The organism is Ruminococcus sp. AF17-12 (genome assembly GCF_003479245.1).
GTDB classification, from domain to species: domain Bacteria; phylum Bacillota; class Clostridia; order Lachnospirales; family Lachnospiraceae; genus Blautia_A; species Blautia_A fusiformis.
The window spans coordinates 115,343-158,343 of the sequence record NZ_QUGY01000008.1 but is presented as its reverse complement, the minus strand read 5'-3'; the positions used below and the strand labels follow the sequence as shown (position 1 = coordinate 158,343).

Here is a 43,001-nt window from a genome sequence, read left to right as displayed (position 1 = left end):
ATCTTCCGGCGCTTCTATCGTGAGGAAGAAGTACACGAACAGCAGGGCGTGGGCATTGGCCTGTATCTGGCCCGCGAGATCGTAACGCGGCAAGGCGGCTATATCAAAGTGGTTTCGGAGCCGGGCAAGGGTTCAGAATTTTCCATTATGCTGCCGACAAAATAGAATGCGGCGGACGGTCATTCTCGGCTGCCCGCCGTAAGTCTTTTCGCAACAGTGTGCCGATAAAGCTGCCAGTGGCAGTTTTTCGGCGGAAATGTCCGAGCGTTGTAACATTTCACCCCCGATTTTCAATGAAATTTTTTGGTCGCTGTAACATTTCGCGGACATTTGGGTTTTACAATAGCCTTATCAACAGGCAGAAAGCCTTGAAAGGAGTTTTGAGTATGAGAATTTTACAGACTATCGACCTGAAAAAGTATTACGGTACAGAGCCGAATATCACCCGCGCCCTTGACGGCGTGAACTTCTCTGTAAATGACGGCGAATTTGTGGCCGTTGTGGGAACCTCCGGCAGCGGCAAGTCCACCCTGCTTCACATGATGGGCGGGCTGGACACCCCTACTTCCGGCAATGTGATTGTCCGGGACAAAGAGCTGTCGAAAATGAACGACGAACAGCTTACCATCTTCCGCCGCCGCAACATCGGCTTTATCTTCCAGAACTATAACCTTGTTCCTATCCTGAATGTGTATGAGAACATCGTCCTGCCGGTGGAACTGGACGGGGACACGGTGGATCAGAAGTTTTTGGATGAAATCGTTCACCTGCTGGGGCTGGAAGATAAACTGAAAAATATGCCGAACAATCTTTCCGGCGGACAGCAGCAGCGTGTGGCGATTGCCCGCGCCCTGATTACCAAACCGGCTATTGTGCTGGCCGACGAGCCGACCGGCAACCTTGACAGCAAGACCAGCGCCGAGGTGCTGGGGCTTATCAAGCGCACCAGTGCGGAGTTCCGGCAAACTGTTGTGATGATTACCCACAACAACGATATTGCCCGCCTTGCAGATCGGATTGTCCGCATTGAGGACGGCAAGATTGTGGAATAAGGAGGTAGCGGACTTATGGTATGGCCTTTTGAAAATGATACCAGCGCCATTACAAAGAAGCTGGCAAAGAAAAGTTTGCAAAGCGAGAAGCGCCGGAATCTGATGGTGGTGATTGCCGTTGCGCTGGCGGCATTTCTGATCTGCTTTACGGGAATTGTGTCTACCTCCCTGACACAAATGCAGCGCAATCAGGTTGTCGATACTTATGAGGCGGTCTGGCTGGGCGTAGAGGAAAACGACATTGAAACCCTGAAAGGACTGCCGGAGTTTGAGCGCGTAGGCGGCTACTATATGCTGGGTGATGAGCTTTCAGAACAGGGCTATCATGCGTCCTATGTGTATTGCGACGCGCAAATGATGGAGATTGCCAAGGCGCAGATGGAGTTGTTAGAGGGCCGGGTTCCTGAAAAAGCAAATGAAGTTGTTGTAAGCGAATACTTTCTTTCCACCTATGGAAACAATGCCAAGATCGGGGACACTGTGACCTTAGATACCGAGAGTTTTCATGGTGATTATGTCGTTACCGGCATTATGGACAGCGTAAATGAAAAAGAAGCGAATACCTGCGCTATCATTCTTTCCAACGCTGCCCTGACAGAATGGAAAGGGTTTGACCCGACTGGCTATCGCGCCTATGTCCATTTCAAAAACAGCGACCAGTTGGGCGAAGAACTGATGACCTCTTATTGCAGGGAGATTGCGGAGGAATATCAGCTTCCTATGCCCAAAATGAACAGCAAGTATTTTGCCTATGCTTCTAAATCCTTTGATTTTGCACTGATGGCTGGCGTGATTGCCCTTGTTCTGATCGGCGGCTATATCGTAATTCAAAGTATTTTCCGTATTTCCATCAATGACAAAATCCAAAGCTACGGGCAGCTTCGGACGATTGGTGCGACACCAAAGCAAATCAAGCGGATTGTAAAGAACGAGGGACGCAAACTCGGCAGTATCGGGATTCTGATTGGCACAGTGCTGGGCGTATGCGGCGGTTCCCTCCTGTTTTCCAAGGGTTTTAACGCTGTTTCCTATGTGGCAACGGTTATTTTAACGCTTATAAGCAGTTGGATCATGGTATCTGTTTCCATCCGTAAGCCGGTGAAAATTGCAGCAGGGATTTCCCCCATTGAAGCCGTCCGTTTTACCCCGGCGCAAAAGGACATCCGCAGCCGGAAAAAGAATATCAAGCTCAATCCTGTTTCAATGGGAATTGCAAATTTTAGGCGTGACCGAAAAAAGACCGTTGCTATTGTAGCCTCATTGAGTTTGGGCGGAATTATCCTGCTTGTGGTATCCTCCATTGTTTTGCTGCGCTCACCAGAGGCGCTTGCAAGACAGTTTTTCCCAGACGGCGACTATAAAATTTATTTGGATTCTGAAATGACAGAAGAAAAGGTTATGGCAGCGGGAAATCCATTGAATGAGGAATTAAAGCAGGAAATCTTATCTATTGATGGCGTTACAGATATAATTCCAAGCAGGCAATCTCTCCATGCAACTTATAAAACAGAGATTCATCAAGTTGGTGGTATGTGCGATATGCTGACCGACCAGAATTATGCGGCAGTTGAAGCGGCTCTGACAGAGGGAACCATGCCAACAGATTCCCGTAGTATTGTAATTGACTATAATGTGCTAAAGCAGAATGAGGATATGGGTGTTGGTTCAACGGTTGAGATTTCTTTGGGTGAAGAACAGCCATCCATTTCTGTTACCATATCGGGGTTATACGCTCCTGCAAAGGTATATTCAGGACATGGCAGGATGCACTTAGATGGGGCAACTCTTTTTGCACCAGAAGCGTTGTTCCACGAACTGCACCCGGAAATCACCTATTTTGACTATTCATGGAGCATTGTAAATGACCCTAAAAAAACGGACTATGTGGGAGCTGAATTGAAAAATATTGTTGCCAGCCATAGTAATATTGCCTTAGATGAAATCAATACAGTGATTGAATATGAAGAAATGACAAATTCTTTTGCGTTTGGCAGTATGGAGATACTTTCATGGTTGGTATTTCTCTTTGGCGTTATCAACCTTATCAATACGACACTCTCTAACCAGATAGCCCGAAAGCAGGAAAACAGTATTCTGCGTTCTATCGGCCTAACACAAAAACAGCTATGTAAAATGAACATCTGTGAGGGGCTGTGCTATGCGCTCTTTGCAACATTGGCAACGCTGATCGTTGGGCTTCCGGCTTCCATCTTTGCTTGCAGAAAAATGAGTGTAGGTGCTTTTGCCGGAAATGTAGTGCCTTATCAATTCCCGGTTTTGGAAATGGCGCTGTTCATTCTGGTATTGTTCGGAATGGAGCTGATCTTGTCTGTTTGGACAATCCGCAGACAGAAAAAACAATCTCTGATTGAACAAATGCGGGCAATGGAATAACCTTTTGAGATCGGCGGGGCGGCGTGTGCTGCCCCGCCTTTTTCGCCATTTCTCAAAGAAATTTTTGAAATGTCCGAGCTTTGTAACAATTCAGCCTGTTTTTCTGTCGAAATCAAAGGCACCTCGGACATTTATAGTTCTTCCAAAAGTTTGATGATAATATTACCATTCATGGAAGAAGCAATCTGTTATTGCAATAATGCGAAATTGACGATAGAAAGTTTTTCATATCTCGGTCAGCTCAACAATTACATTACTCTGCTGATACAGCCAGTCCGCAAATTCTTTCGGGCTGGCCGTTCCTGTTTTTACAGCTTTTTTTCTCTGTAAGGCTTCTTTCTTAAAGTCAGCAAAGGCAGCCTGTATTTTTTCCAGACGGTCAGCCGGAAAGCCTGCGGTATTTTTTACCCGGTTTATTTTGTTGCGCCAGTTCTGGCATTCATTTTTATAAAGCAGGTCATAGTTATTTTCTCTTGCCCTCTCGTCAAATTCCCGCTTGTTTTGAAGCGCCTGTGCTTTTCGGCATTTGTCACTGCACAGCTCATATCGCTGGCTCTTTGCCAGAAAATATTTCCCGCAGACCTTGCACTGCCGGAAACAAAGCCCCCAGTCATTCAGCCTGTTCAGATAATAGGTAATCAACGGGTAGAGGGACGCATAGGCAGACACACATTCTTCTGTGCGCCGGTTGTCCGGGAACCAGAGGTCAAGCCGGGTATCTTCTGACGGTGCGCCTTTGAAATAAAGGCTGCCAGCTTGAAATTGTTTCGGTTTTCCTGTCTCCCTGTCAAAGCTCATGGTTTCGTTTTGGAATACCCCGGTCAGTCTGCTCATTTTATCCATGAAGCGGTCACAGGCAGCGTTACGGTCACGGGGTTCTCTGGCAAGCAGATAGCTGTTCCAGATACGGAACGCCACATACATTTTCAGAGGGTCGTTGCTAAGATATTTCTCCCAAAGAAATTCGCTTGCCGCCTGCTCCAGCTCCGGCTGTTTCCATCGGTTGGAGTGGAGAGCTTGCCGCAGCGGAGAAAGCCCGTATAAGTTCCAGTCTCTGTCCGTGTCACGCTCAAAGTTTATCAAAAAAGTTCCCAGTGGGCGTGTCATATCACAAAGCACCTCTGCGTTTTGGCTCCCGTTCAGACGGAAGCGGATCTGCTGTTCTTCCCCAATCAAAATCCGCTCTTTCATTTTCTTCCTGTCCAGCGTCAGGACAAACAAAATCCTCTCAAAACATGGCTCATGCCGTATAAACTGATTCTCCATCCCTATCCCCTGCCTTTGTTTATGGTAATTATATAATTCAGTTATATCCGTTACACTCATGGTATCGCAGAATCATTGTTTTGTCAAGGATAGTACGCTATGATGATTGCGGTTGGTAATTTCGTACCGCACAGTACCTTGACAAGTGAATGACCGTCCAAAAGGGATATGACCGGCAGGAGAAGTGACGCATTCGGCGCACCAATGCAGGGAAACACCGCAGGAATGGGGCAGGAAAACGGATTTTGGGGAGAACGGCAACAGGAAGCATTTTAACCTATTTGATTTATGGGAGGAACAGAATGAACGATAAAAAGAGATTGAACAGCTATGAGGATTTACCGCTGGTTCTGGATGTAGCGGACATTCAGCGGATTATGGGAATTTCAAGAGCGAGCGCCTATGAGCTAGTACACACACCCGGCTTTCCGGCGTTCCGCAGGGGTAGGCTTATCAAGGTCAGCAAAATTGCTTTCTTTGAATGGATGGCAAAAGGCTCCGAAACCGTACCGAGAAGCGACAAATAAGCGTGAGGTATCATTCCCTGACTGCAATACTGCCGCACTTTCCAAAGGAGCATACAGAGGGAAAAAAACTTAAAAATGATACCGAAACGCTACACCAAAACAGCCTATCTGTGTACATCAGGTAGAAATGGAGAAAGGAGCCGGTTATGGCAAGAATGAGCAACAAGCGGCGGCTGGAATGGTCTTTCTTCTTAAATGACCGCAGCCGTATCACTTACAACGAACTGTGCCGGAAATGCCAGCACGAATGTAAACAGAGCTTCCGGGCGGTTGTGGTTGACTGCCCGAAGTATCTTTCCAAGCGTTCCAAGAAAAAGGACAAAACTGCCGGAAACGGCAAAATCCCTTAGGAACTAAGGGCGCACTTCTATACATAGTCTAAAGACCATGTATCGTGCGTCCTGCGGAGCTTACCTCTGCCGCTGATAAAATCAGCAATCCGAGGTCTGCGTTCGCTTTGCTCCGACAAGGTGGCTACACCCCCTTGCGCCGCTAAAGCGGCTATCCCCTGTGTACCCGCCGCAAAGAGAAATCCGCTTTGCGGTTTTCCCTTTTCATCGGGTTTTATAGAAGCACTGACACACGGACTGTCTGCGGATGGTCTTTCTTTATCTTATCAGCAAAGGATGTGAGAACATGGAAAAATCTTTGGAACAGTTGAAGCAGGAATATGAAAAAACCACTGTCCTGCTGGAACGGGAAAAACGGAAAATGCAGCGTTTGAAAAACCGGCAGGCGTATCTGGAAAGCGGTTCCCGGAAACAGAGGACGTACCGGCTAATTACCCGTGGGGCAGCCGTTGAGAGCATTGCGCCACAGACAAAGGAGCTATCCGAAGCGGAATTTTATTCCCTCATGGAAAACATTTTGAATCTGCCGCAGGCGGAGCATTTCATCCGGTCTGCCACTGAGAACCACGCCCGTATTTCCGGGCAGGAGAAAGGCGGTGACTAAGGATAGCACTTTATCATTTTTCAATCGCACAGATAAAGCGTAGCGCCGGTCAGAGCGCCATTGCAAGCGCAGCCTACCGATCCGGGGAGCGTCTTTACAGCAGCTACTATGGAGAAGTCAGCGATTACACCAAAAAGGGCGGCGTGATTGCTTCGGAAATCATGCTGCCGCCCCATGCGCCGGAAATATATCTTGACCGGGCGACCCTCTGGAATGCTGTGGAGAGCTGCGAGAAACATCCAAAAGCACAGCTTGCCTATTCCTTTGATATTGCCATGCAGAATGAATTGACGCTGGAAGAAAACATGGAGCTGGCAAGGAAGTTCGTGCAGGAGCAGTTTGTGGCAAAAGGCATGATTGCCGATCTTGCTTTTCACAACCCGGAGAAAGAGGACGGCGGCATCCCTAACCCGCATTTCCATGTGATGACAACCATGCGCCCTTTGAACCCGGATGGCACATGGGGACAAAAACAGCGGCGGGAATATCTTCTTGATGAAGATGGAAACCGAATCCGGGATAAAAACGGCGATTATATGTTTAACGCTGTCCATACAACAGACTGGCATGAGCCGGAAACGCTGGAACACTGGCGGGAGCAGTGGGCGGCTGCCGTTAATACAAAATTTGAGGAAAAAGGGCTGGATGTGCGTATCGACCACCGTTCCTATGTGCGGCAGGGGCTTGACCTGATACCTACTGTCCACGAGGGAGCTAATGTCCGGCAGATGGAAGCAAAGGGCATCCGCACCGAGAAAGGGGAACTGAACCGCTGGATTAAAGCCACCAACCGGCTTATACAGGATGTGAGGAAGAAGATCAAAGCCCTGTTTGTCTGGATGGCAGAGGTAAAAGAAGAACTTTCCAAACCCCAGACACCGAGCCTTGCCGACCTGCTGATCGCTTATTACAACCAGCGCAACGCAGGGGCATGGAGCAATAAAGCCAGAACCGGAAACTTAAAGCAGTTTGCCGAAGCCGTCAATTATCTGACGGAAAACAAGCTGCTCACATTAGAGGATTTGCAGGAGCGTCTTTCCTCTGTCAGTGAAGAATTTGAAGCATTAAGCGGCTCCATGAAAAAGAAATCTGCCCGGATAAAGGAATTGCAGGAATTGATACGGGAGGGCGAGAATTACCAGCGGCTAAAACCTATTCATACGGAATTGAACAATATCAAGTTTAAGAAACAGAGGGAGAAATTTGAAACATCCCACGATGCGGAGTTACGGCTGTTTTATGCCGCCCGCCGTATTCTGAAAGAAAAACTGGACGGAAAACCCATTGCCCTGAAAGCATGGAAACAGGAATACGCACAGTTAAAAACAGAGTATGCCGAACTGTCTCCGCAGCACAAGCCGCTCCGGGAGGAAGTCATACGGCTGCGGCAGGTGCAGAACGCCGTAGATACCGCACTGCGCCGGAGGGAGCAGCCACAGGAAGTACAGAGAAAGAAACACGAGATGGAATTATGATATAATCGGCAGCTTTACCGCTGCCGGCATTTTTATGGAGGGAGCATTTGAATGTATTTGAAGCGGTGAAACAGTCTGTTACCACCCGGCAGGCTGCTTCATTCTATGGAATCCGGGTGGGGAGAAACGGCATGGTCTGCTGTCCATTCCACAATGACCGCACGCCCAGCATGAAAGTGGACAGCCGCTTTTACTGCTTCGGCTGCGGGGCTTCCGGGGATGTGATCGACTTTTCCGCTTTGCTGCATGGATTGGGGAAACGGGAAGCTGCGGTCAGGCTTGCGGAGGACTTCGGCGTTTCCTATGAGAAATCCGGCAATGCGCCGCCAGATAGGAAGCGTCACAACAGGTCACAGCCCCGACAAAAATCAGCGGAGCAGAGATTTCAGGAAACGGAACGGTATTGTTTCCGGGTGCTATGCGATTATCTGCGCCTGTTGGAGCATTGGAAAACAGCATACGCCCCACAGCCGCAGGATGCCATCTGGCATCCTCTTTTTGTGGAAGCGTTGCAGAGGATAAGCTACACAGAATACCTTTTGGATATTTTGTTATACGGAGAAATAGAAGAAAAAGCGGCGTTGATCGCCGCACAGGGAAAGGAGGTGCTGCGGCTTGAACAGCGAATTTCAGAGATTGCCGCTGGAAACGCAGGAAGCGGTCAAAAAGACGATGGACACAATGGAACCGGCGCAGACACCAGCAGAAATCCGGGAGACATTAGAGGGGACGCAGAAAGGCGGCGTGAAGAACAGCATCCGAAACTGCCTGACGGTGTTCCAGCGTGACCCGCTGTTTCGTGGGGCGCTGCGCCTGAACCTTTTGACGGAGCAGATTGACATTGTGAAGCCGCTGGGCTGGGAGCGCACCAGTACCACGCTGACCGACATGGACATGAACTACCTGCTTTTGTATCTGGAAGAAAATTACGGGCTTACCAGCGAGAAAAAGGTGCAGAGCGCCATCAAGATTGTTGCCAATGAAAACCGCTACCATCCAGTCAGGGATTACCTGAACAGCCTGCAATGGGACGGCACAGAGCGCATCCGTTACGCCCTGCATCACTTTCTGGGAGCCGATACGGACGAATACACCTATGAAGCCTTGAAACTGTTCCTGATGGGAGCCATCCGGCGGGTATTCAGACCGGGGAGCAAGTTTGAGGTCATGCTCTGTCTGGTTGGTGGTCAGGGAGCCGGGAAATCTACCTTTTTCCGGCTGCTGGCAGGCAGGGACGAATGGTTTTCAGACGATTTGAAAAAGCTGGACGATGAAAATGTGTACCGCAAGCTGCAAGGGCATTGGATTATCGAGATGTCGGAGATGATTGCCACAGCCAACGCCAAGAGTATTGAGGAAATCAAGTCATTCTTAAGCCGCCAGAAAGAAACCTACAAAGTGCCGTATGAGACACATCCGGCAGACCGGCTGCGGCAATGTGTATTTGGAGGGACGACCAACCGGCAGGACTTTTTGCCCCGTGACCGCACCGGCAACCGGCGCTTTCTCCCCGTGACGGTGTACCCGGAACGGGCGGAGGTTCACATACTGGACGATGAAGCGGCGGCGAGGGCGTATATCGAACAGATGTGGGCGGAAGCCATGACGGTTTATCGCAGTGGGAAGTATAAGCTGTCATTCAGCATGGAAATGAACCGATACCTGAACGCCCACCAGCAGGACTTTATGCAGGAAGACACACAGGCCGGCATGATCTACGCCTATTTGGAGGACTACACCGGCGACAGGGTATGTTCCAAGCAGCTTTATGAGGAAGCGCTGGGGAACTTAAATTCCCCGGCAGACTGGGAGACACGGGCAATCTGCGAGATTATGAATACCGGCATTGCGGGCGGCATCATACAGGGCTGGGTAGCCTACAAAAGCCCGAAGCGGTATAAGAAATACGGTTCTCAAAAAGGCTGGGAGCGTGTCAACCAAGCTCCGCCGGAGGGGGACGGTTTTCAGGAAATCACGGAAGAAGAAGCCCGGCAAATGGAACTTCCATTCTGAAAAGCCACCGGTTGACAGTTTGGTTGACGCTTTGGTTGACAGCCGGTTGACGGGGAAAAGCCTGATATTTGGGGCATTTCTCTCCTTTGTCAACCATGTCAACCAAGAAATCAAAGAAAAAGTAAAAAGTAATAATAGAGCGCCTATGGATTGTTTTCAAAGTCTTTTCTGCCGGTTGACACGGTTTGGTTGACACGGAGACAGTCTGCGGCTGTACACCTGTCTGACATTCCCTTGTCGGGCATATTTCATTTATGGAGGTAACTGCCTATGGCAAAAAGCAAAAACGAGAGCAATAACAAAAACAGCGGCACCCTGCTTACCGAAAAAGACGGCACCCAGTATTTTGTCATGGGGAAAGTCCGTATCAAGGTATCGGAGCATTTCGCACAGGATGGGAAGCCGCTTGACAGCCTGCTGGAAGATGTGATCCAGCACGCTGCCGCCGCTTCCTGAAAAAATACGGAATAACGACTGTCAATCAGCCCACGCTTATGATATACTTGTACCAGCGAGTATTGTATAAGCGTGGGTTGTTTCTTTTAGAAGGAGGATTTTTAACCGTGAAACAACCATACAATACAACGATTTATAACACTGCACTATATTTGAGATTGAGCCGTGACGATGAATTACAGGGGGAAAGCGGCAGTATCCAGACCCAGCGCATGATGCTTAGACAGTATGCCGCAGAGCATGGGCTGACCGTTGTAGACGAGTACATTGACGACGGATGGAGTGGGACAAATTTCGAGCGTCCAAGTTTCCAAAGGATGATTGATGACATCGAAGACGGGAAAATCAACTGCGTTGTCACAAAGGACTTATCCCGTCTGGGAAGAAACTATATCCTGACCGGTCAGTACACGGAAATCTATTTCCCCAGCAAGGGAGTACGCTACATTGCCATCAATGACAATGTGGACACCATCAACGGAGAAAGCGAGCTTGCACCGTTCTTAAACATCCTGAATGAAATGCACGCCCGACAGACCAGCAAAAAGGTCAAGGCTGCCATGCACACAAGATTTGCCAATGGCGCACACTATGGAGCCTATGCACCGCTGGGCTATGTAAAAGACCCGGACAAAAAAGGTCATCTTCTGATCGACCCGGAAACACGCTGGATTGTAGAGAAGATTTTTGACCTTGCTGTACACGGGCGTGGAGCCGCCAGCATTACACGGATTCTGGTGGAGGAAAAAGTACCTACCCCCGGCTGGCTGAACTATGAAAGATACGGGACTTTCGCCAATATCTACGCCGGTGCGCCCGCAGAAAAAGCCTATGCGTGGACGATAGCACAGGTCAAGAGCATTTTGAAAGAGGAAACCTACATCGGTCACAGCATTCACAACAAGCAGAGCAACATTTCATTCAAGAACAAGAAAAAGGTGCGGAAGCCGCAGGAAGAATGGTATCGTGTGGAAAATACCCACGAAGCCATCATTTCTGAAGAAGTGTTCCAAAAAGTTCAGGAGCTGATTGCAAGCAGACGCAGGAAACGCAGAAACGGTACGACACAGATTTTCGCAGGATTGATAAAATGTGCAGACTGCGGATGGTCTTTAGCCTATGGGGAAAACAAGCAGAATAAGAACCCATACGGGTACTACCATTGCAGCAAGCACGGGCAGGGATTACGCCAGTGTTCCATGCACTATATCCGCTATGATGTACTGTATGCCTATGTGCTTGCAAGACTGCAATACTGGTCTATGCTGGCACAGAAAGACGAGGACAATCTGCTGAAACGCCTGCTCAATGCCAGCGACAGGGAAAGAAACTCTGCGAAGAAAAAGCAGGCTGCGGAGCTGAAAAAGGCGGAAAAGCGTAAAGCCGAGGTTGACGGGCTGTTTGCTAAAATGTATGAGGACTGGTCTGCCGGACGCATAACCGAGTATAACTTCAATATGCTGTCCGAGAAGTACCAGAACGAGCAAAGGGAGCTTGAAACAAAAATAAGGCAGCTTCACGAAACGATGGAAGCCGCCGTACAGACCGCAGCGGACGCTGAAAAGTGGATTGCCCTGATGAAACAGTATGTCAACCCTGTGGAGCTGACCGCCGAACTTCTGAACACTCTAATTGAAAAAATAACCGTCCACGAAGCTGTCAAGGGCGAGGACGGAAGCCGTGAGCAGGAAGTAGAAATCTACTACCGCTTCATCGGCAAAATCGACTGACCTTTCTTTTTTACCCAACAATATCTTTAATTAAGGGAGACGGGGAACTCCAATCCAGATATTGAACTGTTAGCACCAATTGCAAGACTGCTACATATTTCCCTTGATACCCTGTTGTCTTTTCATGAAAATCTGACAGACGTTGAAATTACAGAACTTATTCAGGAAATGGACAAAATGTTTTCAGCAGAAGGTTACGAAAAGACCTATCAATGGGCAGTAAATATCATAAAAGATTACCCTAACTGCAACATGCTTATCTGGCAGGTGGCGGTGATGCTTGACTCGCGAAGAATCATAGGTCAGTGTGAGCATCCCGATAAGTACAACGAACAGATTAATTCCTGGTACGAAATGGCACTAAATGACAAGGACGAAAAAATCCAGCACCATGCGGCAGATTCTCTGTTCGGATTCTACTTGCGAAAAGGGAATTATGAAATGGCAGAAAAATATCTGAACTATTTTTCCGACTATGATCCCATGAAAAAACTAAGACTTGGGCAATTATACATGGAACAGGAAAAAACAGAAGAAGCATATGAAAAACTGGAAAATATAATTCTTTCAGAGTATACTACTTTGAATCTTGCCTTTGGCATGATGATCACAAAAGCTCTTGACAATAAAGATCATAAATCCGCAAGATTCCTGGCCGAGAAAATGTATGCATTAGCAGGTATTTTTGAGATGGGAAAATACAATGAATGTGCAACCATGTTTAATGTTGTGGTGGCAGAACAAAATGTAGAAGATACTTTTAAGGTAATAAAACAACTGCTGGAGAATGTCGATACAATCTGTGATTTTCAGAAATCAAGATTATATAAACATATAAAATTCCAAGATGTAGAAAATCCATATGCTGAAGAAATGAAAAAAGAACTGATTGCAGGCTTCCAAAATGAAGAAGACTTTGCTTATATGAAAGGCTATAAACCCTGGAAAAAATTATTAGCAAAGTATTGATCCTGCTTATGTTTATTGCAAAATAAAAAACCTATTCATTCGCAATAGATCACATTTATAGATGAAAGAGATGCAGGCGTCGCGGCTCCTGCATCTCTTTTAACCCATAGGGTGCGTGATTGCAACGAAATTTACCACCTCAATGGATGATAAATTGCAATATATTTCAAAAATAAAAGAAGAACGTAATAAGGCACAGGACGAACTTGCTGAACTAAGGAAAATTCTTGAATTGTCAGATGATATTTCTTTGACAGAACACATTACAAAGATAAAAATAAATATTGACAAGGAGTAATTGAACCAGTATTATATAAGTACAAAGAAGTCTTTTTCCGGAGTGAGAAAGATATTATTACTTATTCAAAGGAAAGGGGCTCTGGACGAGTTCCTTTTTACATTTCATAAAATTTGATTTTATAACATATACTATGATCACAAAGTAGCTCTGGATAGGATATTCGGAGTTGTAAAACGGCGGAAATATCATTGCTGGTATTTCCGCCACTTCTTTTATAGATTATTCGCACTATTCAACCCATCCACTCAATTACGCAAAATCAAATCGTCTCATAATTTACATTAATATATGTACGCCACCCCCAAAATATGATAAGGTGAAGCAAATAGAATTTTTCAGGAGGTTATTAACAGTTAAATATAAATTATAAAATTATAAAATCATATAAGTACATGTTGAGTTTTATAAGATATTAGAGCAGAATATTATTGAAAGGAGTTGATGCTTTGAGTAAATATTATTCTATACATGAATTTTCAAAAATTATAAGCGTATCCGCCCAGACATTACGAAATTGGGATGCCAATGGAAAACTTCATCCGCATCATACTACAGTAAGCGGCTATAGATATTATTCTGACGAGCAACTCAACCAGGTAATAAATGTAAAGCCTAAAACTCGCATTACAATTGGATATTGTCGCGTTTCCAGCCATAAACAGAAAGATGATCTGGAACGACAGATTGATAATGTTAAGACATATCTTCTGGCAAAAGGACAGCCATTTGAGATGATAAGTGATATCGGTTCCGGAATTAATTATAAGAAAAAAGGACTCCAGGAATTGATCAGGCGAATATCTCAAAATCAGGTTGAAAAGGTTGTTGTTTTATATAAAGATCGGCTATTGCGATTTGGTTTTGAATTGATAGAATATATCGCTTCGCTTTATAATTGTGAGATTGAGATTATTGATAATACTGAAAAATCCGAACAGCAGGAACTTGTTGAAGATCTGGTTCAGATGATCACAGTATTCAGTTGCAAATTACAAGGAAAACGAGCGAATAAAGCCAAGAAACTTATCCGGGAATTGATACAGGAGAAAGTAGATGGTAAAAGCCATAAAAGTAATGTTAATACCAAATAATATACAGAAAACTAAGATGTTTCAGTACGCAGGTGCTTCAAGATTTGCTTATAACTGGGCTTTGGCAAGGGAAATAGAAAACTATGAAAAAGGCGGAAAATTCATTTCAGATGCAGAACTCAGAAAAGAATTTACAAAGCTTAGACATTCTGATGAATACGCATGGTTATTGAGTATTTCAAATAATGTAACCAAACAGGCGATCAAAGATGCCTGCACCGCTTATAAGAACTTTTTCAAAGGTTTGCAGAAATTCCCAAGATTCAAGCCAAAAAAGAGATCAATACCGAAGTTCTATCAGGATAATATTAAGATACAATTCAGCAATACTCATGTTAAGTTTGAAGGATTTTCTTCGAGCAGGAAAAGAAATAAACAAAAACTAAATTGGGTAAGACTTGCAGAGCATGGTCGTATTCCTACAGATGCTAAATACATGAATCCGAGAATATCTTTTGATGGGTTGAACTGGTGGATCAGCGTATGTGTGGAATTTCCTGATTGCATAGAAAAACTTAATGATGATGGGATTGGTATAGATCTAGGAATCAAAGATCTGGCTATTTGCTCTGATGGAGCTAAGTATAAGAACATCAATAAAAGTCAGAAAGTAAAGAAACTAGAAAAACAGAAACGCAGATTACAGCGTAGTATCTCTCGCTCTTACGAGAAAAATAAGAAAGGAGAAAGTTACTGCAAAACAAATAATGTAATCAAAAAGGAAAAACTTTTATTAAAACGAAATCACAGATTAACAAATATCCGTAAGAACTATTTGAATCAGACTACATCTGAAATTGTAAGTCGAAAACCAAGATTTATTTGTATTGAAGATTTGAATGTTAGTGGAATGATGAAAAATAGACATTTATCAAAAGCAGTTCAGAATCAGGGGTTTTTTGAGTTTAGAAAGCAGCTTGAATACAAGTGCAGCGATAAAGGGATTCAGCTTATTGTGGCTGATTGGTTTTATCCATCATCAAAGCTTTGCAGTTGCTGTGGAAACATTAAAAAAGACTTGAAATTATCTGACAGAATTTATAAATGTGATTGTGGAAATGTCATTGATAGAGATTTTCAGGCATCTATAAATCTCAAGGCTTATGGAGAAAGAGTTGCAAGCTAACACTAAAACGTTAGTGCAAATATGTACGGGTACGTTAATTCGGAATTTACGCCTATGGAGAGTACAAGAACTTGTGAGTAGATAGATATTTATATCATCAAAAGCATACTCGTTGAAGTAGGAATGAAACATAGAAGTTTATAACTTTTTATAAGTTTTCAGTAACGGAGCATTCATATGAAATACGACTTCACTTCCATCATTGACCGACATGGCAGAGATTCCATCGCAGTAGACGGCCTGAAGGGCGATGGTTTCTCTCCTGCCCCGCCGAAGGAGGGCTTCGATGCCATCCCGATGTGGGTAGCAGACATGAACTTTCCTACTGTACCTACCATACAGCAGGCGATCATCGAACGGGCCAGTCACCCGGCCTTCGGTTACTTCGAAGCCCCGCCGGAATATTATAAAGCCATCATCCGCTGGCAGGAAACACGCCACGGTGTCACCGGTCTGAAGCCCAGACACATTGGCTACGAAAATGGCGTTCTGGGCGGAGTTATCAGTGCACTGAACTGCGTCTGCTCCCGCGGTGATAACGTCCTGGTTCACAGTCCGACATACATAGGCTTCACCAAAAGTCTGAAAAACAACGGCTACGAGGCCGTACACTCTCCTCTGATAAAGGATGAAAACAGCATATGGAGAATGGATTATGCAGACATGGAAAAACAACTCCGTGAAAAGAAGATCCACGCTGCCATTCTCTGCAATCCACACAATCCCTGCGGACGCGTGTGGGAACGTTGGGAGCTGGAAAAAGCCATGGAGCTGTACCGAAAATATGATGTCTACGTCATCTCAGACGAGATCTGGTCTGACCTCATCCTGAATGGCCATAAGCATATCCCCAGCCAGTCCGTCAGCGAAGATGCCCGCCAGCGTACAGCGGCCTTCTACGCTCCATCCAAAACCTTTAATCTGGCAGGACTTGTTGGCAGCTATCACATTGTATACAACAGCTGGTGGCGGGATCGTATTTTGAAGGAGTCCAGTCTGAGCCATTATAATATGATGAATGTTCTGTCCATGCACGCTCTGCTTGGCGCTTATCAGCCTGAAGGCTATGAATGGACCGATGAACTATGCGAAGTACTAAGCGGAAATGTAAGCTTTGCCTGTGATTACATTGACCGGCACTTTAAGGGTGTCAACGTTTCCAGACCGGAAGGCACCTACATGCTCTTTGCCGACTGCACCGGCTGGTGTACTGCCCATGGCAAAACAATCGAAGATGTGGAAAAAGCCTGCTGGGATGTCGGCGTTGCTGTCCAGGACGGCAGGATGTTTTTCGGTCCCTGTCACCTAAGAATGAATCTGGCCTCACCCCGTTCCCGCATAGAAGAAGCCTTCCGCCGAATGGATCGGTACGTCTTCAACAGGTAAAAATCCACTCTGCCATTCATTACAATCTATGCTATAATAGAGCTCATAACATCAGCGTTCCATCCTGTCACTTTCCGGAACGCTGTAAACAGGAGGAAATCAATATGGATATTAAAGAGGAAATCCACGCATTATCAGAAGAAATGCTCACAAATCTTGGCAGACTGGTTGCCATTGACTCCCAGCTCGGTACCCCTTCCGAGGGAAAACCATTTGGTGAGGGTCCTGCAAAAGCCCTGGAAGAGGGACTGAAGATTGCCGAAGAACTTGGCTTTAAAACCGTAAACCTGGATAACTACTGCGGTTATGCCGAAATGGGTGAGGGCGATGAGATCGTCGGCATCGCCGGTCATCTGGATATCGTTCCTGTAGGCGGAGACTGGACCTACGATCCGTTCCGCCTTACCCGTGAAGACGATCATGTATACGGCCGCGGGACCACTGATGACAAAGGCCCTATCCTAGAAGCGCTCTATGCCATGAAGCTTCTCCGCGACCACGGCGTGAAGCTGAACAAAAGAGTCCGCCTGATCATGGGCTGCAACGAGGAAACAGGTTCCAAATGTATGGATCACTACAATCAGGTAGCAGAAGAGCTTTCCTGCGGTTTCACACCGGATGCCAGCTTCCCGTGTATCCACGGTGAAAAAGGTCAGCTTGCCATGATCGCCTGCTCCAAAAACACCCGGATTATCTCCATGAACGGCGGTTTTGTATCCAATGCAATGTGTGACACCTGTACAACCATTGTTCCCGATGAGGACGGTCTGAAGGAAAAGCTGGAATCCGCACTTTCCCGGACGAAGCTCCAGGAATATAAGGTAACCGAAGAAAATGGTGAGCTCACCATCTACGCCAAAGGTATTCCGGCTCATGCCAGCACTCCCCATCTCGGTGTCAATGCTGCAGGAGTAACCTTTGAATGTCTGGCAAAAGCAGGCTTTGAAGATGACTTTGTGGAATTCTATAACTCCCATATCGGCACTGCATGTGACGGCTCCGGCATTGGTCTGAAATTTGCAGATGAATACGGCGATCTGACGTTATGCAACGGAATCGTAAAAACAGAAAACGGTGTCATTTCCTGTACCATCGATATCCGTGTTCCGGTAACTCTTAATGAGACCGATATCCGCAAAATGTGCCAGGACAGACTGGAAGATAAAAACGGTCGTATTGAGATCATAAAGGTTGTTGCTCCGTTATTCTTCCCAAGAGAATCTCCGCTGGTAAATGCTCTTTACAAAGCTTACACAGATGTGACCGGCGATACCGAACACAAACCAATGGTCATCGGAGGCGGCACTTACGCAAAATCCCTCAAAAACATCATAGCCTTCGGACCTGAAAAAGAGGGAATTGACTACCGTATCCACGGAGCCGATGAATTTATCCTGGTCTCCGGCATGGAAGAAGCAGTACTGATCTATATGGAAGCGATCAAAAATATGCTTGCGATCTGAAATCAGGAGGATAAGAAATCATGAGTACAAAAGCTGAACACGCTACAAAATTACACGAGAATGGCTGTAACTGTGCACAGGCAGTTGCCTGTTCTTTCTGCCAGGAATTTGGCATCGATGAAAACGAGATGTTCCGTATTGCCGAGGGCTTCGGCCTTGGAATGGGTGTTATGGAAATGTGCGGTGCTCTTTCCGGTATGGCTATGATCATCGGACTTTCCAACAGCCGCGGAAATACCGAAGAAGGTTCCGGCTCCAAAGGTGACACTTACAAAAAGCTCCGCACCTATATCCAGAAATTCAAAGAAAAAAACGGTTCCTGTATCTGCCGTGAATTAAAAGGTGTGGAGACAGGCAAGGTTCTCTGCAGCTGCCCGCAGTGTATCACCGATGCGGTTGCTCTTACAGAAGAATATCTTGCGGAAAACAGATAATCTCATAAAATAAAACAGCAGAATTGTATATTCCCTGTAATCACGGGACATACAGCTCTGCTGTTTTCTGTTTCTATTCGCTTTTCACTGTCAGATCCTTCACCCATCTGTATTTCTTATAATTCAGGTACACAGCCGGGATCTTTACAACTTCATCCAGACTGATGAGCTTTCTGGTAAAAATGCCGGCGCTCTTTTATTTTCCATTTATTTTTGCCCACGCCTCTTCGTCAAACTTACGGTCTTTCACGCTTTTCTATTTCATCTCGATCTTAAACAGTCTGGCCACTTTTTCCTGTGGCATCTTCACTACAAGATTTCCATTTTCGATCTTATATCCGCACATCTCTTCCTTCGGATAGATCACGGATACTCTGCGGACCTGCTCTGCATTTTCCAGCGGGATCACTGCTTCTGTTGTTCCCGGTGTCCATACCGAAAGATAGGTATTCTTCTCTGCTTTCACTCCGTAAGCAAGAACTTCAGATTTCAGAGTTCCAAAACCAAGCGGGAAGAACGGCACGCCGTCACGGACTTCCTCACGGATCTCCTTATACAGGGAGATTCCCTCCTTCATACGGTTCATGGAATTTTCGCCCAGCTTCCATACCATACCGCTGATATATGGGCGGAGAAGCATACCATTTACTACATTGTAGATCACATGCTCTTCTTCATCCTCATACGGATATACCCACATACCACCCTGCTCCGGAGTTACCGCACTGGCTACATTGGCAGCGATATTGGCATTGTAGAGATAATCTGTCTGATCACTGGTAGACTGCAGGCTTAAGATCTTCAGCATACCATAATCCATACGCTGTCCGCCGGAACCGCAGTTCTCCACAACAAGCTCCGGATGATCCCGGAAGATTTCCTCATACCACTGGTGAAGACATTCATAATGCTCACGGATGGCATCTGCACAGCTGTCACTGTTCAGATCACTTCCATATCCCATGGTTACGTTATAGTCCACTTTAAAGTACTCTACACCGTAATCATTGATCAGCCTGTCTACTACATCACGGCAATATTTCCGTACCTCCGGATTGCGGAAATCCAGCATATAGCGTTTATTGTCAATGTGGCGTTTTCCATGACGGCAGACAAACCAGTCATCCGGAAGCTTGTTTGCCAGTTCGCAGGCAACTCCCATAACCTCGATTTCCAGCCAGAGTCCCATTTTCAGGCCTTTACTGTGTGCATGATCGCAGACTTCTTTCAGACCATTGGGGAATCTTCCGGATGCTTCTTTCCATTCCCCGACACGGTCCCACCAGAATCCGTCGTCATACCAGCCTGCATCCAGGCAGTAATATTCGCATCCGAGCTCTGCTGCCTTGTCAATGATGGAAAGCTCCCGCTCCGTTGTAGGGTCTCCCATCAGGCAATTCATGTAATCATTAAATACCACGTTCAGCTTCTCATCGTCCGTATTCGGTCTGCGTACTTTTCTCCGATATCTGGTCAGTGCCGCTGCTGCCGGATTCAGGCCACCTTTTACAACAGCTGCCCCTGCCGGAACGGTTGTAAAGCTTTCTCCCGGTTTCAGATTCTTATACCAGCCATGCTCCTGCTCTGTGGCGCCGCTTAAGGCAAGATACAGATTTCCGCCCTGTGCAGAGCCATATTCTGCCAGCCACTGTCCGGAGCTTTCAATCTGGAAAATATACGTCTCCCCTGTTTCTCTGTCCTCGGCAATTCCCATGGGAAGATACTCACAGGTAGACCAGGTGCCCTTTCCACTGTAACAATAACGGTTCAGGCCATATCCCTGATGATTGAAGCCATCTACGACCATTCCGTTTAAATTCAGCGTTTCTGCATCGTATTTCTGCCACTGTGCCTCACAGCACCAGCTGTTAAACGGCACATAGATATCTGTTTTTTTATAATAAGGCTTTTCGCCGCCTCTGGAGATTCCCTGATACATAAAAGAAGAAACATAGGTCAGCCCCTGATCCTCACTTCCCTCGTTGATGATCTCTGTCCAGGTCTGTACTGCCGGCACTCCGTCAAACAGGCGCATATGATATACTGCCTTCAGCTTTTCCGGGGAAATCATTACGATCTCCAGCTCTTTTCCGCCGGCCTGTGCCTTCAGCTCATGGTTCTCATAAACAAAATCCACAGAGGACTGATTGATGTTGTTTTTGTAGGCATGCATGTTTAAGCTTCCTGTGCCGCTTCTGTGAATCTCAACAGCCGGATAACAGATATCCTCCTTCGGCTCCATGACTGCTTTTTTTACTTCCTGTGAAGAAAAATCTGCCAGCTCTACCACGCCGTTTTCCCGGATACGAAACTGGATATCCAGGCCATTCTCATGTAATTCGATCATTTTTATTTTTTCATTTTTATAGCTCATAGAAAATACCCTCCGTTTTTCTGATTCTGATCACAGTATAATATCTGTTTTTTTATAAGGTGACAGGTATCATCCCCAGAATGTAAAAATGCAATATATTGTCGTATTTATTTTTGCGTGATATACTGTTTGCTGACAGTAAAGAGTACAGTCAGTCAGACATGTAGGGCGATTTAATCGAATATCTGCATCTGTCCGACTCGCAATTTACAGCTGAAATATTTACATTCCGCTTCGCAGTATACTCAGGAGGTTTTTTCATGCCAGATATTTTCCAGGACTCTTCCCGATATTTCCATATTTCTGCTTTTTATGCTCTCTCCCTGCCTTATTATCATATGGAGCATCACACACATTCCAGCTATGAGATCATGTATATCACCTCCGGTTCCTGCCGGGTTTTCTGCCTGGATGGCACACAGGACACGGAATTCCCACTGAAATCCGGGCAATTTATCTTTATCCGGCCGGATGTACCTCACAGGCTGGAGATTCCGGATGGTTTTCCCTGCTCGATCCTGAATCTGGAATTTTCCCTTACTCCCGAAAAAAGTCCGGTTGCTCTGGAGCTTCTCCTGAAAAAGGATCCCGGATTTTCCCGGTTCTGGAATTTTACGGAATCCTCCCAGGGCTTTTGCTCCGGCCCGGATTCCCGCAGCTTCGGATACAGCCTGAAGGATCTGCTCACCTTTTTACAACAAAATTCCGGTCAGATACAAAAGGAAGAATTTCTCTTCTTTCTTCTTTTCAGCCGCATGCTTACAGAGCTTGCATTCTGCGCCCACTCCAGCCGGAGCACCCAGGGAATCGTCTATCTGAAAAAAGCGCTCCGCTATATTGACGAGCATTATCTGGAAGACATTGATATTCCTGCCATCTCCGCATATGCAGGGATCAACAAATCCTACCTGCAGGCGCTCTTTACAGAAAAAAACGGCTGCACCATCAATACCTATATCAACCGCAAGCGTATGGAACAGGCCTCCTTTCTTCTGTGCAACAGTACTCTGCACATTACGGATATTGCCTTTTCTTCCGGATACAACAGCCGGCAGCATTTTGCACATACCTTCGAAAAATTTTATCATATGAACCCCTCCAGGTACCGAAGCCTTCATACCCGGCCTCTCCGTTCGGATACCCAAAAGAAACGCTATCATATGACTGACGGACTGATGTTGGAAAGCGAACCCTTTCCTCAGGAATAAAACTTACTTCATACACCTACACCTTCAGGCTGATACCTGCGATCCACGTCTGAGTATCCTAAAAAAACGGCCAGGTACGAAGCTCTTATCTCTTCGATAACCTGGCCGGCTTTTTATATTTATTGTCAAGCGGATATTCGCAATCCTGCAGGGGACTTACTTGATTCGGTTAAAAATTTTCTATGGAAGCAGATTCTGCATACTCTTCAGGCTGATCGCCAGTGTGGAGGTATTATGCAGAAGTGCGGATGAAGTCGGCTGCAGGATACCTGCAACGCCACAGGCGATAAGACCTGCGTTAAAGGTAATAATAAAACGGTAATTGCGTCTGATACGCTTCATCAGTGCATTGCTGATCTCTTTCAGAACAACAAGCTCCTGAAGATCATCTGCACCTACAGTAATATCTGCGATCTCCCGGGCAATTTCAGCACCATCACTGATGGCGATACCGACATTGGCTGCGGAAAGTGCCGGAGAATCATTGATTCCGTCACCTACCATGATAACCTTTCTTCCGGCTGCCTTTTCTTTTTCGATGAAGTTGGCCTTATCCTCCGGAAGTACCTCGGAATAATATTCGTCCACTCCCACACGTCTGGCAATGGCTGCTGCTGTACGCTCACTGTCCCCTGTCATCATAACGATCTTGGAAATCCCTGCCCCACGCAGTGCTTCTACAGAAGCTTTCGCCTCCTCACGAAGAGGATCTTCAATACAAATCACGGCTGCAAGACGTCCGTCAATGGCAAGATACAGATGGGAATACTCTTCCGGAATATTGTCGAATTTCTCCTTGCCATCCTCCGGGATCAGACATTTCTCATCTTCAAATACAAAGTGATAGCTTCCGATCACGGCCTTATGGTCTTCGATCGTAGTGGAAATTCCATGCGCTACTACATATTCAACCTTTGAATGCATCTCCTCATGGGCCAGATGCTTCTTCCTGGCAGCACTGACAACAGCCTTGGCCATGGAGTGTGGGAAATGCTCTTCCATACATGCGGCGATACGCAGCATCTCCTCCGGATCATTGTTGTCAAAAGGAACCACATCCACAACGGTTGGCTTCGCCTTTGTCAGAGTTCCTGTCTTATCAAATACGATGGTATCTGCCTCAGCCATTGCTTCCAGATATTTACCGCCCTTAACTGTAGCCTTATGGGTACCGGCCTCACGGATTGCAGACAATACAGAGATCGGCATTGCAAGCTTAAGCGCGCAGGAGAAATCCACCATCAGGATCGCAAGGGCCTTGGTGGCATTTCTGGTAAGGAGATATGTAAGTGCTGTTCCTCCAAGAGTATAGGGAACCAGCTTATCTGCCAGATGCTCTGCCTTTCCCTCCAAAGAAGATTTCAGCTTCTCAGACTCCTCGATCATGGTAACGATCTTGTCATAGCGGCTGGAACCACCTACCGTCTTTACGCGGATGGTGATCTCACCTTCCTCCACAACAGTGCCTGCATAGGCAACGCTACCCTCTTTCTTGCATACAGGTACAGACTCACCGGTAAGAGAAGCCTGGTTGACCATAGCCTCTCCATCTGTAACACTTCCGTCAAAAGGAATTACGGTACCCATACGTACAACAACATCATCTCCCGGCTGGACCTCTCCGGACTCTACCAGGATCTCCTGATCCTCTCTCTTCAGCCATACCCTGCCAACATTCAGGGACATGGTTCTTGCAAGATCACCTACGGATTTCTTGTGCGTCCACTCTTCCAGGATCTCTCCGATCCCAAGCAGGAACATGATGGAGCCTGCAGTACCAAAGTCCTGACGTAATACAGACACTCCAATTGCAGTGGCATCCAGGACCGGCACCTCGATCTTACGGTGAAGAAGTGTATCGATTCCCTTCCAGATATATTTCAGGGAAGTAGCTGTTGTATAAATGGCATTCAGCGGATATGGCAGAAAAAGCCTTCTTCCGTAATGGCAGATCACCTTGGAGATTAGCTTCTCCTGATATTCTGCATTCAGTGCTCTCCCTGAGCTCTGCAGCACCTGTGAAGGAACCTCTACATCCTGATAATGAAATTCGCTGATACCACGGATAACCGCAGCTCTACTGCCCCGATAATTTACAACTGCGTCACAGGTTCTCTCGTATACCTTGGCAGAAACCACTCCAGCAAGATTCTCGAGATAATACAACAGCGTATCTGCCTGCCCGTAGCTCATCCTCTTCTGAGCAAGATGGATACGAAGCCGGCCTCTTGTCTCATGTTTGATATAAAATTTCACGGAAAATCGCCTCTTTACTCAGCTGTCTCTTCTGCTGCTTCTTCTGTCTCTTCTGCTGTTTCTTTGAATGCATCCTCATCTGCAGTTTCCTCTGCTTCTGTCTCAACATCCTCTACAGCCTCTTCAGCTGCTGCTCTTTCCTCATTGATCTCCTTAGCTTCAGCATAAATATCTTCAGCATTCTCCTGAAGATTCGTAGCTGTTTTCATGATGCAGTCCTTAGCTCTTAAAACAGCTGCTGTGCATCCTGTGTAAAGCTTCTTCGCATCCTTGCTTGTGAGGATCTTGATTCCTGCTGTACCGAAAAGAACGCCTGCTGCAAAAAGTCCTGATTTCTTGAATTTAAAGTCTACCATAATAATTTCCTCCTGATATATGATTTTTATTTTTTTCTGATTCCCGGTGAGGATTTTTCATGTCCGCCCCGATATTTTCATTATTATAAAATGTCTGTAAAAAAAAGTCCAGTGTTTTTTGTGTGAGTTCAACACAATTCGTTAAATTTTCAGTTATTTTTGCCTAACAGTTAATTTTTACTAATAGTTCAATCTATCTAATTCTTAGTCTGTACAAACCTCTTCTTTCCTATTATATTGTGCCATAACTTTTCCATACTCACCCGACCTCATGAACAGGCAGCAGCGCCAGGGTACGGATATTCTGTTCACTGATCTCCCCGCAGGCCCGAAGTCCTGCAAGGATCACTTCATTAAGCTTCTGTCCGGACAGATGGCATATCGTATCATCATCCAGTTCTACTGTGCAGACGCCTTTTGTGCTGCATGCCACGCGATACATATTCTTTCGACTGATAGCACCGATGGATTCCAGCGTATTGACCATACGGTATACTGTAGCTACACCGATCTTCGGATCCAGTGCGGAAGCCCTGTAATAGATTTCCTTACAACAGGAGCACTCTCCCTCCAGGATAATGTCCAGAAGAATCTTTCTCTGTCTGGTGATGCGGAGCCCCTTCTCCTTCAGTTTCTCTATAATAAGATCCCTCTGCATCTCTGTATGTCGGTAGCATCCTGTTTTTTTCTCTTCTGTTTCGGCTTCTGCAATATGCATTCTGATCCCTCCTTTATTGAGAAAACTTTTCTTTTATCTAATAAGTTAGTATACTCCAACTTAGGTTAGTTGTAAATAACTCCTTTGAACTTTTTTTACATATTGAGGATTCTGCCTGAATACCGTATAATGTTTCGTGAACCTGTACATAGGAAACCGTCGTTTTGACAAAATGACGAAAAATCCCCTTTCGTTTTTTCGTCAGAATGACAAGAAACTGCCGGAAACTTTGTAAGATTCAGCTCTAGCCCTTTTCTCTCATTTTCGATATACTGTTAACCAGCAAAGGAAATTACGTAAAACAATATATTAATTTTGGAGGGAAACAACAATGGCAAGTTTATCATTATCTCACATTAATAAAACTTATCCGAACGGCTTCCAGGCAGTTAAAGATTTCAACCTGGAGATCGAAGACAAAGAATTCATCATCTTCGTAGGACCATCCGGATGTGGAAAATCTACAACACTTCGTATGATCGCAGGTCTTGAGGAGATCAGCGGTGGTACACTTAAGATCGGTGACAAAGTCATGAACGATGTTGAGCCTAAGGACCGTGATATCGCAATGGTATTCCAGAACTACGCTCTGTATCCTCATATGACAGTTTATGATAACATGGCATTCGGACTTAAACTTCGTAAAGTTCCGAAGGACCAGATCGACAAGGCTGTTCGTGAAGCAGCAAGAATCCTTGACCTTGACAAGCTTCTTGATCGTAAACCGAAGGCTCTTTCCGGTGGTCAGAGACAGCGAGTTGCTATGGGACGTGCTATCGTTCGTAATCCTAAGGTATTCCTTATGGATGAGCCTCTTTCCAACCTGGATGCTAAGCTTCGTGTACAGATGCGTATCGAGATCTCCAAGATCCATCAGAGACTTGGCGCTACTATCATCTATGTAACACATGACCAGACAGAGGCTATGACACTTGGTACCAGAATCGTTGTTATGAAAGACGGTGTTGTTCAGCAGGTTGATACACCACAGAACCTGTATCAGAAACCAGGCAACCTCTTCGTTGCAGGATTCATGGGATCTCCGCAGATGAACTTCCTTGATGCTGTTATCTCCGAGAAAGGCGGCAATGTAATTGCTACAATCGGTGGTGAGCATGAGATTATCGTTCCGGCAGCTAAGGCTAAAGTCCTGAAAGACAAAGGCTATGTTGGAAAGAAAGTTGTTCTTGGTATCCGTCCTGAGGATATTCATGATTCTCAGATGTTCCTTGAGACATCTCCAAGCAAACCAATGAACTCCGTAGTTAAAGTTTACGAGCTTCTTGGTGCTGAAGTATTCCTGTACTTCGATGTTGACGGAACTCAGGTTACAGCACGAGTTGATCCTCGTACAACAGCTAAGACCGGTGATCCGATCAGATTTGCATTCGATATGGAGAAAGCTCACTTCTTCGACAAAGAGACAGAGCTTACTATCACAAACTAATTCTCGTCGAATCATAAAAACAGAATGTAACCCCGGGGGATATGATTTCCCGGGGTTTCTTTTTATTTCACTAGTTTTATTTCACATCAGAAAGGACGCTTTTTATGAAAATACAGCAAACAATTCAAAAATGTCTGGATGACTGGACCCGGATCAGCGGTCTTGATTTCTGTATTCTGGATGAAAATGACCAGATATACATTTCCACAGGGGACCGTCGACTTCCTTCTTCTGAAAAGCTTGCTCAGTTCCGGGAGGATCCTGCCTTATGCATCTCCAACCGCAGCTGCAGTCTGTACAAGCTGAACAACATACCTCAGAGCAATATGCTTCTGATCGTATGGGGCTCCGGAGAGCAGGCTTCTACCATCGGAGAGCTTGCTGTCTGCCAGGTAGAAAGTCTCCTCACTGCCTATACGGAAAAAACAGACAAGAACTCCTTTATGCAAAATCTTCTCCTGGACCGTTATTCCCAGGTAGAAGCTTTTAACAAGGCTGCCCGTCTTCATATCACACCTTCCGCCCGCCGTGCGGTATTTCTTGTGGAAACCAAGCAGCACAAGGACGAAAATGCCCTGGCTACCATCCGCAACATCTTTTCTGCCCGTACACGGGATTTTATCACTGCACTGGATGATTCCGGCATCATCGTAGTACGTGAGCTTCAGAGCACCGAAAGCTACGAAGAGCTGGATGGTATCGCCTGCATGCTGGTGGATATGCTCAATACAGAGGCCATGACCTCTGCCTGGGTTTCCTACAGCAATGTTGCAGATGATATCATGGAGCTTTCCGATGCCTACAAGGAAGCCCGCACTGCTCTCGAGGTCGGCAAGATCTTTTATGCTGACAAAAACGTTTTCGGTTACAACCGTCTGGGCATCGGACGTCTGATCTATCAGCTTCCCACTCAGGTCTGCAACATGTTTGTAGGCGAGATCTTCGGAGAAGAATCCCTGGAATCTATTGACGACGAAACCCTCAATATCATCCGGACCTTCTTTGAAAATAACCTGAACCTTTCTGAAACCTCCAGACAGCTCTATGTGCACCGGAATACTCTGGTGTACCGTTTTGAAAAGCTGCAGAAGCGATTTGGCCTGGATATCCGTACCTTTGAGGATGCACTGGCCTTCAAGCTTGCCATGATGGTGTCCGATTACATCACCTATTCCGGAAATCATGGAAAATAGATTCTGCTCGTAAAAATCCATCAAAAATGCAGGAACACAAAAAATCCCCGGAAACAGCAGATAATGTCTGTTTCCGGGGGTTCTTTATTTCAGCAGCATCAGATGCTCCGGTGGAAGATACAGATATTCCGGAAGATCTTTATCCGGATCCTCCGTAAAGCTGTTTTTGGGACGCATCCACCATAATCCGGCAGCATTCTCTTCCGCTTTGTTTCGGATCATATACTGATGTTCAAATGTAGTTTCTATGTATTGGTCTACCCGTACTGCCATACAGTTCTCACCCGGCTTTGATTCCGGGCGGATCCAGTGGCCGCGGATCCCTACATGGGTAATATCCATATCTACGTTTTCTTCGGTATGGAGCTTCATTTTCCAGTCCGCCGCATAGATTTCGTGAGGTCCCAGCCTCTCCGCTCTGGAAAAATTCTTACAGCCGGTAAGCTTTGCTGCCTCCAGAAGTCCCGGTCTCTCAAACAGCTGCTTTGTCTCCCCGGTCACAAGGATCCTGCCTTCATGTACAATGGAAAGCTCCCTGCAGAATTTATAGGCCTCATCTCTGCTGTGTGTCACAAGGATCATATCTCCCGGATAGTCCTTGAGGAAATCCTGCATCTCCCGCTGGAGCACATCCTTCAAGTAACCGTCCAGTGCGGAAAACGGCTCATCCAGAAGAATAGCTTCCGGCTCTCCGATCATCATTCTGGCCAGTGCCACTCTCTGCTGCTGTCCGCCGGAAAGCTGTGAGGGCAGGCGCTTCTCCAGCCCCTCCAGATGATATCGCCGGATCAGATCTGCCACTTTTTCTCTGGCGGAGGATTTTTCCCCACGATAACCGCAGCGGATGTTCTGTTCCACTGTCATGGTTGGGAACAGCGCATAATTCTGAAACAGATATCCGATCCGACGCTTCTGCGGTTTCAAATTGATCCCTTTTTCAGAATCAAACACTGTTTTTCCATTGATGACGATCCTTCCCTTATCCGGTGTTTCGATTCCTGCAATACAGCGTAAGGTCATGCTTTTTCCGCTGCCGGAAGCACCAAGAAGCCCAATGGCTGCCGAACTGCCTTCAAAATCTACCTTCAGGGAAAAATCACGGAAGTTTTTTTCGATATTTACTTTGACTGCCATCAGATCCACCTTCTTGTTTTCATTCCTCTTCCGGATACGATATTGATCAGCGCTACGATCACAAAGGAGATCAGCACGATCACAACGACCCAGAATCCTGCAGTTCCGTAATTTCCGGCTGCTGTCTCTGATGCAATGGCAACAGAAACTGTTCTGGTTTTTCCAAGGATATTTCCGGCAAGCATGGAGGTTGCGCCATATTCTCCGATTGCACGTGCAAATGCCAGCACTGTTCCGGATGCGATCCCCGGTCCTGCCGCAGGCATGACTACCCGCCAGAAGATCCGGCTGTCGCTCATCCCCAGAGTCTGGCCTGCATGGATAAGATTTATATCCACCTGTTCAAAAGCAGCCCGTGCATTGCGGTACATCAGCGGAAATGCGATCACTGCCGCTGCGATCACACAGCCCTTCCAGGTCTGCACGATCTTAATATCAAAATTATCCAGAAGAAAGCTTCCGAAGGGCCTTTTCAGACTGAAGATCAGTAGCAGAAAAAATCCAGCCACTGTAGGAGGAAGTACCAGCGGAAGAGTAAGGATCCCATCCAGTACTGCTCTGGCTCCCGGCTTCAGCTTCATGATCTTTCGGGCGCAAAATATTCCCAGAAAAAAAGCGATCACTGTGGCTGCCAGACCTGTTTTTAAGGAAATCCACAGAGGACTCCAGTTTATTTCTCTCAAAAGTTCTGTCATATTTCATTCCTGTGCCGGCATTTACTGTGTTTCAGTATTTACTGCCTGCCGGTTTTCTACATCATACTCATTTGGATGTGCTGTCCTCAGCCTCCGTGTTGTCTGCAGAAGCTTCTGTGGCATCCTCGGAATCCTCAGCCTCATATGCTGTAAATCCATAGTCCTCAAATACCTTGATTGCTGCGTCAGACTCCACATAATCAAGAAAAGCCTCTGCTGCCCTGGTATCGTCTTCCGATGCTTCCTTGTCCTCGATAAGTCCCACAGGATAAAGAACCGGCGTCTTAAGGCTGTCTGTCGGCGCCTCTGCGATGATATCTACTTTATCAGTAACAGATGCAGCATCTGTCGCATATACAACACCAACCTCATTACTTCCTTCACTGACTGCTGCAAGTACATCCGTTACATTCTTGCACTCGTTGATCTCCATTTTGTTTACATCGTCCATGATTCCAAGATTGTTAAAGATCTCACGGGCGTACTGTCCCACCGGAACATCCTCTCCTGCAAGCGCCATATTCTCAGCGTCTGTGATATTCTCGAATCCTGTTACCTTTGTCTCTCCGTCCTTTGGTCTGATCAGAACGACTTTGTTCTCAAGAAGATCCTTAACGGTGTCTTCCTTTGTCAGTTTTTCCTCTGTGAGGGCATCCATCTGTTTATCTGCTGCTGAAAAAAAAAGATCACAGCGTGCACCTTCCTCGATCTGTGTCTGCAGTGTACCTGAACTGTCTGCACTGTAATAGATCGTTACATTCGGATAAAGCTCATTGAAATCCTTCTGGATCTCCTCCATGGAATTGCTGAGGCTGGCAGCAATAAATGCATAAACCTCTCCCTTCAGGTTCTCATCACCTTTCACTTCTGTGTCCGCCGCAAAAACAGTTCCGGTCATAAGGCCTGTTGTTAAAATTCCCGCGGTAAGGGCTGCTAAGATTTTTTTCTTCATCTTTTGTTTCTCTCCTTTTCCGTTTCGTTCAGTTTTGTTTAGTTTTGAATGGTTTTGTTTAATTTTACCGAAAGGAAAGTTTCTTGTCAAGCTATAAGGCATTGCTGTTTTTCTCTACAAGTGCTATCATAAATACATAGTTGACAAGCCAGGCGGATGTTCACGATCCGCTTCGTTTCTTATCTTATCATGAGTGGCTTACAGCACTCCTGATACAGACAAATCCCACACAAGGTTCATTGCTCTGCACAACGTAAGCAGAGAACTTGCCTGATCCGGTTCATTCAATATTCAAGAAAAGGAGAATTACTTATGAAACTCAGTGCACGTAATCAGTTAAAAGGAAAAATCATCAACATCAACCAGGGAGCTGTAAATTCCATCGTTTCCATCGATATCGGTGGTGGAAATATCATCACTGCTACCATCTCCTGTGCGGCGGTGGAAGAACTTGGACTGAAAGTAGGCTCTGATGCTTACGCAGTGATTAAGGCAACCAATGTTATGGTAGGTATCGATGAATAAAGTCTACACAGCACAGGAAGTTGCAGATAAACTAAAGATCAAAAAATCCACAGTATATGACCTGATCAAACGCGGAGAGCTTTCCTCCTCCAAAGTCGGCAAACAGCTGCGGGTCAGCGAGGAACAGCTGTCTCAGTATCTTAAGGGTTCGGAATGTTCTGCGTCTTCTGCTCAGTCTTATGATCACCAGCCGGAGAGCTCTCTTTTGAAAAGGGATTATCTTCTGCATTCCAGTGGACTGATCATCAGCGGACAGTGTTCTCCGGCTCTGGATCTTCTCCTGAATCAGCTTCCCACACACCCGGACAATCTGCCGGTTCTGCAGTCTCACATGAACACCTACAACGGACTGTATTCTCTCTATTTTGAAAAAGTCCACATTGCCTGTGCATCCGCCTCACCGGAAGATATCCATAGCCTTATACCCGGTATCCCACTGACTGTGATCTCTCTGTGTCAATATCCTGTCGGCTTCTATGTAAAAAAAGAAAATCCCAAGAATATCCGGGGATTTTCTGATCTTACACGGGCAGATATTATTTTTGTGAACCGCGAAAAAGGAAGCAGCCGTCGTATCCTTCTTGACCGTACACTTCTGTCTTCCGAAATTTCACCGGATTCCATATCCGGATATCGAAATGAGCTTGTTACCGATCACTCCACGGCTGCTGCAGTGGCTGGCGGACAGGCAGACATAGCTCTTGGCGAGGCCTGTGTAGCGAGAAGCTTTCCGGAGCTGGATTTTCTTCCTGTTTGCCAGGAATCACTCTTCCTGGTTATGCAGACCAAAAATCTGAGCACCCCCGGCTTTCAGGCCGTAGCGGAAACCATTGCATCCGAACCTTTCCGCCGGTTTTTAGCTCTTCAAACCGGATACGATACTACTGACACCGGAAATATCCGGCATATTTAGGGCTAAGAAAAACGCTTATGTAAAAAATTCTTCCACAACCATTTCTTTGATAATACAAAATCAGCCAGCACGTCAATGATCACTCCTTATTTTTGCCCAATTAAGGAAGTTTCTTGATCCTATGACTGCTGACTGATCTTTATTTATTCAAATATTGATATACTCTTGAAGAAATCGAACGGATTCCGTACAGTAAATGATCTTCGGAAGCGCCTTCTGAAAATATACATAATACATAATTTGTTTTCTTTCCATAGACGATTGCCATATCATGCTGAACTGAGCTTGTCTCACCAGTTTTGTTCGCGCATACTATACCTGTCGGAAGACCTGATGGAATTTTGTATCGTTTCGTCTGATGCAGTAAAAGATTTAGCATTTCTCTGGAATACTGTTGAGAAACACACTGACCTCGATAGATTTTTTCTAAGAGTCTCCCACAATCTTTTGCAGATGCCGTGTTACGCCAGCCATCACTGCTCCAGGCAGAAGAAGATGGATGCAGGGAACTGTGACAACCGGTATTTTTGTAACCGTTCTTTCGAAGATACTGGTTCACTACAGCCGTTCCTCCTACAAAGCTTCCGCCTCCCTGACGCCTTACCAGTTCATTATAACATTCATTATCACTGACAGTGATCATATCCCACAGCAAGCTGTACACACCGGAGCTGTATTGCATTTTTCCCTGACGGATCTGATCATAGACCGACGCCATCACAAATGCCTTGATCGTACTTGCCGGATACATTTCCCGATCATTTATGTTTACAACATTTCCTGTTTTCAGATCTTTTATATAAACAGACCAGTTTCCACCGTAGGCAGAAACAAAGCTCTCCAATTCCGATTTAAATGCACTTAGAGCATACTCTGATCTTGTACTTTTTCTTCCCTGCCAGTCCACATACTGACCATCCGGTGTTTTCATATTTTTCGCAATGGTTCCGTTCGATTTCAGGTAATAACCATCTTTCCACCGGTTCACCAGCATTTTTCCATTTTGGTCTACATAATATTGCTGGCCCTCACAGGTTACCCACCCTGCCTTCTGTACCATTCTCCCATTATCATTGCCAAAATAATAGATTCCGTTAAACTTTTTTCCCTGAACTGTTTTGTTCACTTTATGAAAAGACGGACGCATGCAGATTCTTCCGGTTCCATAGAAATAATAATAACCACTTTTAAAATTACGCCCACCGAATCTTCTCTGTCTTATATAGCGTACTGTTCCACGATCAGCCAGTTTTCCGTACGCTTCCACATAATAAATGCCTGCGATAATTTTTTTGCCCCGTACCTTCTGTTCAGCTACGTTTACAAAGCCACGCTCTCCCTTTGAAATTCTTCCATTGGAGTCTGTGATGTGGTATTTATCAAAGCGGACACCAGAAACTGTCTTTTTATCAAAATAATACACGGATTGTTTTCTCAAAAGTTTTCCGTTTTTATCAAACATATAAAATCCTGTTTTTAAAAACTCTGTCTTTGGAATTGACAAATAACGTAATCCGGTAAGTTTTCGCTTCTTAGAATCTTTCAAATACCAGTTCCCGCCAGATTTCTGAAGATAATTTCCACTGTTATCCCAAAATCGTACCGTTCTTTCAGCAGCCTCGACCTTTATCTCTGTACTTCTGATACCAATAATTCCTCCAAAAACCACTATTAATATCAACCAATATATACAAACTGTTTTTTTTGCTTTCATACTTTAACAAGACCTGCCACAGACAATGACAGGTCTTTCTCCTTTATCTTTATTATCCTATTTTCATGCAGATGTTCTGGATCAGGCGGTTGTAGCCGGTTACCTTTTTCAGCCATTCCAGCGCTATGGACACTGCCAGTGAAGCCAGCAGAAGCGTCAGTGTATTGGTCAGAAAATATCCACTCACATACACAAAAGAATATTTTCTTATAAATGTATGTATCAGAAATATATTCATGGAATGTTTTCCGAGGAACAATAAAATCTGTCGCACTCCCGGAATGACATTAATAAATTCGCAGCAAAATGCCATAAATACAATTGGATACACACCCCAGTGGATCTCACTGTATACCGTCAGCGGCAAAGTTCTGTACGCTTTATACAAAATAAACACCGCAAGAAGCTCCAGAAGAAATTTGAAAACATGCTTCATTCCAGCATTCCATATCTTAAACCATCGGTTAAACAGATCATACTTGGCTACACACATTCCCATGAGAAATACCGGTAAAAATGCATAAATACCCGTAATTCCCATAACCTCCAGGGAAATTATCCGTGGAAATGCCGCAACAGCCACAAGAATAAATACCAGATATTCTTCCTTTATCATAAACAGTGGCACACAGATGATAAAAATGATCGCCGCACTCATATACCACCAGGTTCCGTTCAGAGTCGAAGTTCCGAAAAGTTTCGCCAGACCAAAAAAATCCAGCACCATTGCGCTAACACCTTTGGCAATATTCCCGTTTCCGAAATATCTGGCCACGGCATAGCCGTTATAAAGCTGTGAGCTCACAACAGAAAGCCCCCATATAATCCAGAACCCTCCCATTGTTTTTATCAGTCTTTTGGCTGTCCACTTGCCAGGTGTAGAATTATTTTTTCTGTAACTGAGATACAGTCCGTATCCGGAAATAAATGCATAGATCGGTACACAGATCTTAAATGTTCTGCACAGATACATGATCCGATCTGCTGAAAACGGAGTGAAAACAACATTCAGCCCCTCAAATCTGTCTTGACTCAGATACATATGATGGAACAGCATTATAACAATGGCAATGCCCTTCATCGCCTGAGAATTATATTTATCAAACTTTATTGCCTGCTTTCCTTCCAAAATCCAACCTCCATATTACCGATTCTCGATGATCCTCTCATAAACTCGTTTGGAACAGTTACGGTCATTAAATGCAAAGGTCTCATCCATTCGTTTCCGATATTCCTCTTTCATCTGACAGCCGTCTGCCATATATTCGATGATCCGGTCCACAGTTCCGTCCAGTGTATGCTCCACCTCTCCGAAGCCATCTCTCTCATAGTCAAAGTATCCCTCTGTGTAGGAATGCGCGCCACTGAAAAAGCTGTCTCTGTCAAACTGGGAGTATACGATGGGTTTTCTCAAATATGCAAAATCAAAGGCAACCGAAGAATAGTCCGTGATCATCAGATCTGTCTGGGCAAAAATGTCCTTGTAGGAATAAGACGAATCCATAAATTTTACCCGTGGATCATGACGGAACATATGCAGACCGTCAATGGTATTTGGGTGAGGCATGAAGCAGATGGTATATCCGTACTTCTCTGCCGCTCCCAGAAGTCTTTCGCTGTTGAGAAGATCATCATAAAAATGGAAATATTCGCTTTCCTGAAATTCTTTTCCAAGCTGCCATACCCCTCTGGCATCGGTTCCTGAGGAAAGGCTTTTGCGCCAGGTAGGCATCACCGTCACATACTTACGCTCATCATGGACCAGACGGTCATAACGCGGCATTCCCGTAAGCCAGATATTTTTTTCCGGATAAAAATAGTCATAGGTAAAGGCAGAATCATATTCCGGCTTTGTGCTGACGATAAATCCGAAAAGATTACGGTTGTATTTGTTCAGCCACTTGGACTGGTTGTCTTTGGTCACACCATGCTGTAAAAATACCAGCTTTTTGTCATAGATGATATCGCGGTACAGATACTCCAGCTTTCCAAAAGGATTGATCACCGGTTTGTTAGCCTGGGAGGACAGTGAAAATTCATTCAGCAGGAACAGAAGCTTATGCTTCCAGGAGAAAGGCTCCACAACCTTTCCAAGCTTCTTCATTTCCACATAATCCTGTGTATCCTTGTTGACTACAAAGTACGGCTCCACCGTAGGGTCCGGATTGGCGCAGAGATAGCGGAACATCACTTCGCCGTTGTCATCTCCGCGTGTTGTACGATCGGAGATCAGCCAGATCTGCTTTTTCTGCTTTGCCTTCTGCATCTCGTAGAGCTTACGTACGAGAACTGCCTTTTTTCCGGCCTTTCCCTGAGAAAATATTGCTTTGGTGCGTTTTTTCTTCAGCTGTTTCTCCCTACTCTGACTGTATGGCTCTACCGTTACTTCATACTGATGGCCCAGAACCTTTGCATCTTCCTGATCCTCTCCACGGATCATCCGGACTTTTTCGTTAAGATACAGAAGCTTATCCTCTATATGCAGGAAAAGCGGCAGCTTCTTTGTAAATGGCACATATTTTCCGTAGGAAATATTGTACATTTTATTTATATGTCCATCTGTGCCTGTGCCCCAGCTGATAAACTCCCGGATCTCGGAAAGCGGAATGTCCACGATATACAGCTTCTCAACGGCACTTTCTTCTCTGCACCAGCCGGTTCTTTCCAGTGTATATTTCCATCTGGCTTCATAGGTGTTGCCACCAGTCATCATATATGCACGGTTTGTCCTGCTCACAGGCTCCACAATGGAAAATTCACAGTGAAGCTGGTCTTTTTCCGGCTGGAATATCTTGACACGGAGATTGTCATATATGGGATTCAGGATCGTGTCTGCCTGATCCGGAAATTTTTTGCATATATCCGGATAATATTTCCGGAGAAGATATACTTTGTTTGCCCTGCTGATATGCTGATTGGACATCACGATCTCCGGAAACTCCATCTGCTTCAGGAAGCTTTCGATACCTTCCTCATATCTGCACTTTTTCTCTTCATCAAGCTTCTCGTTATCAAATATGATATCAGCTATTTTTGCGCTGTAATACAGCAGCACATAATCTGCATTTTTTTCATGAACAGGATTTTCTTTTATTCTGCAGTCTGCGATCTTTCGGAAAAATTCCTGATAAAATACCTCCAGCTGGTCCGGATCCTGCAGCATATTCTTCCAATCATCCACCATGAGATGGTCCGCAAGGATCTGCACATAGATATCTTCCCCTGAAGCCACTCCCAGACTCCGGCAGCTTACAACGGACTGATATACCATGGTCATCACATCCAGATACCAGATCTCCGGACGGATCTCGGATACCCATTTCACCTGATCTGCGGCAAATGTGTAAGCGGTATACAGCTGATGCAGAAGATATACATTGTTATCCAGCGTTGTTTTTTCGGTGAAACGGTTACAGTAATTATTATGCTCCCGCACATAGATATTTCCTTTTCCACGGATCTTTGTTAGGACAACATCTCTGTTTTCTTCCTCAAAGCAGCGTCTGATCTCTGCACTGGATTTTGGGGAAAAACGGATTCCGGCTTTTGCAAAAACAACATAGCTTCCGGCTATCTTATCCTTCAGCTCCGCCACAAGATCCCCGCATTCCAGTCCGTCAATATATAAAAGATCCCGGTCATCCAGCATCTCCCGGAAACGAGGATCCTCCGGATTGAACTCTCCGTAGATCTTATCCAGCTCTTCGTCCTTGAGCTCTTTCTCCTTTTCTCCGGCTTCCTCCAGCTCCCGCATGTCCCGTTCATCAGGAATATCCATATCTCCTGCAATGCATACTGCAAGGATCTGTACCGTTCCTTCCGGTGTGACCTCACGTACATTTTTAAAGGTTCTGTAAAGCTTTGCGGTATCTTTTGCAAAAACAACTACTGAAAATTCATACTCCCTGTTCATATTGCTCCTTTTGTATCCTTACATTAAAATTTTTTCTCTTTCAGCCTTCTTTTCAGTTTGTCCGGTATTTGAGCATTGGCTATATATTCATAAATTCGTTTGCTGTTGTCATTGTCCCTGTAGGGAAGAAGCTCATCTCTTCTTCCTGAAAATTCCGGTTTTTCACGGAATCCGTTCCTCGCATATTCTCCGATAAGGTCTACCAGCTGGTTCTGATCCCATGCCAGATCTCCGAAAACATCTTTTTTGTAGTCCATATAGCTTCCCTGGACTTTCTCATAGGTTTCCAGATCAAAGGGATAAAATACCACCGGTTTTTCCTGATAGTAGACATCCCAGGAAACAGAAGAATAATCGGTGATCAGCATATGACAGCTCATCAGAAGCTGATTCAGCGGCATAGTCCCAAATGGGATCAGACGGATATGCCTGTCTTCCACCTGAAAGCTCCGGATATGTTCCCGGAATTTCGGATGGATATAAAAATTCAGCGTGATATTTTCCTTTTCCAGAAGAGTCTTAAGCCTCTCATCCTGCAGAAATGCTTTATAACGCTGATAGTATTCACTTTTTTTGAACTGCTCCTCGCTGATATCCTCCAGCCAGCTTCTCCATGTAGGCATCAGCAGGATCTCTTTATGAGCCGGATCCGACTTGTCCTCCAGCACATCCCATCTGGCCAAACCAGTGATGATGATCTCTTCATTATCGTATCCGAAATAATCATGGATGATCTTCTGTTCATAACCCGAAGACACCACAAACAGTGCCATCTGATTGCCTCCGCCTTTATGAAAGGTCCTGTGGCATTGCTTGAAGCCCATCACTCCATGCTGGAGAAATACAATGTTCTTCCGTGCCTGATACAGAACCTTGTAGATGCTGTTGGGCGAATCCCAGATATAAAAATGCCGGATTGCATCGGTAGATATCAGATACCGTGCAGCGCTGAGATAGATCATGTACTTAAATGACATGAACTGGATCACATTGGCATCATACTCTTTTACAGCCTGATAATCCGGACATTTTTTATCTATTACATAAAAAATCCGACTTCTGTCCTTCTCCGATGCATGCTCCATACAGTACCGGAAAAAATAGAGGCCGTTGTCCTGTGCCATTGTACAGTATTTCTCGCAGATCAGCCATAATTTCTTATGATCCCAGTAAGGTTTCAGGATAAAATAGCAGAATAATGCAAGAAATTCTTTTGCTATAAATGCATAGCTGTCATATTTCGGATCATATTTCCGGTATTGAATGGTAAACTGCCTTGCTCCGTTGACAAAGGGATAAACCATATGCCCATCCCCGGTTCTGGTCCATCTTGGAAAAAGGATCAGCTTAAGTTTAAGTTTTGAACTTAAGCCTCCCAGGATCGCATCCTCATAATTTCCTTTTCCTTCTTTATCCACAGATGCCACCACATCCCAGAATGCGGTTTCCATCGGATACTGATCTACATTGATCTGTGCATGATACACGATCGTATTTCCTTTTTTTGCTGTCTGCATTTCAAAAGGAAAACTTGTATCCAACACTGCATTTCGCTGTTTCAGCTTCAGGGAACGGATCCTTCCTCTGGATCCTTCCAGCTCAAAACTGATCTTTATGGTTCCTTTTGTCAGCGAAAATTTCCTGGTTTTTACCTTGATCTCCGCCGGAGCTTCCATTAACTGCTGCAATTTTTCACCACCTGTTACATTTCTTTGATCGCTTTGTAATTTCTTTCACAATTCTTTGTATCCCACAGATCAAAATATTTTCCGTGTCTTTCCAGATAGATCTCTTCATTGGCAAATCCCTGCTTATGCAGGCGGATCAGCCAGTCCGTTACTTCCTGTTCCGTTACACATACCGGACCGAAGCCATCTTTCCGGAAATCAAAATACCCGATCTGATGATGACTTTGCCGGAATTTTTCATTGTCAAACTGGTAGTAGACCAGTGGCTTTTTCATGTAGGCAAAGTCCATGGCCACACTGGAAAAATCAGTCACCAGCACTGCGGACTCTTTAAGGAGTGTCTGCACATCGTACTCAGGCCAGGACGCCACTGTGATCTTCGGATGATCCACATGAAAATATTTCAGGAACCGATGCATTTCCCTGTGCGGATAAAAGATGATCTGAAGATCGTTCTCCTCAATATAGCGGATCAGTCTCTCATCCTTGAGAAGTGCATCCCAGTACCGGTAATAATCGGTTTCCATGAATTTCTGTGCTTCCAGCTCGTGATCAGAGGCTGAGATCTCATTGCGGATATACATACGCCAGGTCGGCATGATCAGGATCTGGTTCTTTTTTACCTTCATATCATGAAGCTGGTCAAAACGACACAGTCCCAGCTCCTGCACATAGCCTTCCGGATATCCGTACCGGTCATTGACATATTTCCACTCATCATAGGTACTGGTAACAAAAAGACTCATTTTTGTATGGGGATAATACAGAAAACTAAGATCTGCCGTAATGATCCCATGCTGCAGGAACGCCCGCTTGTTCCGTAGGATTCCGTAAACCTCCAGCACATAGCAGATGGCTGCGTTTGGTTTTCCCATTTTCTGGGAGCTGATATTTTTTGATGCAGCCAGATAGTAGATCCAGTGGCGGAAGCTTCCATACTGGATCACAGGTCCCAGATTTTTTACCCGGGCATAATCCGGAGATTTTCTATTGATGGCGTACACTGCATCCTCACTGGTATTTTCTCTCAGATATTTGTACAGCCAGAATCCGTTATCCCGGCATTCATTCTCTGTATCACAGAGAAGCCAGAGATCCCTGCGAAAAAGTCTGTAGACCATCGCAATGGGAAATGCCAGGATAAACTTGATGATGTGAAGCAGATCCCCAGGTTTTACTCGTTTCAGTTTTTCAAGAAATGTCTGTTCCATGTTTCCCTCTGTTTACAGGATCCCGGTTTATTCCTCTGACCAGTCTCCGTTATCATCCCAGACAATCTCTCCGTCTCCGCTGTCATCTGTATCTGTACTGTTGTCAAGAGAATCGTCACCGCTTCCACTGTTGCTGCTGTCATCTACATAGTCGCCGCTATCATCACTGCTGTCATAGTTTCCATCATCACTGCTGTTGTCGTAGCTTCCGTCATCGCTGCCGTCGTAGCTTCCGTCATTACTGCTGTCATAGTTTCCGTCATCACTGTTATCATAGCTTCCATCATCACTGTTGTCATAGCTTCCATCGCTGCTGTCAGAAGAAGTATCCGTGATACCGGAAGAACTGTCTGTCAGATCTGAAGCATCTGTGCTGTCTGCGGAATCACTGCTGTCCGCCTCACTGTTATCCGTTTCCACATTGCCAATAGTGCTCTTCTCACTCTTGTCACTGAGGCTTGTATAGGTCAGGTATGCTTCTCCGTTATCGATCATCAGTTTTGCCTTTTCCATATCGCTCAGCTGTACACTGTAGATCTCATAGGCATTTCCGTCTCCGTCTACGATCTTCATATCATAGATGGCATCTCTTGCAGAATCCGGGGTGTAATACATCTGCACCTGCTCCGCATCTTTGATGGTAGCTTCTGCAGGAACAAGACTTTTGCCCCATTCTTCCCCTCCTGCCGCGCGGAGATAGATCTCACGGATCTCTCCCTTCGTGCTGTTGGTAAGATAAACAAATTTTGCAGTACTGGTCTTTACACCGATCAGCTTCGGTGCAGGTGTAGATGTGGGAAGCGGTGTGGATGTAGCCGGTGCAGCCGTAGGTGCGGCTGTAGGAACCGGTGTTGGTGTCACCTCTGCTGTTTCCTTTGATGATTTTCCACAGCCGGCAATACCAAGCGCCGTCACTGCTGTCAGTACGATCAAAAGCTTCTTATATTTCATAATGATTACCTCCAGATTGCAGTTTTATGCTAAAAATGTTTTTCCAACGAAGTATCCGAGCACCAGGATACCAAGAATGATCCTGTACCAGCCGAATACTTTAAAATCGTGTTTCTTGATATATCCCATCAGGAATTTGATGGCAAGAACAGATACCACAAAGGATACCACAACACCTACGATCAGGATGATCAGCTCTGTGGAGCTGAAGGCAAAACCGAATTTGACCAGTTTCAGAAGACTTGCTCCGAACATAACCGGAATTGCCAGGAAAAAGGTAAATTCTGCTGCAACTGTACGGGATGTTCCTGCAAGGATTCCTCCGATAATGGTAGATCCGGAACGGGATGTTCCCGGAATCACGGAAAGCACCTGGAAGCAGCCGATGATCAGCGCTGTCTTAAAGGAAAGCTCATCCAGTCTGGTGCAGGTTGGTCTGCGGCGTTTGTTGTAGTTCTCGATAACGATAAAAAGCACACCATAAACGATCAGCATGATGGCAACGACCACATAGTTGTAAAATTTCTTTTCAATAATGTCATTAAAAGGAAGAGCGATGATGATCGTCGGCAGACATGCTACCAGGATCTTAAACCAGAGGATCCACTTATCCTTATCACAGTATTTTTCTACAAAAGTAAGGACAGTTCTGGGTACTGCCGGCTGTTTACGCAGTGCCATCTGTGTTTTCTTCGGGATTTTTCTTATGTAAAAAGGCCACAGCTTGTTCCAGTACAGTACAACAACTGCCAGGATCGCGCCAAGCTGGATCACCACCAGGAAAAATTCCATAAATGCCTCGGATACATTCAGCTTGATAAACTCATCCACAAGGATCATATGTCCGGTACTACTGATCGGAAGCCACTCGGTGATTCCCTCCACAATACCGAGAAGGATAACCTTCAGTAATTCTATAAAAATCATGTTAACTCCTTTCTAAAAGCAAGATAAGGACAGGGCCGGTATGTGAACGACGGCCCCGTCCTTATCAGTATATTACATATTTGACAATTCGTAAACTTTTAATTTTTTATTTCACAAAATTTACAATTTTTTATCGATTGTCGATGGTGGCGATATCTACCAGAGTCAGGTGGTTCAGGTCTGTATTCT

General features: G+C 45.4%; 39 protein-coding genes (1 of these 39 cut by a window edge). 23 read left to right on the top strand and 16 right to left on the bottom strand.

All coding sequences use genetic code 11. The features are described from left to right. From DWW77_RS18330 to DWW77_RS10660, 3 genes are all read left to right on the top strand, one after another. Positions 1–165: sensor histidine kinase (locus tag DWW77_RS18330; RefSeq protein WP_147402916.1), on the top strand; the 165-nt coding region annotated here is incomplete at its 5' end. 221 nt (positions 166–386) lie between these two features. Then, positions 387–1,052: an ABC transporter ATP-binding protein gene (locus tag DWW77_RS10665; protein ID WP_005927557.1), complete on the top strand. Its 666-nt coding sequence runs from the start codon at positions 387–389 to the stop codon at positions 1,050–1,052. A gap of 15 nt (positions 1,053–1,067) precedes the next feature. After that, positions 1,068–3,446 (top strand): ABC transporter permease, encoded by a 2,379-nt coding sequence (locus tag DWW77_RS10660; protein ID WP_118608675.1) that lies wholly within the window; start codon positions 1,068–1,070, stop codon positions 3,444–3,446. A 225-nt stretch (positions 3,447–3,671) separates the two neighbouring features. Here DWW77_RS10660 and DWW77_RS10655 read toward each other — a convergent pair whose 3' ends face one another. Continuing rightward, on the bottom strand, positions 3,672–4,712 hold the full coding sequence (locus tag DWW77_RS10655; RefSeq protein WP_118608674.1) for a DUF6076 domain-containing protein: 1,041 nt from the start codon (positions 4,710–4,712) through the stop codon (positions 3,672–3,674). A gap of 302 nt (positions 4,713–5,014) precedes the next feature. On the opposite strand from DWW77_RS10655, the gene DWW77_RS10650 reads away from it, so the two are divergent. The 15 genes from DWW77_RS10650 to DWW77_RS10585 all read left to right on the top strand — a co-directional run bounded on the left by DWW77_RS10650 (position 5,015) and on the right by DWW77_RS10585 (position 18,637). Beyond that, on the top strand, positions 5,015–5,239 hold the full coding sequence (locus DWW77_RS10650) for a helix-turn-helix domain-containing protein (protein ID WP_008368839.1): 225 nt from the start codon (positions 5,015–5,017) through the stop codon (positions 5,237–5,239). A gap of 146 nt (positions 5,240–5,385) precedes the next feature. Next, positions 5,386–5,589: a hypothetical protein gene (locus DWW77_RS10645; protein WP_004614949.1), complete on the top strand. Its 204-nt coding sequence runs from the start codon at positions 5,386–5,388 to the stop codon at positions 5,587–5,589. Between the two features lie 286 nt (positions 5,590–5,875). Further along, entirely contained in the window at positions 5,876–6,193 is a 318-nt protein-coding gene (locus DWW77_RS10640; RefSeq protein ID WP_118608673.1) for a DUF3847 domain-containing protein, read from the top strand. A gap of 2 nt (positions 6,194–6,195) precedes the next feature. After that, complete coding sequence (mobQ, locus tag DWW77_RS10635) at positions 6,196–7,668, top strand: MobQ family relaxase (protein ID WP_077727571.1); 1,473 nt, start codon at positions 6,196–6,198, stop codon at positions 7,666–7,668. A 47-nt stretch (positions 7,669–7,715) separates the two neighbouring features. Then, entirely contained in the window at positions 7,716–8,456 is a 741-nt protein-coding gene (locus tag DWW77_RS10630; protein ID WP_024730557.1) for a CHC2 zinc finger domain-containing protein, read from the top strand. After that, complete coding sequence (locus DWW77_RS10625) at positions 8,341–9,681, top strand: virulence-associated E family protein (RefSeq protein ID WP_009321442.1); 1,341 nt, start codon at positions 8,341–8,343, stop codon at positions 9,679–9,681. The genes DWW77_RS10630 and DWW77_RS10625 overlap by 116 nt, the downstream gene beginning before the upstream one ends. Positions 9,682–9,951: 270 nt before the next feature. After that, a complete protein-coding gene (locus tag DWW77_RS10620) occupies positions 9,952–10,137 on the top strand; it encodes a hypothetical protein (protein ID WP_004849804.1) in 186 nt (61 codons plus the stop codon). A 38-nt stretch (positions 10,138–10,175) separates the two neighbouring features. Continuing rightward, positions 10,176–11,867: a recombinase family protein gene (locus tag DWW77_RS10615; protein ID WP_255610832.1), complete on the top strand. Its 1,692-nt coding sequence runs from the start codon at positions 10,176–10,178 to the stop codon at positions 11,865–11,867. Between the two features lie 177 nt (positions 11,868–12,044). After that, a complete protein-coding gene (locus DWW77_RS10610) occupies positions 12,045–12,836 on the top strand; it encodes a transcriptional regulator (RefSeq protein WP_227574372.1) in 792 nt (263 codons plus the stop codon). A gap of 142 nt (positions 12,837–12,978) precedes the next feature. Further along, positions 12,979–13,134, top strand: coding sequence for a hypothetical protein (locus DWW77_RS18075; protein WP_015527375.1), 156 nt, complete (start codon positions 12,979–12,981; stop codon positions 13,132–13,134). A 449-nt stretch (positions 13,135–13,583) separates the two neighbouring features. Then, positions 13,584–14,228, top strand: coding sequence for an IS607 family transposase (locus tag DWW77_RS10605; RefSeq protein WP_118608691.1), 645 nt, complete (start codon positions 13,584–13,586; stop codon positions 14,226–14,228). Beyond that, a complete protein-coding gene (locus DWW77_RS10600; protein WP_118608671.1) occupies positions 14,191–15,354 on the top strand; it encodes an RNA-guided endonuclease InsQ/TnpB family protein in 1,164 nt (387 codons plus the stop codon). Before DWW77_RS10605 ends, DWW77_RS10600 begins: the two co-directional genes overlap by 38 nt. Before the next feature lie 177 nt (positions 15,355–15,531). Then, complete coding sequence (locus DWW77_RS10595; RefSeq protein WP_118608670.1) at positions 15,532–16,740, top strand: MalY/PatB family protein; 1,209 nt, start codon at positions 15,532–15,534, stop codon at positions 16,738–16,740. 104 nt (positions 16,741–16,844) lie between these two features. Continuing rightward, a complete protein-coding gene (locus DWW77_RS10590) occupies positions 16,845–18,203 on the top strand; it encodes a M20 family metallopeptidase (RefSeq protein WP_022426237.1) in 1,359 nt (452 codons plus the stop codon). Between the two features lie 20 nt (positions 18,204–18,223). Then, positions 18,224–18,637: a C-GCAxxG-C-C family protein gene (locus DWW77_RS10585; protein WP_022426236.1), complete on the top strand. Its 414-nt coding sequence runs from the start codon at positions 18,224–18,226 to the stop codon at positions 18,635–18,637. A 256-nt stretch (positions 18,638–18,893) separates the two neighbouring features. On the opposite strand, the gene DWW77_RS10580 is transcribed toward DWW77_RS10585, so the two are convergent. Then, complete coding sequence (locus DWW77_RS10580) at positions 18,894–21,011, bottom strand: glycoside hydrolase family 36 protein (protein WP_118608669.1); 2,118 nt, start codon at positions 21,009–21,011, stop codon at positions 18,894–18,896. 260 nt (positions 21,012–21,271) lie between these two features. On the opposite strand from DWW77_RS10580, the gene DWW77_RS10575 reads away from it, so the two are divergent. Then, positions 21,272–22,219, top strand: coding sequence for an AraC family transcriptional regulator (locus DWW77_RS10575; RefSeq protein WP_118608668.1), 948 nt, complete (start codon positions 21,272–21,274; stop codon positions 22,217–22,219). A 180-nt stretch (positions 22,220–22,399) separates the two neighbouring features. Here DWW77_RS10575 and DWW77_RS10570 read toward each other — a convergent pair whose 3' ends face one another. The 3 genes from DWW77_RS10570 to DWW77_RS10560 all read right to left on the bottom strand — a co-directional run bounded on the left by DWW77_RS10570 (position 22,400) and on the right by DWW77_RS10560 (position 25,549). After that, complete coding sequence (locus tag DWW77_RS10570; protein WP_118608667.1) at positions 22,400–24,475, bottom strand: heavy metal translocating P-type ATPase; 2,076 nt, start codon at positions 24,473–24,475, stop codon at positions 22,400–22,402. Positions 24,476–24,489: 14 nt separating this feature from the next. Then, a complete protein-coding gene (locus DWW77_RS10565; protein ID WP_022426232.1) occupies positions 24,490–24,831 on the bottom strand; it encodes a DUF6110 family protein in 342 nt (113 codons plus the stop codon). Positions 24,832–25,090: 259 nt separating this feature from the next. After that, positions 25,091–25,549: a transcriptional repressor gene (locus DWW77_RS10560; RefSeq protein WP_021651932.1), complete on the bottom strand. Its 459-nt coding sequence runs from the start codon at positions 25,547–25,549 to the stop codon at positions 25,091–25,093. 331 nt (positions 25,550–25,880) lie between these two features. On the opposite strand from DWW77_RS10560, the gene DWW77_RS10555 reads away from it, so the two are divergent. Both DWW77_RS10555 and DWW77_RS10550 read left to right on the top strand, forming a co-directional pair. Continuing rightward, entirely contained in the window at positions 25,881–26,996 is a 1,116-nt protein-coding gene (locus tag DWW77_RS10555) for an ABC transporter ATP-binding protein (RefSeq protein WP_118608666.1), read from the top strand. A gap of 104 nt (positions 26,997–27,100) precedes the next feature. Beyond that, positions 27,101–28,189 carry a PucR family transcriptional regulator gene (locus DWW77_RS10550; RefSeq protein WP_022426073.1) on the top strand — a complete coding sequence of 363 codons (1,089 nt, stop codon included), beginning with the start codon at positions 27,101–27,103 and terminating at the stop codon, positions 28,187–28,189. 84 nt (positions 28,190–28,273) lie between these two features. Here DWW77_RS10550 and DWW77_RS10545 read toward each other — a convergent pair whose 3' ends face one another. From DWW77_RS10545 to modA, 3 genes are all read right to left on the bottom strand, one after another. Beyond that, positions 28,274–29,323: a sulfate/molybdate ABC transporter ATP-binding protein gene (locus DWW77_RS10545; protein WP_118608665.1), complete on the bottom strand. Its 1,050-nt coding sequence runs from the start codon at positions 29,321–29,323 to the stop codon at positions 28,274–28,276. Continuing rightward, positions 29,323–30,018 (bottom strand): molybdate ABC transporter permease subunit, encoded by a 696-nt coding sequence (gene modB, locus DWW77_RS10540; RefSeq protein ID WP_118608664.1) that lies wholly within the window; start codon positions 30,016–30,018, stop codon positions 29,323–29,325. The genes DWW77_RS10545 and modB overlap by 1 nt, the downstream gene beginning before the upstream one ends. A 67-nt stretch (positions 30,019–30,085) precedes the next feature. Then, complete coding sequence (modA, locus tag DWW77_RS10535) at positions 30,086–30,970, bottom strand: molybdate ABC transporter substrate-binding protein (protein ID WP_118608663.1); 885 nt, start codon at positions 30,968–30,970, stop codon at positions 30,086–30,088. Between the two features lie 312 nt (positions 30,971–31,282). Here modA and DWW77_RS10530 point away from each other — a divergent pair, with 312 nt between their 5' ends. Continuing rightward, the gene (locus DWW77_RS10530; protein ID WP_015527392.1) at positions 31,283–31,495 is read left to right on the top strand and encodes a TOBE domain-containing protein; all 213 of its coding nucleotides are present in this window, start codon (positions 31,283–31,285) and stop codon (positions 31,493–31,495) included. Continuing rightward, complete coding sequence (locus DWW77_RS10525) at positions 31,488–32,408, top strand: helix-turn-helix transcriptional regulator (RefSeq protein WP_118608662.1); 921 nt, start codon at positions 31,488–31,490, stop codon at positions 32,406–32,408. The genes DWW77_RS10530 and DWW77_RS10525 overlap by 8 nt, the downstream gene beginning before the upstream one ends. Before the next feature lie 139 nt (positions 32,409–32,547). Here DWW77_RS10525 and DWW77_RS10520 read toward each other — a convergent pair whose 3' ends face one another. The 8 genes from DWW77_RS10520 to carB all read right to left on the bottom strand — a co-directional run. Further along, entirely contained in the window at positions 32,548–33,870 is a 1,323-nt protein-coding gene (locus DWW77_RS10520) for a serine hydrolase (protein WP_173761054.1), read from the bottom strand. A 304-nt stretch (positions 33,871–34,174) separates the two neighbouring features. After that, the gene (locus tag DWW77_RS10515) at positions 34,175–35,251 is read right to left on the bottom strand and encodes an acyltransferase family protein (RefSeq protein ID WP_110102795.1); all 1,077 of its coding nucleotides are present in this window, start codon (positions 35,249–35,251) and stop codon (positions 34,175–34,177) included. Between the two features lie 15 nt (positions 35,252–35,266). Continuing rightward, the gene (locus DWW77_RS10510) at positions 35,267–38,035 is read right to left on the bottom strand and encodes a CDP-glycerol glycerophosphotransferase family protein (RefSeq protein ID WP_059086128.1); all 2,769 of its coding nucleotides are present in this window, start codon (positions 38,033–38,035) and stop codon (positions 35,267–35,269) included. A 23-nt stretch (positions 38,036–38,058) separates the two neighbouring features. Further along, a complete protein-coding gene (locus tag DWW77_RS10505) occupies positions 38,059–39,723 on the bottom strand; it encodes a CDP-glycerol glycerophosphotransferase family protein (RefSeq protein WP_059086129.1) in 1,665 nt (554 codons plus the stop codon). A gap of 14 nt (positions 39,724–39,737) precedes the next feature. Continuing rightward, the gene (locus tag DWW77_RS10500) at positions 39,738–40,934 is read right to left on the bottom strand and encodes a CDP-glycerol--poly(glycerophosphate) glycerophosphotransferase (protein WP_021651922.1); all 1,197 of its coding nucleotides are present in this window, start codon (positions 40,932–40,934) and stop codon (positions 39,738–39,740) included. A 27-nt stretch (positions 40,935–40,961) separates the two neighbouring features. Further along, positions 40,962–41,885, bottom strand: coding sequence for a hypothetical protein (locus tag DWW77_RS10495; protein WP_114002047.1), 924 nt, complete (start codon positions 41,883–41,885; stop codon positions 40,962–40,964). Between the two features lie 24 nt (positions 41,886–41,909). Next, positions 41,910–42,812, bottom strand: coding sequence for an undecaprenyl-diphosphate phosphatase (locus DWW77_RS10490; RefSeq protein ID WP_021651920.1), 903 nt, complete (start codon positions 42,810–42,812; stop codon positions 41,910–41,912). A gap of 130 nt (positions 42,813–42,942) precedes the next feature. After that, on the bottom strand, positions 42,943–43,001 hold the final stretch of the coding sequence (gene carB, locus DWW77_RS10485; protein WP_022426976.1) for a carbamoyl-phosphate synthase large subunit. Its footprint extends 3,157 nt past the window's final position; only the last 59 of its 3,216 coding nucleotides appear in the window; the start codon falls outside the window, past its right edge; its stop codon occupies positions 42,943–42,945.

Excerpts from the sequence above, each read along its gene's own strand:
- DWW77_RS10665 (WP_005927557.1), top strand. The coding sequence starts at position 387 with ATGAGAATTTTACAGACTATCGACCTGAAAAAGTATTACGGTACAGAG.
- DWW77_RS10660 (WP_118608675.1), top strand. The coding sequence starts at position 1,068 with ATGGTATGGCCTTTTGAAAATGATACCAGCGCCATTACAAAGAAGCTG.
- DWW77_RS10655 (WP_118608674.1), bottom strand. The coding sequence starts at position 4,712 with ATGGAGAATCAGTTTATACGGCATGAGCCATGTTTTGAGAGGATTTTG.
- DWW77_RS10650 (WP_008368839.1), top strand. The coding sequence starts at position 5,015 with ATGAACGATAAAAAGAGATTGAACAGCTATGAGGATTTACCGCTGGTT.
- DWW77_RS10645 (WP_004614949.1), top strand. The coding sequence starts at position 5,386 with ATGGCAAGAATGAGCAACAAGCGGCGGCTGGAATGGTCTTTCTTCTTA.
- DWW77_RS10640 (WP_118608673.1), top strand. The coding sequence starts at position 5,876 with ATGGAAAAATCTTTGGAACAGTTGAAGCAGGAATATGAAAAAACCACT.
- DWW77_RS10625 (WP_009321442.1), top strand. The coding sequence starts at position 8,341 with ATGGACACAATGGAACCGGCGCAGACACCAGCAGAAATCCGGGAGACA.
- DWW77_RS10620 (WP_004849804.1), top strand. The coding sequence starts at position 9,952 with ATGGCAAAAAGCAAAAACGAGAGCAATAACAAAAACAGCGGCACCCTG.
- DWW77_RS10615 (WP_255610832.1), top strand. The coding sequence starts at position 10,176 with ATGATATACTTGTACCAGCGAGTATTGTATAAGCGTGGGTTGTTTCTT.
- DWW77_RS10610 (WP_227574372.1), top strand. The coding sequence starts at position 12,045 with ATGTTTTCAGCAGAAGGTTACGAAAAGACCTATCAATGGGCAGTAAAT.
- DWW77_RS18075 (WP_015527375.1), top strand. The coding sequence starts at position 12,979 with ATGGATGATAAATTGCAATATATTTCAAAAATAAAAGAAGAACGTAAT.
- DWW77_RS10600 (WP_118608671.1), top strand. The coding sequence starts at position 14,191 with ATGGTAAAAGCCATAAAAGTAATGTTAATACCAAATAATATACAGAAA.
- DWW77_RS10595 (WP_118608670.1), top strand. The coding sequence starts at position 15,532 with ATGAAATACGACTTCACTTCCATCATTGACCGACATGGCAGAGATTCC.
- DWW77_RS10590 (WP_022426237.1), top strand. The coding sequence starts at position 16,845 with ATGGATATTAAAGAGGAAATCCACGCATTATCAGAAGAAATGCTCACA.
- DWW77_RS10585 (WP_022426236.1), top strand. The coding sequence starts at position 18,224 with ATGAGTACAAAAGCTGAACACGCTACAAAATTACACGAGAATGGCTGT.
- DWW77_RS10580 (WP_118608669.1), bottom strand. The coding sequence starts at position 21,011 with ATGAGCTATAAAAATGAAAAAATAAAAATGATCGAATTACATGAGAAT.
- DWW77_RS10575 (WP_118608668.1), top strand. The coding sequence starts at position 21,272 with ATGCCAGATATTTTCCAGGACTCTTCCCGATATTTCCATATTTCTGCT.
- DWW77_RS10565 (WP_022426232.1), bottom strand. The coding sequence starts at position 24,831 with ATGGTAGACTTTAAATTCAAGAAATCAGGACTTTTTGCAGCAGGCGTT.
- DWW77_RS10560 (WP_021651932.1), bottom strand. The coding sequence starts at position 25,549 with ATGCATATTGCAGAAGCCGAAACAGAAGAGAAAAAAACAGGATGCTAC.
- DWW77_RS10555 (WP_118608666.1), top strand. The coding sequence starts at position 25,881 with ATGGCAAGTTTATCATTATCTCACATTAATAAAACTTATCCGAACGGC.
- DWW77_RS10550 (WP_022426073.1), top strand. The coding sequence starts at position 27,101 with ATGAAAATACAGCAAACAATTCAAAAATGTCTGGATGACTGGACCCGG.
- DWW77_RS10545 (WP_118608665.1), bottom strand. The coding sequence starts at position 29,323 with ATGGCAGTCAAAGTAAATATCGAAAAAAACTTCCGTGATTTTTCCCTG.
- modB (WP_118608664.1), bottom strand. The coding sequence starts at position 30,018 with ATGACAGAACTTTTGAGAGAAATAAACTGGAGTCCTCTGTGGATTTCC.
- modA (WP_118608663.1), bottom strand. The coding sequence starts at position 30,970 with ATGAAGAAAAAAATCTTAGCAGCCCTTACCGCGGGAATTTTAACAACA.
- DWW77_RS10530 (WP_015527392.1), top strand. The coding sequence starts at position 31,283 with ATGAAACTCAGTGCACGTAATCAGTTAAAAGGAAAAATCATCAACATC.
- DWW77_RS10525 (WP_118608662.1), top strand. The coding sequence starts at position 31,488 with ATGAATAAAGTCTACACAGCACAGGAAGTTGCAGATAAACTAAAGATC.
- DWW77_RS10520 (WP_173761054.1), bottom strand. The coding sequence starts at position 33,870 with ATGTTTGATAAAAACGGAAAACTTTTGAGAAAACAATCCGTGTATTAT.
- DWW77_RS10510 (WP_059086128.1), bottom strand. The coding sequence starts at position 38,035 with ATGAACAGGGAGTATGAATTTTCAGTAGTTGTTTTTGCAAAAGATACC.
- DWW77_RS10500 (WP_021651922.1), bottom strand. The coding sequence starts at position 40,934 with ATGGAACAGACATTTCTTGAAAAACTGAAACGAGTAAAACCTGGGGAT.
- DWW77_RS10495 (WP_114002047.1), bottom strand. The coding sequence starts at position 41,885 with ATGAAATATAAGAAGCTTTTGATCGTACTGACAGCAGTGACGGCGCTT.
- DWW77_RS10490 (WP_021651920.1), bottom strand. The coding sequence starts at position 42,812 with ATGATTTTTATAGAATTACTGAAGGTTATCCTTCTCGGTATTGTGGAG.